The sequence below is a fragment of the Parasegetibacter sp. NRK P23 genome, assembly GCF_023721715.1.
GTDB lineage: Bacteria > Bacteroidota > Bacteroidia > Chitinophagales > Chitinophagaceae > Parasegetibacter.
The window spans coordinates 1-57,671 of record NZ_JAMDLG010000002.1; the positions used below are offsets into that span (position 1 = coordinate 1).

Consider the following 57,671-nt stretch of genomic DNA (forward strand, 5'->3'; position numbering starts at 1 on the left):
TTTGGGTTCCCTGACTTTTCACATTGATTAAGCTAAATTATTACAACAACACAAACATACGAGACGCAAGGGAGCAAGGACGCAAGGCGTTAGTTGGTTGGGGAGCAGTTGCTATTGAGGGGTGTTTATGTTTCTCGCAACGGCGCGGAGGCGCAACGTAGATCTTGGTTTGCATTCTTTTTATTTAATTGCGGCCAGCTGTCTTGCATTTTGGTAGTGCCCTTTGCGCCTTTGCGCCTTTGCGAGAGGAAAAAATCTCTTTCTTAACTTCTTCAACATAAAAAATCACCCATAAAATAAGCCTCCAGTCAATAAACAGCCGCATTGCGTCTTCGCGCCGTTGCTAGAAAATCCATTCCCTAACCAGCAGCACCTGAACCGCCCCTTGCGTCCTTGCTCCCTTGCGTCTGCGAGGTGCGAAGCACAAAGCAGTTGCGTGAAAAAAATCACATCTCTATCCCAATCTTCTTCATCAGCACCGAAGCATTCATGCTCCTGCATACCCCTTCTTTCAACGCATAATCGAAATACAACTCTTCTCCCTGAACCTGCACATCGAAATGGTAATTCCTCAGCTGCTCCGGTGAAATGTCTTTCATGAATGCCAGCTCCAGGTCATGCGTGGCGATCACGGCAACGGCATGTTCCCTGATGAGTTGGTGAATGAGCGCGGCAGAGCCGGTATGACGGTCGTGGGAGTTGGTGCCGCGTAGTATTTCATCCAGCAGGAGGAACACTTTTTCTTTCTTTCTTACTTCGGTAATGATGGCCTTTAGTTTCTTCAGTTCAGCATAAAAAGTGGAGGTGCTTTCTTCCAGGTTATCGGCGATGCGCATACTGCTCATGATGCGCATGGGCGATAACGTGAGTTGTTCCGCGCAAACGGGCGCTCCGGCCATGGCCAGTACTGTATTTACGCCTATGCTGCGCAGGAAGGTGCTTTTGCCTGCCATATTGGAGCCGGTAATGAGGGAGATATGCGGCGTTCCTTCAGTAGAAAAACTGCTGGCTACACGCTTTCCGGCGGGTATCAACGGGTGCGCGAGTTGGGAGGAAAGGAAGCTGCCGTGTTCGGGAACCAGTTCAGGAAATGCCCATTCGGGGTGGTTTACATGGAGGGTAGACAGCGATTGCAGCGCTTCCATTTCCGCGATTACTTTCAGCCAGGTGGAAACACCTGTGGGATACCGTTGCCGCCAGTTTTCCAGTGCGAACAACTGCTGAAGGTCCCAGAACAGGAAGATGTTGAGTGGGATAAACACCAGTGGATTCAACCGGATATCCATTTTATCTAAGATGCCCCGGAACTGCTTTACCGCGCCGGAAGCCGGGATGTTCCCGCTTTGCATGGATTGTTGCAGGTCACGAAGGTGGGGATGCTGGAACTGGGTTCCCTCAATATGTTTCAAGGTAACGGAAAGGGTTTCCATTTCTGCCGAAATACGGTTGAGCTGCAGGTAGAAAGGCATCGCCTGTTTGGATATCCATCCGGTGAACAGCAGACCGATGAGTACCGACAGGTAAAAGCCGGGTGCCGCAAGTGTGCCGTAAATATGTAATACCAATAACGTGCACATCATAGCCGGACCTGCGAAACGGATGTATTTCCAGGCCCCCAATGTAAATGCAGAAGGTGGTATGCGCAGGAAGGAATTGATCTTATCTTCTGTAGCAAATGTGATGGGGTCCAGCATACCCAAAGCCTGTAGCTCCTGCCGGAACGGTGTTTTTTCCGCAAGTTCACGGATCGCGCCCTGCCTGTTCATTATGGCTTCCGGTGTGGCGGGCGCAAGCAGCCAGGCGGCGAGTAAAGCATCACCCTGCTCCGAACTGGTGCGCTGAATGTATTGAAATAGGGATGCCCTGCCGAAAAGATCCAGGTCGTGGGCATAAGGGTGTTGCTCCGGTAAATGCGCCGCGCCATTTTTCCGGTGGTGGAATTGGTGCGCGGCGATTAAAAGTTCTTCTTCATTGATAAAAATCAGGTGGTCCAGAATTTTGATCTGTTGCTGGATATCCGCTGATACGGCCACGAGTTTCAGGAAGATGCCAAAGCATACCGTGAAAAACAACAACGAATAGCCGAGTCCCTGCGGGTAAGCAGTCCATGCCAGGTAGAAAGCGGCTGCCAGACTCACCAAACGGGCAAGGGAAATTCGGTTCTTTTTGTTTTTCAGCACCTTCCGCGCAGCTTCCAGTTCTTTTATTCTATCCGTATAATTTACCAAGAAACTAGTTTTAAGATGATCAGTTGGAGCTACAAGTTCAAACTCCTGCATTGAAATTCAAAATTTGTACTTTCATTCCTTCAACCTTTAACAGTTCTCCGGCGTTTTAAATGGTGTTTGAACATTAAATTTGCGTATGCGACCTATTCGGAAAATTCACCGCGCCCTTCCGGCGCATGTACATGACCTGATCACTTTTCGTGCGCTGCCCACGCGCTCAGTGGAATATATTGATCCATTCCTGTTCCTCAACCATCATGGCCCGCAGGTATATCCGTCCAACAACAATGGATTGCCTTTCGGCCCGCACCCGCACAGGGGGATGGAAACGGTCACTTTTATCATTGATGGTGATGTGGCCCACGCCGACAATGGCGGTCATAAAAGCGTGATCAATTCCGGTGGTATCCAGTGGATGACCGCGGGGAAGGGATTGATACACACGGAAGTATCCTCGCCTCAGTTTAAAAAAGAAGGCGGAAAGCTGGAAATATTACAGCTCTGGCTCAACTTGCCCCGGAAGCATAAAATGACCGATCCCTTCTACAAAGGTGTGCAGGCCGATGAGATGCCGGTGTTCACTTTACCGGAGGACGCCGGAACTTTGGAACTGATCGCAGGCGTATGGGAAGGGAATCACGGTGCCGTACAACCGCTTACCGATGTATTTCTTTCTCTGGTGAAGTTGAAGCAAGGTGCGAAGTGGACCACCATGGTGCCAGCCGGAAGGAACATATTCCTGTATGTGGTGCGCGGTAGCGTGGAAGTGAATGGTAAACAGGCGGAGATGCACGACCTGGTGGAGTTTGAATTGTCAGAAGAAAAAATAAATATATCAGCGGGCAACGAAGTGATCCTTATTTTCGGTCACGCCACGCCGTTGGGAGAGCCCGTTGTTTCCCATGGTCCTTTTGTGATGAATACGCAGGAGGAAATCATGCAGGCTTTTGAAGATTATGAAGCAGGCGCCTTCGGATCGGTCGAAATTTTATAATACAACAACAAACTGATATGCATCTTTTTTCACCTTATACCATTAAAAGCATTACGTTCCGCAACAGGATCGCGGTATCTCCCATGTGCCAGTATTCCGCGGTGGAAGGACTGGCCAGCAACTGGCACCTGGTGCACCTCGGAAGCCGCGCGGTAGGCGGAGCGGGGTTGGTGATCCAGGAAGCGACCGCCGTTTCAGCGGATGGACGTATTTCCAATGGTTGTCTGGGTATATGGAACGATGCGCAGGTGGAAAAACTGAAAGAGATCACCGCTTTCATAAAACAACAGGGAGCCGTCCCCGGCATTCAATTGGCCCATGCGGGCAGAAAATCCAGTGCAGCAGTGCCCTGGGAAGGTGGACGGCAGTTAGAATTGGAGCAGGGCAGCTGGGAAACCGTAGCGCCTTCGGCTATCGCCTTCAGGCCCGAAGAACGCGTTCCGCACGCGCTTTCAACCGAAGAAGTGCATAAGATGATCCAAAGTTTCAGGGAAGCGGCCTTACGCGCTGTAATTGGTGGTTACGAAGTACTTGAACTCCATGCCGCGCATGGTTACCTTATTAACCAGTTCCTTTCTCCGGCAAGCAATAAGCGGGAGGACCAATATGGCGGCAGCTTCGAAAACAGAATCCGTTTCCTGCTGGAAATCATCACGGCGGTACAAACAGTGTGGCCCGCGCAGCTGCCATTGTTCGTTCGCATATCCGCCACAGAGTGGACCCCGGATGGCTGGAACATGGAAGATTCAGTTGCCCTGTGCAAAATACTCCGGGAAAAAGGTGTTGATCTTATTGATGTATCATCTGGCGGCAACAGCCGCGAACAGAAGATCACGGTAGAGCCGGGGTACCAGGTTCCTTTTGCCCAACGCATCCGGAAAGAAACAGGGATAGCCACCGGTGCGGTAGGCTTGATCACTGGTGCGCAGCAGGCGGAGGAAATCATTACCTCGGGTGCGGCGGACATTGTCCTGATGGCAAGAGAACTTTTGCGTAATCCCTATTTCCCGCTGGAAGCGGCAAAAGAATTGGGCCACGATATTTCATGGCCCAATCAGTATGCACGTGCCAAATAAGGACTTACTGTTTGCTCACGTGCCAGATAGTATTCCCGGCATCATCGGCCACTAAGAGTCCGCCATTGGCGCTAAACGCAACGCCAACGGGTCTTCCGTACACCTCGCTTTTGGAGGCATCGCCAATGAACCCCGTAAGAAAATCTTCCGGATTGCCGGATGGTTTTCCATTGGAGAACGGTACAAACACCACTTTGTAGCCCGACAGTTGCGAGCGGTTCCAGGAACCATGTTGTCCTATGAATGCACCATTCTTATATTTTTCAGGGAAGTTTCCTGCTTTGTAGAAGGCAAGTCCGAGAGAAGCGGTATGTGAACCCAGGGCTACATCGGGTACCAGGGCCGTTTTATTCAGGGTTTTGGCTTCTTCTTCCAAACGCGGATCCACTTTGTCGCCGAAATACAACCACGGCCATCCGTAGAATCCTCCGGGCTGTACGCCGGCCAGATAATCCGGAACGAGTTCATCTCCTAATCCATCCCTTTCGTTTACCGCGGTCCAGAGCACATTGGTGCCGGGGGCCCAGTCCATGCCCACGGGATTTCTTAAACCGCTGGCGTATATTTTCTCTCCACTGCCATCAGGATTCATTTCCAGGATAGCGGCACGGCGTTCTTCCTCCTTCATGCCATGTTCGGCCACATTGCTGGCGCTTCCCACCGATACATATATTTTGGAGCCGTCGGCGTTGGCGATGAGGTTCCTCGTCCAGTGGTTGTTGTAGCCTCCGGCGGGGAGCGCGGCGATTGTAGTACCCTTGGCGCTGATCACCGAATCTCCTTCTTTATAAGGATACCTTACGATGCCATCCGTGTTCGCCACATAAAAATGACCATCCAGGATCAGCATGCCGAAGGGCTGGTTGAGACCGGCTAAAAAAACGGAGGAGGATTCTGCAACACCATCGCCATCCTTATCGCGCAGCAACCTGATCTGGTTGGCGCTGTTTCCTGTTTTCATGGATTTCGCTTTGCCGCTGATTTCGGCCGCCACCTTTTTCACACCTTTCACTTCTGTATTGGATTCCGCCACGAAAATATCTCCGTTCTTCGCTACATAGATCATGCGGGGATTCATCAGGTCGCCCGCGAACTTTTTTACGGTAAAGCCTTCCGGCGCGAAAGGTGTTTTTTCCGCTGGCCAGCCAATCACTTTACTGAAATTGTTGGCTGATTTTGTGGCGAATGGCTCGGGAAGTTCCACCACGTCCACCGCGGATTGAAGGTCGTTGGCCGGTTCTTCCGGTTTCGGCGCTGAATTGCAGGCCGCAAAACAAAGAGCTGAGCCAATAGCAAGGTGTAGAAAAGCTAACTTCATAGTAATCTTTTACAGGGAGTTTTACAACAAAAGTGCCAGCAGGTACAGTAAAACGGGGTGTGTGTTTATTCGTTTGGGAAAGAGTGCGGTATTTTTCCAACTTTTGGGTCCTAATTCAGGCGCATGGAAATATTGGGTTATATAGCGGCGGCTTTAATAGGTATTTCACTCGGACTCATAGGAGGCGGAGGGTCAATCCTTACGATCCCGGTACTCGTGTATATTTTTCATATTGATCCCACGCTGGCCACTTCTTATTCGCTCTTTATTGTTGGCGTTACCAGTCTGGCAGGAGCGTACAGCAATTACCGCAAAGGTTACGCAAGCATCAGCCTGGCGCTGCCGCTGGGAATTGTTTCCCCATTCACGGTATTTATTACACGCCGGTTCCTGCTGCCACTGGTGCCGCAGGAATTGTTCAATATCGGCGATTTCGTGGTTACCCGTTCCCTGCTTACCATGGTACTTTTCGCGATCCTGATGCTGGCCGCTTCTATCTCCATGCTCACCAGTAAAGGATTGAAAGAACGGGCGCCCGGTGAAAAAAGCGAAGGCGCTTTTGGCATATTGATTCTATATGGCATCGGCATTGGATTGGTGACCGGATTCCTGGGGGCGGGCGGGGGCTTTCTCATCATTCCGGCGCTGGTCATTTTCCTTCGTTTGTCGATGAAAGAAGCCGTGGGCACCTCGTTGTTCATCATAGCCGTGAATTCTCTGATCGGTTTCCTGGGCGATCTCGGACATTATACCTTGAATTGGCAATTCCTGCTGCTCATCACTGCCATCGCCATGGCGGGTATCATTACGGGAGGGATGCTTTCGAAGACGATTCCGGGGCACAAACTGAAAAAGGGATTCGGCTGGTTCGTGCTGGTGATGGGCTGTTATATTATCCTGAAGGAGTTGTTCCTGTAGCTACTAAGCGTTTCTATGGAAGAACTCATTCTGCTTTGCAATTAACATGCCTGCAAAATGTGGCAGGAACATGAGCGGATTTCTTTCATATTCACCCCCTTCGGTTATATTTGAAACATGATTCTGATTGTGGACGACAACCAGGAAAATATTTTCTCCCTGCAACGCCTGCTGCACCTGAACCGTTTCGATACCGATACCGCAAGTTCGGGCGAAGAAGCATTGAAGAAAATATTGAAGAATGATTACTCCCTTGTTATCCTGGACGTGCAAATGCCGGGCATGGATGGTTTTGAAGTAGCCGAATCCATCACCTCCATCAACAAAGCGCGTGATATTCCCATTATTTTTCTTTCCGCGGTAAATACAGAAAAGCGTTTCGTTACCAAAGGATATGCTTCCGGGGGAATGGATTACCTCACCAAACCATTCGACCCGGATATCCTGCTGATGAAAGTGAAAACTTTTTACAGGTTATACGAACAGTCTAAACAACTGAATGCCGCGCATGAAGCGCTCCGTATGGCTGCGGCCAACCTGGAACAAAGGGTTTCCGACCGTACACGGGAACTGGAACTGATGAACCGCGAACTGGAAGCGCGCAACCACGACCTGCAACAATTCGCTTCTGTAGCGTCTCACGACCTCCAGGAGCCCCTCCGGAAAATACATGTGTTCAGCAATATGGTGCGGGACAAGTTCCTCGGCGACAATGAAGAGGCACTGTCTTATATGAACAGGATACTTTCTTCCTCCCAACGGATGTCGAACCTTATCAACGACCTCCTCATGCACTCGGGATTGTCCGTTTCCGGACAATTTGAAAAAGTGGACATGAACGCGATGGTACGCGAAGTGCTCACCGATCTTGAACTCACCATTGAAGAAAAAAGAGCGAAGGTGAAACTGAATGATATTCCTTCCATAGAAGCTATTCCAGGCCAAATCAGGCAGGCATTACAGAACATTCTTTCCAATGCCTTGAAATTCTGTCATTCTGAACGGACTCCTGTTATCAGCATTAATGGAGAAAGAACCGCTTCAACGGAGCCCGGTGCCCCGGCGGATGAAAACGGGGATTTCTGCCGGATTACCATCGCGGATAACGGGATAGGTTTTGAAGACATCTATTCCGAAAAAATATTCACCATTTTCCAGCGGCTGAATCCTCGCGCCACTTATGATGGAACGGGCATCGGGCTTGCCATCGTAAAGAAGATCGTGGAGAAACACAATGGGTTTGTATGGGCGAATGGCCTTGAACACCATGGTGCCACCTTCACCCTTATCCTGCCATTATCCCAAAAACGCAACTAAACCAGTATATGCAATTCGCAAAAGCTACTTTTCAGCGCAACTTACTCATCGGTTTTGGCCTTTCACTGCTGCTGCTCATCGTGAGCTCTATTGCTTCTTACCTCAGCATCACCAACCTGCTCGAAAGCGCGCGCCTGGTGAACCATACCAATGAAGTGATCAAAAAACTTGAGGTGATCCCTTCTGTGCTGAAAGACGCGGAAACTGCACAACGCGGCTACCTGCTTACAGGAGAGGAAACTTTTCTGGAACCTTTTAAAGGCACTTACGATCAATTGCTGAACCAGTTGGATGAGGTACGCGTAACCACCAGCGACAACCCGTTGCAGCAACAAAGCGTGGAAGCGTTGGCCGGCCTGGTGAAAAGCAGGATGAAAATGCTGGAGCAACTGATCCGGAATAAAAAAAATGGGGTAACCGTTTCGGTGGATGACCTCAGAAAAGGGAAAGAATACATGGATGCCGCCCGCACCGAAGTGGAGATCATGGAACGGCGCGAGCAGGAATTGTTGCAGGAGCGCACCAAAGAAATGAACCGCCTCGCCGGTTACACGCCGGTGGTGATCGTGGTGGCCGCAATACTGGCCTTGCTCATCACCATTATGTTCTATGCAAGGGTGAAAGCCGATTTCGACCAAAGGATCATTCTACAGAAAGCCCTTCAGGACAAGGACCAGGAAATACAGGACCGGATTGAATCCATACGCGCCATCGCCGACAAGGTGAGCGCCGGAGATTATTCCGTCCGGGTAAGTGACGCTGCGGGAGACAACCTCGGTACACTCGCGGGCAACCTCAACAAAATGGCCGCTTCGCTGGAAACATCCTTCAAACGGATTTCCGATAACGAATGGGTGCAAACCGGTATCGCGAAGATGAACAATACCATGATTGCTGAAGAAATGCTGGAAGCGCTTTCCGACAGGATCGTGGAGTATGTGGCGCTGTATACCGGCAGCCAGGTGGGTGCATTGTACGTAAAGGAAAGGGAAAGCCTGCATTTTTACGCGGGTTACGCTTACCATGAAAACAGTTCGCGCGCCGTGTATCATGTAGGAGAAGGCATGGTGGGGCAGGCCGCGCGCACCGGCGAAAGAATATTACTCGAAGCCATACCCGAAGAACAGGTAGCGGTGAGTTTCGCTACCGGTGATGTAAAGCCGAAGAATATCGTATTGGTCCCGCTGAAGCAGGGTTATCATATCAAAGGCGTGTTGGAACTGGGTTCGGTTCATCCGTTCTCCGAAAGAACCTTATCCTTCCTCGAAGCAATCGCGGAAGATCTTGGCACTGCTATCGCTTCAGCGCAAAACAGGCAACGCTTGCAGGAACTGTTGGAAGAAACGCAGTCGCAGGCCGAGGAACTGCAGTCGCAACACAGTGAGTTGGAGAACCTGAACACTGAGCTCGAGGCCCAGGCCCAGAAACTGCAGGCATCTGAAGAAGAACTGAAAGTACAGCAGGAGGAACTGATGCAAACCAACCAGGAACTCGAGGAAAGGTCACGTTTGCTGGAAGAACGCAATATGCTGATCGCTGAACGGAACATGGAAATCCAGACCAAGGCCGAACAACTGGAACTGAGCACCAAGTACAAATCTGAGTTCCTGGCCAATATGAGTCATGAGTTGAGAACGCCGCTCAATTCGATTCTGCTGTTGTCCAGGCTGATGTCCGAGAACAACAACGGCAATCTTTCTCCCGAAGATGTGGAATACGCCAAAGTGATCCAGAGCGCGGGTAACGGACTGCTGTCCCTGATTGATGAGATATTGGATCTTTCCAAGATTGAATCGGGCAAAATGGAACTGGAATATGGAAGGGTAGCGGTTTCTGATATTGTACGCGATATGCGCGCGTTGTTCGAGCCCGTTGCCCAGGAAAAAGGACTGGAACTGAAACTTACCATACAGCAAGGGGTGCCTTCCGCATTGGAAACGGACAAAATGCGTTTGGAGCAGATCCTGCGTAACCTGCTTTCCAACGCGTTGAAGTTTACCGCTCAGGGCTATGTGCACATGGATGTGTTCCGGCCCACGGATGAAAGCAATTATATCGGCATCTCCGTGAAGGATACCGGTATTGGTATTCCCAAAGAGAAGCAGCACCTTATTTTTGAAGCCTTCCAGCAGGCCGATGGCTCCACCCGGAGGAAATACGGCGGCACCGGACTGGGGCTGTCCATCAGTCGTGAACTGGCACGCTTACTGGGCGGCGAAATTCAATTGCACAGCAATGTGGACCAGGGCAGCGAATTCGTGGTGTATGTACCACTGGAAAAAGCACAGACCGCGGCCCTGCCACCAGCGCCGAAAAAGGTTGCTGAAGTACAGCCGGAGCAGGAAGCGGAACAAAAAACAGTCACCGTTGATCCCTATATTTCTCCCTCCATTCCGGAAGCTATTCCCGACGACAGAAACCAGATCGTCCCGGGCGATAATGTGATCCTGATCGTGGAAGACGACACCAATTTCGCTTTTTCTCTATTGGAATACGCGCGGAAGAACAAATACAAGGGGGTGCTTTCCGTTCGGGGCGACGAAGCCGTTCCGCTGGCCATCACCTACAAACCAAGAGGTATCTTGCTTGATATCCAGTTGCCGGTTAAATCCGGTTGGGAAGTGATGGAAGAACTGAAGAACAATCCGCAAACCAGGCATATCCCGGTGCACATTATGTCTTCGCATACGGTAAGACGGGAGAGCCTGCTTACCGGCGCTGTGGACTTCATCAACAAACCCGTCGCGTTTGAAAAAATCAACGAGATATTCGGTAAAATAGAAGAAGTGCTTTCCCGCGATCCGAAGAAAGTGCTGATTGTGGAAGAGAATCCCAAACATGCCCGGGCCCTGGCGTATTTCCTGGAATCCTTCCAGGTGAACGCGGAGATCAGTTCCGATGTGAACGAAAGCATCGACGCGCTCACGCGCCGCAACATTGATTGTGTAATCCTGGATATGGGGGTTCCCGACAAGCATGCCTACAATACACTGGATGAGGTGAAGCGCACGCCCGGACTGGAACAGTTGCCCATCATCGTGTTCACGGGAAAAAGCCTGTCGCGTTCCGAAGAGCTGCGCATCCGTCAGTATGCGGATTCCATCGTGGTGAAAACGGCGCATTCTTACCAGCGTATCCTGGATGAAGTGTCACTGTTCCTGCACATGGTGGAAGAACACCGTCGTCCGGAAGAAAAAAAATACATGCGCTTAGGCGGATTGAACGAAGTGCTGAGCAATAAAAAAGTACTGGTGGCGGATGATGATGTGCGAAACATTTTCTCGCTCACAAAAACATTGGAGCAATACGGCATGAGCGTGATCTCCGCCGTGGATGGCAAAGAGGCCCTGCAGCAACTGGATGCACACCCCGATGTAAACATCATACTGATGGATATGATGATGCCTGAAATGGATGGCTATGAATCCATCGCCCGCATCAGGAAGAACCCGCGGTATAAGAACCTGCCTATCCTGGCCGTAACGGCGAAAGCCATGACCGGCGACCGCGAGAAGTGCATCAAGGCAGGCGCTTCTGACTATATCACCAAACCCGTGGATATTGACCAACTGCTGTCTTTATTACGGGTATGGTTATACGATTAATGGTAAACCGATCTATACATGAACCTTAACACTATCCTGATTGTTGATGATGATGCCCGGAACATCTTCGCGCTCAGTGCCGTACTGAAGGCGAAAAAGTTCCATTGCATCTCTGCCGCGGGTGGCGGGGAAGCGTTGGCGCTGCTGGAGAATGGTCCGCACATCAGCGTGGTATTGCTGGATATGATGATGCCCGACATCGATGGCTACGAACTATTGAGCATGATTCGCGGAAATGACGCGTTCGCGCACATTCCCGTGATCGCGGTTACCGCGCAAGCCATGGTGGGGGACCGGGAGAAATGTCTTGCCGCAGGCGCGGACGCCTATATCTCCAAACCCGTAGATGTGGATGCCCTGTTGGAATTGTTGCAACAACATTTAAAATAAGGAACGTGGAAGGGAAAACATTGGAAGATGCTGAGATTGATCTGTTGTTGGAGGACCTGCTGGAAATGTACGGGTACGATTTCTCCGATTATGCCCGTGCTTCCCTCAAGCGCCGCATGAACAGGCTTTTCCAGCTCGACCGGTTCCCCAGTTTCGCGGAGTTCCGTTTCAAATTAAGAAGTGATCCCGAATACCTGCGCCGCTTCGTGGCCGAAGTTTCGGTGAATGTAACGGAAATGTTCCGTGATCCGCTTTTTTACAGAACCTTACGGGAAGAGGTTCTGCCAGTACTGGCCACGCATCCGTTGATCCGGATCTGGCACGCTGGTTGCGCCACGGGCGAAGAAGTTTATTCCATGGCTATTATGTTGAAGGAAGCGAACCTGCTGCATAAATCATTATTGTATGCGACCGATATCAATCCCAATGCGCTTAGTAAATTAAAAACGGGCATCTTCTCCGCCACGCCCATGCGGCAGTATTCTGATAACTACCGCATGTCGGGTGGAAAGCTGGATTTCTCCTCGTATTATACCGCGCATTACGACCGGGTAAAGTTCCACGATTTGCTGGGACAGAAGATCATCGCTTCCACGCATAACCTGGTGTCCGATAGTTCTTTCAACGAATTCCAACTCATTCTTTGCAGAAACGTACTCATCTATTTCAACAAAGAATTGCAGGACCGTGCATTGGAACTCTTCGACCAAAGTCTTGAATCGCTGGGTTTCCTGGCGCTTGGAGCAAAGGAAACGGTGCGTTTTTCCAGCATCGCTAAAAAATACCGGCAACTCGAGAACAAAGAAAAAATCTGGAGGAAAATTGTTTAAGGTAACCATACCACGTTGCGACCTCGTAATGATCGGAGGTTCCGCGGGCAGTATCGATGTATTGCTTTCCATGTTGCCTGCCCTGAAGCCGGGCTTTAAAGGCGTGGTGGTATTGGTGTTACACCGCAAGAGATACGATGATGCGGTGCTGGCAAGCCTGTTCACGGAAAAAGCGAAGTTCCCGGTAAAAGAAGCGGAAGAAAAAGAACCATTAAAACCCGGCGCAGTTTACCTGGCGCCGGCAGACTACCATTTGCTGATTGAAAAAGATCATTCTTTCTCCCTCGACTATTCCGAAAAAATTCATTATTGTAGACCTAGCATTGACGTTAGTTTTGAATCCGCCGCGGATGTTTTCGGCAGCCGCATGGCGGCGATCCTGTTGTCAGGCGCAAATGCGGATGGCGTGGATGGATTAAAGGCGGTGAAAAGTAAAGGCGGGTACACCATTGTTCAATCACCTGATTTTGCGGTGGTGGACTATATGCCTAAACAGGCTCTGCAACATGCGCCGGTAGATAAGATCATGCACGAACATGAAACGACGCAGTTGCTGAACATGTTGCTGCATGGTTAATTGTTTTTGTCGAGCAACGCAATAAAGCTGTCCACTATTTTTTTGTATTCCCTGTAATGAAAGGGTTTGGTGGCTACATGAAGTGCACCTTCTCCCAGGCAACCATTCACGAAATGGTCGTCACTGTAAGTGGAGTAAATGACGACAGGAATATTCGCGAATCGTGCATCGGATTTAATTTCCTGCAAAGTTTGCCTTCCGTTCATCCGGGGCATGTTGTGATCTATTATAATCAGGTCGGGCAGGGATCCGGTTTCTGCTGATCGGTTGAGAAAGTCGAGCACTTCAATGCCGTTCTCTACCGATTCCAGCAATACCGCGTCTTCACGTTCTTCCAATATCTGGGAAAACAGTTCACGGTCATCGAGGTCGTCGTCTGCAAGCAATATTTTTTTTCTTACGTCCATACGTTTTACTTCAATTAATCAATCAGTTGCTGTTTGCAGGGTAAAACTATTGTAAAGGTAGTTCCTTCGTTTTCTATGCTGTGTACGGTGATCAGTCCGTTGTGTTTCTCAACGATTTTTTTAGCTACGGCAAGACCTATACCTGTTCCTTCAAATTTATCTTTGGAATGAAGGCGGTGAAAGAGGTTGAATATGTTGCCTGCGGAGTGCAAGTCAAATCCTATGCCATTATCTTTAAAAATTATCTTAATGAATTTTCCATCGGGGGATGAAGGCGCGTCAAACGATTTGTTTTCAATATGTTCCGAACTGATGCTGATGACGGGCGGTCGCTTAGGGTGAATGAATTTTAATGCGTTACTAATGAGGTTGTGGAACACCTGCCTTATTTGTCCGGGGATAATTTCCAGCTTCGGGAGGGGGCTTATTTCCACAGTGGCGCTCTTCTCCTTTATGGACAATTCGAAATCATCCAGGATGCCGGTAATTATATCATTTACGTCCGACAACTGAAAGGCGTCATTGCCAGCGGAGAGCCTGGAATAACTCAGGATATCCTGTATCAGGGCTTTCATTCTGTCGGAAGAAATGATGATTTTATCGAGGTAGTTGCTGAAACGCGCGTTCAGGTTGTTCCGGAATTCGTCTTGAAGCATATTGGCGAACATCTGGATTTTCCGGAGGGGTTCCTGCAGGTCGTGCGATGCTACGGAGGCGAACTGTTGCAGGTCGTTGTTGCTGATTTCCAGCGCCTGGTTCAGTACACGCAGGTCACGCGTTCTTTCCTTGACTTTTCTCTCCAGTTCTTCGTTCATCCCCGCGATTTTCTGTTCGGCTTTTTTGATTTCGGTGATGTCGAACATGGAGCCGAGCATCCGGAACGGTGTTCCCTGTTCATCGTGTAGAATATAGCCGCGGTCGAGTATATTGGCGTATTCGCCGTTTTCTTTCCGGAAACGGTATTCCTGTGTCCATTGCGGTTGATTGCTGTTGATAGCGCTCATGATACCGCTTTCAACAGCTGATCTGTCGGCGGGGTGTATGCGCTCCGTCCATGATTTTCTTGTTGTGTGCTCTTCTGATGGCGTGAAGCCGAATTTGGTATAGAAAGTTTCGTTCCACCAGTTTTCGTTGGTGACCAGGTTCCAGTCCCAGAGTGCGTCGTTCGTAGCCCTGGCTACCAGGCGGAAACGTTCTTCACTTTCGGAGAGCGCCCTGGTTCTTTCGGCCACTTTTGATTCAAGCTCGTTGTTGGCTTGTTTGAGTTTATCCTTGGTGGCGATCAGTTCCGTATAATGCTGTTTCAGTTTTTGTTCCGCTGATTTTTTCGTGCTGATATCAGCAATACTCACCACAAATCCATCCATCATTTTCACGGCGGTTATCTCATACCATTTCTGTTTGGACGCGGCAAAAACATCGCCATGCCAGAAAGTATCTTCCTGCACCACTTTCCTGAGTTGCTGGAACAGTCCGTTTTCCTGTAGCAGCGGGAAATGTTTGTTCAGGAGTTGCGGCGCTTTCGTGTCTGCATTGCTGTGCAGCATTTTGTGGGCGGAGTCATTGGCGGTGAGCAGCTGGAAGTCGGTAATCACATGTTGGTTGTCCCTTACGGATTTAAAGGCAAGAATGGCGCTTCTGCTGGAATTGAATACCCCTTTAACGATATTGTTCAGGTGCGTGATGGCGGTGATGTCTACGAAACTCAGGATAAGGCCACCGTTCTTTTTATCATGCCGGAGATAAGGCATGATGCGCATCAGCATTTGTTTGCCGTTCTGCAACGCGATTTCTTTCTCTACCAGGGAATTGTTCCGGAGCACGTCATCCAGATCGCTGTTCAGTTTATCGTAACGGATGTTGTGGGAAATATGGGTAAATGGCCTCCCGTTGTCAGCTTCTATCAGGTTGACCACTTGCAGTGCCGCAGGATTGAATTTTCTGATATTGAGCTGTTGGTCGAGGAATATCTGCGCGATGTCGGTACTCCTGAAATAGTTGTCCAGGTCATCGTTCAGTTCTATCAGTTCCTTAATCTTCAGTTGGTGTTCCGCGTTCAGCGTATGCAGTTCTTCGTTCAGCGATTGCAGTTCCTCATTAGAACTTTGCAACTCTTCATTGGCCGAAAGCAGTTCTTCATTGGAGCTTTGCAATTCCTCGTTGGCGGTTTCCAGGTTCTCCACCGTTTCCTGCAAGGTTTTCCGGGCCTCACTCAATTCGTTTTCCAGCGCCAGCGCGTAGTTGTCGGCAAAGCCCTCATTCAGCACGAGGGGAGGGGGAACGTGTCCTTCAGCATCCTGAATTTCCTGTTCAATAATGGTGATGAGTACCTGTGCCGCCACGGGTTTAATGACGATCTTCCACAAAAGCGGTTGCCCGTTTCTGTTGAAATGGAAGGGCGCGATCACGATTTTCTTCTTTTCCCGGATCGCTTTCCGGGTTTCCGTGCTGATCAGAAAAGATACTTCGGAAGGCACCATGCGCAGGAGGTTCAGGTTAAGGCTGTTCCTGGGCATGGAAAGGAACTGGCCATAATCGCCAAGGGTCTCTGCTATATTGAACTGGTCGTCTACAAAGAAGGAGACCGTTTTTATTTCTTCACTCAACAACCTGAAAACTTCTTCCTGCAGCACAGGTTGCCTTGCGGCAGCCGGTTGCTTATCCTCCCTGCGGGGAATATCTTTAGGCGCCTGTGCCGCTATAAACGACAGATGCTGGCTGTTGAAAGTAGTTTCACTGGTTTTGCGGTAAATTTTCCATTTCTCACTAATGTCCTCCAGGTGCTTTTTCATGGCGCCCACATTTTCGCTTGGACCAAGGAAAACACAGCCACCGCTTTTTACCGCGTACACCAGTGTAGACAACACTTTCTGTTGCAGCGCCGGGTTCATGTAGATGAGCATGTTTCTGCAACAAACCAGGTCATTCTTAATGAAGGGCGCGTCGCTGATGATGTTGTGTTTCGCGAACACCACCTGTTTACGGAGTTGCGGGGTTACCACGAACCCGTTCTCCCTGCGCTGGAACCAGGTGTCACGAAGGGTGGAATCCATCTCCTGGAACGCGGCTTCCGGATAGGCCCCTTTTGAGGCGATGGCAATATTGGCCTCTTCCAGGTCGGAAGCGAAGAGTTTAATGTCGAGGTGTTTTTGCTGTTCCCGTGCCACTTCGTTCAACAGAATCCCAATGGAATAGGCTTCCTCGCCGGTGCTGCAGGCGCTGATCCATACCTTAACGGTGTCGCCATCTTCTTTGTCGGTCAGGAGAGGGGCGATGAATTTATTTTTGAGTAGTTCAAAAGCTTCTTTGTCGCGGAAAAACCGCGTTACGCCTATCAGGAAATCTTTGCCCAGCGCCATACATTCCTCAGGATCGTTTTCCAGTTTCCGCAGGTAATCCGCGGCCGTTCCTATATTGTGTTTCGCCATCCGGCGCAGGATGCGCCGCACGATGGTGGGTGTTTTATAATAATGGAAATCATTGCCCGCCGCCTGGTGGATCAGGTCGAATATTTTCGGTAACACGGCTTCATCCAGGATTTCTTCTTCTGCAGAATGCAACCATTGTTGTTTGCTGTGCACGATGATTTCCGCGGGCATTTCCTGCACGGGCAGCACATGGTCCACATAGCCGGATTGTACGGCGCTGTTGGGCATGCCGTTGAACTTGGCGGAGTCGGGCTCCTGCACCAAAACCACGCCACCACCGCGTTTAACCGATTCAATGCCCCTGGTGCCATCGGAACCGGTGCCTGAAAGAATGACCGCGATGGCCCGTTGTTTTTTCTCCTTGGCGAGCGATTGAAAGAATACGTCCACCGCGTTGTTCGGGGATTTGTCGCCACGCTTTTCTTCGAGTTTTAATTTGTTCCCTTTAACCGTGATCAGCTTATTGTTGGGGATCACATAAACGCAATTGCCGTTCAGTTCCACATTGTCTTTCGCTTCAAACACCTGCATATGGGTATGACGCGCCACAAGTTCGACGAGCAGGCTCTTGTGATCGGAAGAAAGGTGCTGGATGATCACAAAGGAAATGCCGGTGCCGTTCGGCATATTGTCGAAGAATTCATGGATGGCCTCCAGGCCGCCGGCTGAAGCGCCGATCGCCACGATATACTGTTCCTGCTGTGTTCTGGAGGATGTCTTCATATCATGGGTTTTCAGCATTATACTGGAATATTAAGCTTCTCAGACTTTCGGCTATATTGAGTTCTACATCTTCCCAGGGCAGCGATACGCCCGTTACATTTTCCTGCCATAGTTTGAAGGAATACCGCGGATGGTAGGTTCTCATGTCTTTTTCAAAGAAAATCCTTTCCTCCGGGTTTCCGCCCCAGTTGATGGTTTGCACGGTTTCCGGCCGGAAGAGCAGAAGGTATTCATCCCGCTGCGTATTCAATGGAAGGGCCAGCAAGCCACTGGCTATATCCTGGAAAAGCTCAGCCCTGTCGTATTCCACTGAAAGTGCGGCAACGGGCAAGGTGGCGCGCAACTTCCGGGTATGCAGCCAAAGCAGGAGGTCGTCCGTTTCTTCCGGTGGCGGAACGGTGCCAACGCTGTAAGACCGGTTACCGAAATACAGTATCGCGCCGGATGCGGAAAAAAGATCGAGGACGGTTTTGGCGCCAAAGAGTAAACTGCCCGGTACGTCGCCCGTTTTGAAGAGGGCTTCCACCATGGTATTGTACACCTGGTGTACTTTTTCCTCCTTGGTCAAACGTTCACGGTTATACAAAGAAGTGATCTTATTCGAGATGATGCCAGATAACAGTTCGAAAACGGCGCACATGGTATAGTTCATGGTGCGTGCGGTGCGGTGGTGGCAGGCGATGAGCCCCCAGAGTTTACCATTGAAAAGAATACGTGTACTCATGGAAGCATTCACGCGCATGTTGCCCAGGTATTCCAGGTGCACCTTACTTACCCCTCTGATATTACAATCTGATAAGTCTATGAATGTCGCCGTAGCGGGGTTGATAACGGGGTACAACCTTACCGGAGCGTATTCACGGTTGGGAATATACCGGTACGGGTTGGATAGATACAGGTCCCTGGCCTGTTTGGGAATATCGGAAGCGGGGAAGGTGAAGCCGATATACGATTCCATTCCTTCTTCCATGGCCTCCGCCAGTACGTGCCCGTTCCAGTCTTCATCAAACCGGTAAATCATCACTTTATCGAAACCCGAAACCTTTTTCAGTTCTGCCGCCGCCACGGTACATGCCGCCTCTGTGGAAACGGCAGCTTCTATGTTGGACATGGCGTTTTTGATTTTCCTGAACACCCGTACAAAGTGCGCATCTTCACCTCCACCGGAGGGAAGGTTCTCTATCTCCAGGATGAAGCAGTTGTTTTTCCGGTGCGCTATCAGCGTATAGCGTTCACCGTTCAGTTCCCACAATAAAGGGAGCTTTTCCGTAACGCCTTCGGAAAGGTGTGTTTTCAGCTCCGTTATTTCTTTGTCGCTGATGAACTCCGAAAGTTTTTTCTCCACCATGTTGATGGCCGAGACACCGAAAAGCGGGAAGGTGTTTTCACTCACCTGGATGATGGAAAGGCTGTTGATGTCCACCACCAGCAATACCCCGTAAGGTTGTATTACGTTGATGAGGTGGATGGGAACACTTCCACAGAATTCCGAGTCATATTTGCTAAACTGTTCCTGGTTCATTTTCCCTTATCCATTTTTCAAATAACACAAATGTCTGGCCCGCGGTTGTCAACGCCTTTTCCTTTTCCCGCGGAGAAAAGTTTTTTTCATTCAGCACCGAGCAAAATCGCTTCCACCGGTCCAGGGTATCCGCTCCGTATCCTTCAAAAAAGGCGAGTGGTAACCCGGGGTTTCCGGGTATTTTTTTAGCAATCATTTGCGCGATATGCACACCACCCAGCGTTGAACCTTCCAATACATAAAGCGCACCCAGGGCTTCTGCTTCATCAGTTATAACAGGAAGTTCAATACACAAAGGGGTGTTGTGGAATCTGTTCCCCAAAATGTCCAGATCCTTTAATATCCATGCGGCTTTCCTGGAAGATTCTTCCCTGCCCAGTACAGCTTCTATCTTGTTTTCAAGGGGATGGTAATAACCATACATCAATCGTAGAATACTGATGTAGTCTGCATTACAGCTGATATTCCTCAGGTGGCGAAGTAGATTTTTCTCTATTGAGGCATGTGGTATTTTAGTAAAAGATTTAAGGGCTGAAGTGAGATCCGTTTCTAAGTTTAACGACATAAAGTAAAGATATATAAACTTGTAAATGGAACTTCCAGCGCAGTGCTAATTCCGCTAAAATTTTCCGCTTTTGTAAAATATCGGAGTATGCAACTGCCATGAAAAGAAAAAATATGAAAACAACGGCTAACGTTTTATTTTCACTTGTAGATTAAAATCAACAGGATGCATAAAATGGATTTTGATGCGGTGGTGGTGGGATCAGGTCCCAACGGACTGGCGGCGGCGATCACCTTACAGCGTGAAGGGAAAAATGTGTTGCTGGTGGAAGCCAAAAAGGAGATAGGGGGCGGGATGAGAACAGCTGAATTTACCCTGCCCGGCTTCCGCCACGATGTGTGCTCCGCCATTCATCCTATGGCCGGACTTTCGCCTTTTTTCAAAACCATTCCATTTGACAAGCTTGGCCTGCAATTGGTGCAGCCGGAAATCGCAGCGGCGCATCCTTTTGATCACGAACCCGCGGCTTTTCTCAAACACTCCATTGAAGAAACCGCTGCTGCACTCGGGGAAGACGCCGCCTTTTACCGAAAAACTTTCGCTCCCCTCGCTGAAAATTTCCCTTTGCTGATCAATGATATTCTAGGTCCGCTTAAAATGCCTGCGCATCCACTTAAATATGCTGGCTTCGGACTGAACGCGCTGCTGTCGGCCAAACAGTTCGCCGGCCGTTTCCAAACCGAACGTGCGAAAGGACTTTGGGCGGGCATGGCCGCACATTCCATACAACCGCTTTCCAATCTTACGACAGCTGCGATCGGACTGGTATTGATGACGGCAGGACACACTTCCGGCTGGCCGGTACCGGTAGGCGGTTCTCAATCGATAGCAGATGCATTGCTAAAGTATTTTCTTGAACTCGGCGGAAAAGTGGAAACAGGATTGTATGTAACAAGTCTTTCGCAACTGCCATCCGCGCACGCCATATTGTTCGATGTTACCCCCAAACAACTGCTGCAAATTGCCGGACATACTTTTTCGCCCCTCTACAAATGGCAGTTGGAGCGCTACCGCTATGGGATGGGGGTGTTTAAAGTAGACTGGGCGCTGGATGGCCCCATACCTTTTAAAGACGAAAATTGCCGGAAAGCGGGCACCATTCATATCGGCAATACCTTCCGTGAAATTGAAGCCGGGGAAAAACTGGCCTCGGAAGGCGGGCATCCTGAAAAACCTTACGTGCTCCTGGCCCAGCAAAGTGTATTCGACCTCACCCGCGCACCAGAAGGAAAGCAGGTGGCCTGGGCCTATTGCCATGTGCCCAACGGTTCTACAAAAGATATGACCGCGATTATTGAAGCGCAGGTGGAACGTTTCGCCCCGGGGTTTAAAGACAGAATCCTTGCCCGTCACACCATGAACGCCATGCAAATGGAAGCCTACAATCCAAACTACGTGGGCGGAGACATTAATGGGGGAATTATCGATATCGGTCAGTTGTTCACCCGGCCGGCCCTGCGGCGCTCGCCTTATAAAACGAGTAAAAAAGGATTGTACATCTGCTCTTCTTCCACACCTCCGGGCGGCGGGGTACACGGTATGTGTGGGTATCATGCGGCTAAGGTGGCCTTGAAGGATGTTTTCAACTAAATGCTATCCATGCTAAAAAGTCTATTGTTTTTATAGACTTTTATTTGGTTTACTTTTTTTAGTTCACTAATATTGTAGACTTTTAAGTGTTACAACAGATGCTATGAAGTTGAACCTCCTTGCTTTTGCTATTCCCTTCTTCCTGCTGTTCATGGTACTTGAATATGCCGTGGCGCGGCGCCGGAACAAAAAAGTATTCAATCTCCATAATTCCATCGCGAATGTGAGTATAGGCATTGCTGAGCGTCTCCTGGACGTGTTGGTAACCGGAGCTTTCTATTTTGTATACCGTTATATCCAGGAGCATTTCGGATTCTTTTCCATACGTGGCGGGGTGGTGATGTGGGTGATCTTATTTATATGCACGGATTTTATCTGGTACTGGTACCACCGACTGGCGCATGAGGTGAGCCTTTTCTGGGCGGCGCATGTGGTGCACCACCAGAGCGAGGACTTTAATTATACGGTTTCTGCAAGGATCACCGTATTCCAGGCCTTTATCCGCACTGGTTTCTGGGCCGTTCTCCCCTTAATGGGTTTTCCTGCGGAAATGATTACCAGCATATTGCTAATGCATGGGTTGTATCCATTTTTTATTCACACCCAACTGATCGGGAAACTTGGCGTGCTGGAATATATATTTGTGACACCTTCGCACCACCGGGTTCACCACGCCAGCAACGAGGAATATCTTGACAAAAATTATGGAGATGTGCTGATCATATGGGATAAACTTTTTGGCACTTTCCAGGAAGAAAAAGACGTAGAGATCAGATACGGTCTTACCAGGCCGCTCAACAGTTATAGTTTTTTGTGGCAACATTTCCATTTCTGGGCGGAAATTGTTGTGGCCATGCGCACTGTGAAAGGCTGGAAGAAGAAAATGGCCCTATTGCTCGGTAAGCCTGACCTTATACCTGACTATGCACGTACGCGTTCCGAAAATTTCTTCAGAATCAGTAAACACGACAGCCCGGATATAAAAGGAAAACTAAACCAGTATGTGGTTTGGCAAATGGTGCTGATGTTTCCCCTCAGCTTCCTGACCATATTGTATGAACACCAGCTTTCTGGTATGTTGCAGTTTATGTTTGTATTGCTGATCCTGGTTACCCTCATTAATTGCGGGGCCATTATGGAACAGCGGATCTGGGTGTTTCACCTGGAGTTTGCCAGGTGGCTGCTTTGTGTGATTGTTGTATTATATACTTTCCCCAATATGTGGCTGGGCGGTATTTTGATGGCCATTGCGTTGGTGCTGTGCTGCTTCTACGAAACTTCCTGGAAATACTATCTCAGGCTGCTGTATAACCACCGGGTAACGTAGCAGACAAAACATTTTCAACAATGTGTATATTTTACATATTATTCCTATCTTTCGGGAGAAATAACGATTGCCATGCACCACAAACCCCGGCTTGCATTCTCCCAGGTATTCAACATGAGTTTCGGTTTCCTTGGTATCCAGTTTGGATTTGCCCTTCAGAACGCGAACGTGTCACGCATCTTCGAAAAACTCGGCGCCGAGGAAAGTAAACTCGCGATTCTATGGCTCGCCGCCCCGGTAACGGGTTTGCTGGTACAGCCCATCATAGGCTATTATAGTGACCGAACCTGGCATCCGAAGCTGGGACGCAGAAGGCCTTTCTTCCTCGTAGGGGCCATCCTTGCCAGCATTGGTCTGATACTGATGCCCAATTCCTCCGAACTCTGGATGGCCGCGGGATTGTTGTGGCTGCTGGATGCTTCCATCAATATTTCCATGGAGCCTTTCCGCGCATTTGTAGGTGATCTGTTGCCGGATGAGCAACGCACTTCCGGCTTCGCGATGCAGAGTTTTTTTATAGGTACTGGCGCGGTCATCGCTTCCATGCTGCCGTATATTTTCACGAATTATTTCGGTGTAAAAAACACTGCACCAGAAGGTGAGATTTCCGATTCCGTAAAGTGGTCGTTTTACCTGGGGGCCCTGGCATTCCTGGGCGCCGTGATGTACACCGTATTCACCACGAAGGAATACCCGCCGGAGAACCTGGAACAATTGAAAGAGGAGAACAGGAAGGCTTCGGTTTTCAGTGGCCTGAAGGAGTCGTTTCAAGGGATTTTCCAGATGCCTAAGACCATGCTGCAACTTGCGGTGGTGCAGTTCTTTTCCTGGTTCGCGTTGTTCGCGATGTGGATTTATACGACGAGAGCAATGACGAGCCATGTATATGGAACAACGGATACCACTTCTGCTTTGTACAATGAAGGCGCGGATTGGGTAGGCGTTTGTTTTGCCGTATACAATGGCGTGGCGGCGGTTTTTGCGCTGGCGCTGCCCTGGCTGGTGAAACGTACAAGCAGGAAGCTCACCCATCTGTTTTGCCTCATGGCTGGGGGCATCGGCTTAATTTCCATCTATTTTATTTCAGATCCCAATATGTTGCTGGTGTCCATGATCGGTGTAGGTATCGCATGGGCGAGTATTTTATCCATTCCCTACGCCATGCTGGCCGGCTCGCTTCCGCCGGAAAGAATGGGGTACTTTATGGGGGTGTTTAATTTCTTTATTGTGATCCCTCAGATTGTGGCCGCGGGTATACTCGGTTTCCTGCTGGAAACATTCTTCGACAGTTCGTCCATCTTCGCATTAGTGATCGGCGGCGTATCCATGATACTTTCCGGCCTGTTCTGCCTTGCTGTCGCGGATGGCAAAAAAGTTAAACTTCCACTTGAACAATAACAGATGAAAAAGATACTGATCGCCCTGCTGCTGCTCCATGCCAGTTTTTGTTTCGCGCAAATGCCCGACGTATATCCCACCAACTGGTGGGTAGGTATGAAGCGGGGTTCGCTTCAGTTACTTGTTCATGCCGATACGGTGCTTTCACCCAAAAATGTACAGGTGAAATACCCCGGGGTTCAGGTGAAAAAAATCACCTTGCTGGAGAATCCGCATTACCTGGTAATTGACCTGGTACTTGATAAGAACGTGAAGCCCGGTACCTTTCCCATTAAAATGATGGCAGGCGGAAAACATGTGACTGTTCCTTATACGCTGATGCCCCGCGATCCGGGCAATGGTAAAACGCGTATCAGAGGCGTGGACGCATCGGATTTTATTTACCTCGTTTTGCCCGACCGTTTCAGCAACGGGGATCCTTCCAATGATGTTGTTCCGGGTATGTACGATACGGTTTGTAACCGCGCCATTCCTTCTGCCCGACATGGCGGCGACCTCAAAGGCATTCAGCAAAAACTGGATTACCTGGACGATCTTGGTGTTACCGCACTTTGGCTCAACCCGGTGATTGAGAACGATATGCCCGCTAAAGAAGAAGGGGGACGCCCACTCAGTGGGTTTCATGGCTACTGGTTCACGGATCATTATACTGTGGACCGCAGGATAGGCGGGAACAAGGCATACCTTGAACTGGCTGACGCTGTTCATAAAAAAGGCATGAAACTGATCCAGGATGCCGTGTATAACCATGTGGGTTATACGCACTGGTTCATTCTTGACCTGCCCATGAAAGACTGGATCCACCAATGGTCGCCTTACAGAAATACGTCGTACAAGGACCAGACGCTGATGGATCCTTATGCGTCAAAAGAAGATGCCCGCACCATGAGTGATGGCTGGTTCACCCACAATCTTCCCGACCTCAACCAGAAAAATCCTTACCTGGCTGAATTCCTTATCCAGCACGCGATATGGAGCACCGAAATGTTCGGGCTGGATGGCTGGCGCATTGATACCTATGCTTACAACGACCTGGAATTTATGAACCGTTGCAATGCCGAATTGCTGAACGAATACCCGCAACTGGGGCTTTTCGGCGAAACATGGGTGCATGGCGTGCCCAACCAGGCTTTTTTTACGAAGAATAAAATGAAAGGCATTTCTTTTTCTTCTAACCTGCCGGGCGCAACGGATTTTCAGGTATATTTCGCCATGATGAGCGCACTTAATCAACCCGATGCATGGACCGAAGGGCTCACTAAATTGTACACCACGCTCGCACAGGATTTTCTCTATGAAGATCCTTATAAGCACTGTCTGCACCTCGATAACCACGATCTCGATCGTTTCGTTTCCGTAATTGGTGAGGATTCCGCCAAATATAAAATGGGCATTACCTGGTTGCTTACCCTGCGCGGTATACCGCAATTGTATTATGGCACGGAAATTCTGATGAAGAACTTTAAAAATCCTTCAGACGACGCCGTTCGGGAAGATTTTCCAGGTGGCTGGAAGAACGATAAGGTGGATAAATTCAGGAAAGAAGGCAGAACGCAGGCAGAGAACAGCGCTTTTGAATTGGTAAGAAAGCTCGCCGGTTACCGGAAACGAACACCCGCGCTGCAGCATGGAAAACTAATGCAGTATGTGCCGGAAAATGGCGTGTACGTGTATTTTAGGTACGATGAAAACAAAACTGTGATGATTGCTGCGAATACAGGAAAGAACAAGGTTGACCTTTCCACAGCGCGTTTTTCAGAAAGGATAGGGGCACACAAAACAGGCCTGGAGGTGCTTTCAGGTGCTACTGTTGCATTGGATAAGCTTTCTCTCGCGCCATTCGAAACCCTGGTGATCGAACTCCGCTAGGTTATTTTCTCCCTTACTTACCGTTAAAACACCTATTGTCTGGCATGGTACTGGAGGTGTAAATTTGTGTTCTGCCGGCAGGTGTTCACAAACCACCGATGTTTGTGCGCAGGATAATTCATCCACCGCGATAGAAGGGGTGATTCATGAAAACAAATGTGTATGATGGGAAAAGTGATGCAGGGAGCAGGCTTGGCGAAGCTGTTCACTGGTTAAAAGAGATTGTTCCTCAGATTTTAATAATATCACCCGGGAACTTTTTCGGGTGATATTTTCCTCGACCCATGCAGGTTGAAGAATCGATGAAATACAATTGTGGTGCATAGAATGGTGCAACTCCTTATTTCGTATCTTCATCGAAACGCACGGAATGACAAACCAATCACCTGGAAACGATCAGCATGGAGCAAGGAAAAGCCGTGGTAAAAAGGCCGGGTTAAAAAATTATGAAGCGTCAAATTTTATTGATACTTCAAAACCAGTCTGGAACTATTCTCTTTTTACCCAGGAAGATATCGCCAATTACCAGGCTGGAACCCACTATAGTGTGTACGAATTGATGGGGTCGAAAGAGATTGAAGTGCTTGGCCGCAAAGGTATTTACTTTGCCGTATGGGCGCCCAACGCCACCTTAGTTTCCGTGAAAGGTAATTTCAACGACTGGAACCATACCACGCATCCGTTAACGCCGAGGTGGGAGAAATCAGGTATTTGGGAGGGCTTCGTGCCCGACCTGGGTCTGGGTGAAGTATACAAATACTTTATCAAAGGATATAACGGCACTGAACTGGATAAAGGTGATCCATTTGCTCATTTCTGGGAGAAAAGACCGAGCACCGCTTCCATAACCTGGGACCTCCACTATGAATGGAACGATGGTGAATGGATGGAGAAAAGAAAAAAGCACAACAGCCTGAACGCGCCCTGGAGCGTATATGAAATGCACCTCGCAAGTTGGATGCGTCCTGATCCGAACGACGAAGAATCGTACAATACATACGAGCAGATCGCGGAAAGACTGGTGCCGTACCTGCAGGAAACAGGGTTCACCCATGTAGAGTTTATGCCGGTGATGGAACATCCATTCGATGGTTCCTGGGGTTACCAGGGTACGGGTTATTTTGCGCCAACATCAAGGTTTGGAGATCCGCAGGGGTTTATGAAACTCGTTGACCTGCTGCACCAGGCGGATATTGGCGTGATACTCGATTGGGTGCCTTCACATTTTCCTTATGACGCGCATGGCCTGTTCATGTTCGATGGTGCGCACACCTACGAGTATGCGGATATGCGTAAAGGTTACCATCCGGATTGGAACTCTTATATCTTCAATTATAAGAGGGGAGAGGTCAAATCTTTTCTGATCAGCAGCGCGCGTTTCTGGCTGGAATACTTTCACATCGATGGTATACGGGTAGATGCCGTTTCATCTATGCTGAAACTGAACTACAGCCGGGGAGCAGGGCAGTGGGAACCCAACGAATTCGGCGGTGACGGTAACCTGGAGGCCATCGCTTTTATCAAGGACCTGAACGAAACGGTGTACCGTGATTTCCCTGATGTGCAAACCATCGCGGAGGAAGCCACCGATTGGCCGGGGATATCCAAACCAACTTTCCAGGGTGGACTTGGTTTCGGCATGAAATGGATGATGGGATGGATGCACGATACACTGGATTATTATAAGATGCATCCTTATTACAGGAACCATTACCAGAATAAGTTCTCGTTCAGTATGATGTATTTCTACGACGAAAACTTTATGCTCCCGCTGAGCCATGATGAAGTGGTGCATGGAAAATCGCCGATGTTGTATAAAATGCCGGGGGATGAATGGCAGAAGTTCGCGAACCTGAGGGTGTTGTACACCTATATGTTTATGCACCCCGGAGCAAAATTGCTGTTCATGGGCAACGAGTTCGGACAAACCTCCGAATGGAATTACCATAGGGAACTCGATTGGTTCCTGTTGGAATACAATGCGCACAGTGGATTGAAGGATTGTGTGAGTCAACTGAATAAATTGTACCGGAACGAGCCGGCCTTGTATGAGAAGCAGTTTCATCCTGATGGGTTCGAATGGGTGGACCTTAACCATAGAAACGAATGCATCGTTGTGTTTAAAAGAAAAGGAACACACGGTAAGGATGATGTGCTCGTGATCCTGAACATGTTACCCGAACCGCGGTTTGATTGGGAAGTGCACGTTAAAGACAAGCAGGATTGGAAAGAAATATTCAACAGCGATGAGAAAAGATTCGGTGGAACGGGCGATGTGTACAATGTGCAGATCATATCGGAAGTAGTGGACAAAAAAGAAAAATGGTACAAAATAAAAGTGCAGATTCCACCATTAGCCGCTATCGTACTTAAATAAGCGCCTGAAAGATGGGGGATGAAAGAGAGGAAGGGGCAAAAAAATACCCCGCCAGGGGCGGGGTGTAAGATTTGGTGGTCGGGCAAGTCCGGGTTGGACTGTTTCCATTGGGTGGATCTTTCAAACGGGCATTGGATCAACGGGTTTTCATAAGAATTGGACAGCGGTTTTCAGGATATTGGACTTTCTTGGTTTTTCGGATACCGGATACTTGCGTCAACAGTGTAAAGATTACACTTTGTGCGCATCCGGAAAATAAAATAGCGCACTGATTTTGTGCGCTATCTGATAAATTTAACTTGATTTAAGGGGTATTCCGGAACGTATAGAGGAAACACTTATCTGCTGTTGATGCGGATCAATGATTCGATGAATTACATCCGTTCAGGAACCCTGATGCCCATTAATCCCATACCGGAACGGATCACCGTTGCGGTGATCAGGGCCAGTTGAAGCCGCAGTTCCTTTTTCTCCGGATTCTCTGCGTTACCAATAGAATGTTCGGCATAAAACGAGTTGAATGTTTTCGCCAGGTGGAAAACATAATTTGCGATCAGCGAAGGATTCATTTCCTGACCCGCCTGCTCTATGATGGAAGAATACTGTTCCAGTTGAACGATCAGTTCCTTCTCCAAAGGAAACAATGGCCCTGAATAGAGTGATCCGGTGGGTTGTTCCTTCCGCAAAATGGATTTGATCCTGGCGTGTGTGTATTGCACGAATGGACCGGTAAAGCCGTGGAAGTCGATGGATTCCTCGGGGTTGAATACCATCCGTTTTTTAGGATCCACACGGAGGAGGAAAAACTTGAGAGCGCCCAATCCGATCAGGTTATAAAGGTCTTCCAGTTCTTCCGGGGTAAAATCTTTCACCTTGCCCAGTTCTGTGGTATGGCGGGCCGCGACGGCTTCCATTTCTGCTACCAGGTCATCGGCGTCTACCACGGTGCCTTCGCGGCTCTTCATCCTACCGGAGGGGAGTTCCACCATGCCATAGGAGAGGTGGTTGATACCGGCTGAATTCGGGAGGTTGAGCTTCTGGCAGATGAGCTTCAGCACTTTCATGTGGTAGTTCTGTTCGTCGCCTATCACGTAAATGCTTTCGTCCATCCGGTAGTCCTCGTACTTCAGGTTAGCAAGTCCCAGGTCCTGGGTGATGTATACGGACGTGCCGTCTTTGCGGAGGACGAGCTTTTCGTCTAATCCTTCGGCGGTAAGGTCTATCCATACGCTGCCATCTGGTTTACGGAAGAAGACGCCGTTGGCGAGCCCCTCTTCCACGTATTGTTTGCCGAGCAGGTAGGTACCGCTCTCGTAGTAGGTTTTGTCGAAATCGGAGCCGATTTTGTTGTAGGTGACCGCGAAGCCGTCGTACACCCATTGGTTCATGTTCTTCCAAAGGTCGAGTGTGGCGGGGTCGCCCTCTTCCCATTTCAGGAGCATGGCCCGCACTTCACGCATGATGGGGGTATTGTTTCTCGCGATTTCTTTGAGTTCCGCTTTAATTTCCTCCTGCTTTTCCGGGGGAAGTGTTGCTGCTCTGAGTTTCGTAAGGAATACACCGGTTTTTTCCCGGTCGGCTTCCTGCACGGCAGTAAGATCACCAGCCATTATTTGCTGGAGCACGGGAGTGGTTTCCTCCTTCAGGGCATTTTCAAATTGCACGTAGTAATCGCCCACCAGGTGATCGCCTTTGATGCCTGTTGAAGCGGGAGTGGCGCCATTGGCAAACCGCTGCCAGGCGAGCATCGACTTACAGATATGTATGCCACGGTCGTTCACGATGGAGGTTTTAAACACTTCGTGTCCGTTCGCTTTTAATATTTCAGCTACCGACCAGCCGAGGAAGTTGTTCCGGAGATGCCCCAGGTGCAGGGGTTTGTTGGTATTGGGTGAAGAATATTCCACGACCACCTTTCTGCCGGAAGCGGCCGCTTTGCCGTAATCGGCGATGCTGTAACTGTCATGTAAAAACTTCGTCCACCAGGTTTCGGGCAACGAAAGGTTCAGGAAGCCTTTTACAATATTGAAACCCGCTACCAGAGAGGGTTCCTGCTCCATGAGTCTTTCTCCCAAAGCTTTGCCCAGGGCATCGGGTGATTGTTTCAGTTGTTTCACCCAGGCAAAAAGTACCACGGTGTAGTCTCCTTCAAATCCCTGGTTCGTTTGGTTTACCTGGATGTCTTTTTCCGGGCAATCGATACCGTATAATTCCTTTAACGCGCTTTTCGTAGCCGATCTGATCGCTTTAATGATGCTCATTCCGCTGTTTTTATCCGGGCAAAAGTACGATTTCAGGGAGAAGTGGGAAATATCTCCTGTTTTTAACAAGCGGTTCATATTTCCAATAATTATCTTTGCCGGGAGTAACCAATAATTCAGGCCCGGATGCGCAACCAAGTTCAGAACCTTGTTCTTCCACTTATCGACTTTTTTCATCCCCCTTTCCGGCGGATCATGAACCTGCAGACTTTCCGCTACGCGGTTTGCGGGGGCGTAAATATGGTGCTGGGACTTGCCATTTACTACGTCGTATTTAAATATGTACTTTGGGAGCAGGAACTTGACCTCGGATTCTACGCGTTTAAGGCGCACGTCGCAGCCTTGTTCTTCTCCTTCGTATTTAATGTGCTGTTTGGCTTCATCCTGATGCGTTACCTGGTTTTCAGTGAATCGAATATTCACCCCAGGATACAGTTGTTCCGCTATTTTATGGTCTGCCTTTTCAACCTGGTACTCAATTACCTGATGTTGAAACTGCTGGTGGAGATATGTGGTATCTATCCTACCATTGCACAGCTTTGTACGGTGGTAGTGGTAGTGGTGACCAGCTACATCGCACAGAAAAAATTCTCTTTCGCCACTAAAACTTCACCATAATATCGGCATCGCCTTCGCAGGAAGTCCGGATGCGGAGGTATTCATTCAGCGGATAGATGCCGCCGATATAAAAATCTTTCAACCCGCCTTTCAGCGAAATGTTCTCGTTGATCTTCCTGTTCATGCCTTTCCCGGCGATCTCCGTCAGTTGCGCGAGGTAAGGCGAGGCATCGAAGCTGGCGTATTTTTTAAGTTCGGTTAGAATCTTATTACTGAAGAGCCACTTGGCCGATTTGAGTACAAAATCTTTGGTGCGGAGGTCATAATTGAGGTCTTTCACTTCCAGCAATTTTTTGTCGCGGGAGTAGGTGGGTTTACCGGTAAGGTAGAGTACGCCTTTGTCGGAACCGCTGAAGCTGAGTTGCAGCACCAGGTTTTTATTGGAGCCGTACACTTTCACGGCATCCATGATCATGTATTTTTTCACCGGGCCATTGTCGAGGTCGATGCGTTGTCCTTTTACTCGTTCGGTTACCAGCTTGCTCAGGGAGTCGTAGTTCAGTTGTGCGTCGAGGTGGATGCGGAACCCGCTTTTGGGCGTGAAATCGCTGAGGTTGGGAAGGCCGGTCTGGCGAACGGGTTTTTCTTCAAAACTGATCTCAGGGCGGGCGCTTACACCGAACGAAAGGTGGAGCGAATCGTTCCGGGCCACGAGGCTGCTCACGCGGATCCGTTCCGGTTGAATGCGCAGGTGACCCAGGCCATACAGGGGCCAGTCGCGTTGTAACTGGTCCCACACTTGTTGAAAGTAGGGGCGGAGTTTAATTTTTGAAAGCGTATCCTGGAGAAAAATCCTGGAACTGTCGAGTTGAAGTTTCAGGGCATCCATCACCGTTTTGGTGACATCATATTTTACGAAGCACATCTCGCATTTATCGATGGGCCTGGGTTCCATTCTTTCAATATAATTCTGCAACGTATAATCAGGGAGTATGGAGAAATTGGCTTTGAAGCCTACCTCCACTTTTCTTTCCGGTTCATTGAAGCCACAGCTGCAGGGTGGCGTCCAGGCAGTTACGGGCGTGGTGCCGATGCAGGCGCGCTGGCTGCCCCGCACTTTGTAAAAACCGGTGAAGCCCAGTTCAACCGAATTGCCGTAAGCTTTTATTTTGAGTGGTCCTCTTCTGAAGTGGTACTGGTATTTGGTATCACAGCCATCCTGGATAAATTGTGTGGGCCATCCCGGACTGGTATATACTTTCTCCACCTGCTTTTCCGCCATCGCGAACAATGGTTTCAACGCGATGTGCACGGGGATGTCTATTTCAGAAAGTGGAATGGAATCCTGTGCCACAGCCTCCAGGGGCGGTTGCTCCGGAATGATTTTTCTCGAACATCCGGTGATGAGCAGTATCGAAATAATAATCAGCGGCAGAAGGAAATTTTTCATGCCACGAATATAATGGTTCACGGGTTTAGTTCTATGGCTTGCATCTTAATAAAAGAACAATATTTAGTAGGGGAATTTACTTAATCAGGATCGGTAAAAAATGTATGGTAAACGAGCGTTTTTTAAGGGGTGATTTACTGGTTTCCGTGAATAGTTTTGAGTAGTTTAGCGCACCGTATTTATATTAAATTCAACCCGATGAAAATACACAAAACCCTTATGGCCTGCGGTGTCGCGGCAGGACTAGTACATGGAGAGCTGAAAGCGCAATTCGCGCATGGCCCGTACATTGGACTGGAAGTAAAAACCGCCGTGCCCATGAATAAAACTTTCACGCGCGACTTTAACCAGGGATACGGGTTTTTATTGAAAGGCGCGGCCCAGATCGGAGACAGGGCTTTCTACACGATGAGCATGGACTATATGTTGCATGCCGCGAAACCTGAAAAATTAGCTACGGGTCTTTTCAAAACCAAAGAAGTACTCACGCTGCAAACCGGCTTCAGGTATAATTTTGTGAAAGAAGAAGAAGCCACCGCCGGCTTTTTTGTAGAGCCGCAGATTGGATGGCTCCTGGTAGGAAAGGACTATAACACTTTTGCTTATACACCGGTTGTGGGCTATAGTTTTGGCGGAAAGTTCGATGTATCAGCCTGGTACAGGGGCACAACCTCTGGATTGACGGCTGCACGCTTAAAGATGTTTGGTGTTGCGGTAGCGTACAACATCTTCCTGAACGGGGGAGGATCGGAGGATTAAGTGTTCTTCGCTTTTGTTCCTTTATATTGTTTTTAGTGTTTAAAAGAAAATGGTGCCCCAACTGAGGCACCATTCCTTTTAGAAAGCGGCTTTGTAGGTTTTTTCTCCAAACACCGTCAGGTAAATGATCTTAAGGTCGAGCAGCGGGGTCCAGTTCTCCACGTACCAAAGATCGCAGGCGGTTCTGTTGTCGCGCTGTTCTTTGGTTTCCGTGGGGCCGCGCCAGCCGTTCACCTGTGCCCAGCCGGTAATACCGGGTTTCAGGTAGTGGCGCACCATGTAATGGTCCACTTCGTTTTGCATCACTTCATTCAGGAACACCCGGTGCGGCCGGGGGCCCACCACGCTCATGTCGCCCACCAACACATTCAGGAACTGCGGCAGTTCATCGAGGTTGTATTTCCTGATGTACTTACCGATCCTGGTGATGCGCGGATCGTCTTTGGTGGTCGACTGTGTACCCGAAGCATCGTTCTGGTACATGCTTCTGAACTTGTACACGCGGAAGGGTTTTCCCCCTTTGCCAAGCCTTGTGGGGAAATAGAAAACCGGTCCTTTCGATTCCAGTTTAATAAGAATGCCCAACACAATAAAGAGTGGCGCCAGCATCAACAGTACGAAGGACGAGAAGGCCACGTCGCAGCAGCGTTTGAGCAACGCGTAACGAAACTTGTCAAGCGATACTTCCCTGATGTTGATCACGGGCATTTCCCCGAAATTGTTCGTTTTGTAGCTTCTTCCCAACAACCGAAAGTAGTCGGGAATCATCCTGATGCGCATGCCGTGGAAGTCCGCGCGGTCGGCGATAAACTGTATCTTCTCATCCAGGTGCGTGGGGATGGCGATGATCACTTCATTCGCCCGGTGTACTTTCTGTATGGCATCAAATTCGGCGATGGTACCCAGTACGCGGGCGTCTTCCGATTGTGGCGCTTCATCGTCCAGGAATCCCACCACTTTGTAACCCAGGTCGGGGTTTTCTTCAAAATAACCATCCAACTGCCGACCTACTCTTCCGGCCCCTACAATGATGGTTCTTCTCACATTCTTCCCATTGATGCGCAGCCTGATCACCGCTTTGTACAGGATGTAGTTCAGCGTAAGATCAATCACCGGGAACGAAAGCATAATGGTGAGGAACTGCGGTTTGGTGTAACCGGAAGGAATGTTGAAGACCAGGAAGAACAACGCGATGGCGCCCATAAACTCCGCATGACTTTTTACATCATTACGGAACCGTTTTTTCAGGCTCGTATGCAGGTTAACGTAATACACCTTGTTCCTGGAAGTAACGAAGAACCAGGTGAGCACGATGGTGGTGAGGTAAAGCAGATGGTTCTCAAGAAATGTAAAGCCTTTAAAGAAAACATGAAAGCCTGTAAATACGCCCGTCAGGATCATAAAATCGGTGGAGGCGTATATAAAACTGAGTTTTCGGTCTGATCGGATCATGTATATTGGATTTGTCGCTTTTCAGAGAATATGGTTTAGTTCAATGCGCTTCCGCTTTGGCGGGTCGTGGTTGTTGTTGATCTTGTTCATATTTTTCTTTTGTTGTTTACCAGCAAATACCCTGATAGTTCAGTTGAGCCACATCGCTTTTCACGCGCACCAGGTCGATGACGATTTTGTCTTTCAGCAGTTCGCGGTGTGCGGCGAGGTCGAAGTTCCTGTGGTTGATGAGTACTACATCAGACTGGCAGATGGCCCTCGCGGGCTCATCGCAAACCAATTCCGACAAGTGCGGCAGGTGGTGGTTGATGAATGCTTTGTTGGCGCCTACAAGTTTGGAGAGGTGCACGTTCTTATCGTAAATCGAAAGGGTATATCCTTTGCCGATCAGTTTTTCGGCCAGGTCAACCGAAGGGCTGTAACGAAGGTCGTCGGTACCTTCTTTGAAACTGAGCCCGATAAAGCAGATTTTTTTCTTTCCCGTTTTGGCGATCATGTCAAACGCAACCTGTTTCTGGTGCTCATTGGAATGGTGAATACTTTGCAGCAGGGGAGAAGTGAGGTAATGATCGTGCGCCAGGGTGGCGAGTCCTTTCAGGTCTTTTGGTAAGCAGGAGCCGCCGTAAGCGAAGCCCGGTTTAAAATAAGCCGGGGAAATGTTCAGGTGCGTATCCTTGCAGAACAGTTCCATCAAGGGGTGCGAATCTATATTCAATGCTTTACAGATATTCCCTACTTCGTTCGCGAAAGTGATTTTCAGGGCATGAAAAGAGTTGTTCACGTATTTAATCAGTTCGGCCACTTTAATTTCCGTGATGATGATCTCTCCTTTTATGTCCTTGTACAGCGAGGATATTTTCTCAATGGAAGGCTGGTGGTCGCTGCCGATCACCGTAATGGCGGGATTATAATAGTCACTCACGGCGGAGCCTTCGCGCAGAAACTCCGGGTTAGACACCACGGCGAATGCTTCATTCTTTTTCTTCCCGGAATGTTCCGCTATAATGGCGGCTACTCTTTCGTTGGTACCGGGCATGACGGTACTCCGGATAACTACGGTATGAAATTCGTTTTTTTGAGCAATGGCTTCGCCGATCTGTTCCGCGGTACGAAAAAGGTAATCCAGGTTAAGCTGACCAGTTTCGGAAGAAGGCGTACCCACGCAGATGATGCTGGTTTCGGTTGTGGTAACGGCTTTCAGGTAATCGGTGGTGGCGCTGATTTTCCCCGCGGCATGTTCGGTTCTGATGATTTCGTCGATGTCTTTCTCCACGATGGTGGGAACGCCGTTGTTGATGAGTTCTACTTTTTGTTCCTGCACATCAACGCCTACAACTGTATGTCCGTTCTTCGCGAGGCAGCCTATACTTACGCATCCTACATATCCTAGTCCAAAGATTGAAATTCGCATTGCTGTTATTTTTTATAGGTATTGATTTGTGTTGTCATGAAGTCTACCATATCCGTCCATTTCGCTTTCAGTTTTTCCCGGATGGAGATTTGTTCTTCCGCGCTATATGGATGTCGGATGAATTTGTTGATGGTGTCAATGCCGGTATCCATAGGCAGGTGCACCAACAAGCCTTCCTGCTCCAGCAACAGGTTGGCCTTCATTTCACGGATACCGCAGTACACGCTTTTCACGCCGAGCATGGCGCCTTCCCGAGCCATACTGTCGCCGGAAGAAATGACGGCGGCGGCGTGGTAAATCAGGGAATGGATATCGCCAACGGGTTCTTTGAGCAGTATCCAGTCTTTGGGGTATTTGTCCACAAGTGATTTGTCTTCCAGCGACAATACCACCTTTGTGCCCGGTTGTATTTTGTGCGCAAAGGATTGCACGATGGCGTCCTGCTGGTTGAAATAGTTGAAAGACTTATTACTCACTTCACGGATGAAGATGTATTTTTTGCTTTCCAGCCCATAGGTTTCCAGTATTTCGGTAGAAGGCGTGAACCTGTCGGGACTGAGGTAACTCCATTCTTTGAGGCAATTGAAAACGCCCACTTTTTTGGATGCGGTTACTACCGGAGGAAAGAATATTTTTTTGGAGAGCAGCGCGTTGAGCTGGTTGATTCTTTTTCTTTCCGGATCATCGTAAAACTGGATCACCGGCGTGGTGGCGAAGAACCCGGCGAAGGCCAGCGGCACGCTGCTTGCTGAAATACAGATATTGTATTTGTTTTTCCCTATGAGTTGGAAAAACCGGAACGTACGTTTCACGTTGCCTTCCCAGAAGATGGACCATTTGCTGCCATGGCTGGCGCCGACCTGGATGTTGTTGAATCCGGGGTATTCTTTCTGAATGATGGCCGGCAGTTTGCCCCTGCCGAGGTAACTGATGGTAACGTCCCAGCCGGCGGTGGACAATTCTTTAGACAGTCCTTTAAAGAGGTTCAGTTGCGCCGGATGTTTGATGTCGATAAGGATCTTTCGGGGTTGGTGCTTCATGGATCGCTGATTTTAATGGAAATATCTTTTGTAGTTGCGTTGGTAGGTAAGCTGCTCTATTTTCCGGGTATTGATCTTTTGCGCGGGGTTTCCGCCATAGATGCCCCATGGCTCCGTATCTTTTGTAAGCACGGCCCCCAATGCAAGAACTGAACCGCGTTTCACTGTTTTGCCGGGAAGGATGTAGGCGCCCGTAAAAATGCTGGCTTCGTTCTCTATGACCACGGGAGCGCCGAGCGTAGCGTAACCCGGATCGTTGAGGTTATGCCCGAGGGTGAAGATGCGCACATAACCGGCGATGTCTACATTGTCACCGATATGAATGCCTCTTCTGCCGTCGAGCAGGCTGTCGTGCCCGATGGAGCAGTTGTTGCCGATTTTTATTTTCCAGGGCGCGTACACGCGTACGTTCATCTGGATATTGGTATGCTTACCGATCTTCATGCGGTACAGGTGCCGGTAAATCATTTTCCGGATAAAATAGCTGGGTATCTTATTGAAGAAATGATTGGCCAGTCCCAGGTAGAAGAAGTGGAAATAGTCCACTACGGTTCTAGCGGGGGTGCCGTATTTTAGTTTGTCTTTCATGCGTGGTTCCTGTTTTTGATTCTTTTGGCGGGTACGCCGGCATAAACGCCATAGGGTTCCGTGTCTTTGGTAAGCACGGCGCCCGCGGCCACGATGCATCCTTTCCGGATGGTGACGCCGGGCATTACGATCACCCGCAGGCCCAGCCATACATCATCTTCAATGATGGTGGGTTGAACGGGTTTCACGCCCTGCTCACTCATGGGGAGTGCCGCGGAACTGTTTTCGTGCATCTTGCCGAGTACGATACATTCTCTAGCGATCATCACATGGTTTCCGATCCGTACATTGTCGAGCCTGGTGTTTTCGTTCACCTGGCAATTACTTCCAATGGTTACATTGTTACCGGATCCGATGTACACGCCCCGCTGAATTTTCGTGTTTCCCCCAATTGGAACCACGCTTCGAAGGTTGGCGCGCCTGATCTTATTGTACCATTTCCCTCCGGGGAACCAGGAGTTGGGCAGTTTTGAACTGAAACAGTAGTACAGCAATAGCCTGATCTTTTTCATACCGCCATTTTATTGGTGTGGTGAACTTGTTCCGGCGACAACAGTACCATGCGTTCCGCGGAAGCCAGGAGGTATTCTGAAATAGCGAGCGCCATCCAGGATTGCCAACGGATGTATTTGATCCGGGAGCGGAACACTTTGTTTTCAAAAAAGTGGAAGTAGCCTTTTTCTGAATCGTAAAACCGCTGTATGGTCCATTGCAATACTTCCTTCGCTTTTTCCAGTTCTCCTGTTTTGGAGAAAAGAATGATGGCGTTGGCGGTATCCCTGGTTTCGGTAAAGAAGATATTGCTTCTGATATCGGTGGGTTTGTGTTGGGTATGGAAGTGCAGGGCACGGGGACCATCGAAGCAGTGTGTTTTATAGGTGTCCATTCCTTTGCTGAACATGGTTTCCGATGCTTCGTTTCCGGCTACTTTGTTCATCAGGAAGATGGATTCCAGCACGAATGCCGTGTGGAAGTTATCGCTGTAACCGGCTTTTACGGAGTAGCCCCAGGTGCCGTCTTCCCTTTGTACTTTTCCCAGGTAGGCCAGTATTTTGGCGATGGTTGTTTTGTATCTTTCTTCAGGCTGAATGGCATAGAGCTCCGCATAGAACCGGCCCACTTTAGCCGTGGCATTATACACTTCGTCTTTTTGATGAGGCAGGTACGAATACCAGCATTCCGTTTCGGACTCGAACTTCATCCATTGCGTATGGAGAATGTTTTCGAAAGAAAGGATCATGTGAAGCAGTTCGGGATCCTGACGTTTCCTGTAGCTGGCAAGGAATGCGTACATGGTGAACAGGCTGATGATGAGCGAGGTTTTTCCCGGACCGGAACTGTAACGGGAGAGCGTCATCTCAAAAGCGAATCCTACGGAGAAATCCGTGAATTCGTTGCTCTTGTTTGCTTTGAACCAGGCGATCAGTTTGTTGATTTCCTGCTCGTAGCGCACATGGTCGTAGTTGGCCATGGCATGAAGGAAGAGCGCGTTGGATTTGGAGTTTTCCGATGGCCCTATGCCCAGTAAACTCCTGAAGTTAATCGGCGATACTTTGTTCAGGAACGAAATTTTCGGCGCGAGTTTACCGGGTACGCGCAGTTTGGCGCCGGCGTAGTCGTTTGGGTCTATGCCCCTGTAGTCGTTTTCCCGCGCCTGTTGAAGTAGTTTTTCAAGGATCATTTCAATGGATTTAGTTTTCATGCGAAAGAAGGTTTAGGTTGATCGGCGGCTGGTTCCCAGATTTCGTTTTCGAGTCTTTCAATTACTTTCTGCACGGTGAAATGGGTGCGTGCGAACTTGTAGTTGTATTCGCCCATTTCTCCCACATTGCCCATTTCTATGGCGGCGGTCATCTTTTCCTCCAGTTCATCCATGGTGGCGCGTTTCATTTTGAAACCCATTTTCTCATCCTGGAAGAAATCGCCGAGCGCGCCGGCATGGGTCGTGATTACAGCCAGACCAGCGGCCATCGCTTCCAGTATGCTGATGGGCATTCCTTCGCCGTGCGAAGTGGGAAGCACAAAAATGTTCGACTGCTGGAAGAGTGTCGTTTTGGTTTCGCCTTCCACCAAACCATGGAAACGGATGTTGGGGTTGTTGAAAGCGCTGATGGTTCGTTTCACGGATTCTTCCAGTGAGCCGAAGCCGGCCACATCTAAATGAATATGCGGGTATTGCCGGCTCAGGCGTTGAAATACGTTCAGCAGCAATAAAATACCTTTCTCTTTTTCGAGCCGCGCCAGGTAGAGAAACCTCGAACCCTGGATGTGTTCCGCTTCCGGAAGCGGGAAATGGGAGATGAATTTTCTGTCTACAACCGTGGTTTCCACAATAATCTTCTTTTGGCAACCGCGTTCTTCCAGTTGCTTCTTGAAGTCCTTACTCAATACGAACAGTTTATCGGCCTTGAAAAATACATTAAGTTGTTGTTGGGGGATTTTTTCAAAATATTCCTGGTTCCATCCGTGTATGAACACAAACACTTTTTTGAAAGACAGTTTGGAAAGAAGGATAAAAATCCTGTCGCGTTTAAAAGCTTTTTTATCCATCGAGGTGTTCACCAGGATCGCTTTACAGGATGGATTAAAGAAGGCTTCCAACGCGAAGCTGAGGTAACGCTCAATGGTAAACGCTATTCTTTTCAGTTTCCCTTTGCCTGCGTTTCCTCTGAAAAAATAGTTTTCTTCCACGCTCCAGTTACCTTTCAACGCTTTTACATAAGAGCTTACGCCGCCGCTGGTGTGGGGATAAGGAGAGAGGATCAGGAGTTTTTTCGGACTTTTCATACGGAATTTACTTTAGGGGTTAACAATTGGTCTGTCTATCTTGGTTGTGGTACTTTTTTAAAGGCTTAATCTGTATTTGTCCAGAAAAGTATTTGTGGTATGCGGAAAGGGTAATGCTTGTTCCTGGTAAAGTGTTTCCTGGTAGTGCATTCTGAAATAACCTATGAAGGAGCCCATTACACTGAATATGTACATGCGGTAGGTCATGGCCCATACATTCCCGGATAATCCCACCAGCAGGAATACAATAAACAGGGCATGGAACGCCGCGAAATAATCTTTCGGCACAAGTTTTTTGATTTTTGAACGGTAGAATACGGCCATCTTCCGGATGCGGAACACAAAAACGAGGTATAGGATCAGTCCCAGCAGACCGGAGCTGAAGAAGATGTACGTGTAATCAACATGTATGGGTCTGGGTTTGTAAAACCCATAATTGTCGATGGTGTTGAAGGCCTCTTTACCCAGCAGGTGCGGTACGGGCGCGTAGCGGTTCTGTTCAAAGTCGTTCAGCACATAGCCAAGTTCCATGTACCGTCCTTCCTGGGTTACGGTATATTCTTCCGAATACACATTGCTCCTGATTTCTAATCTCTTCGTCAGCGCTTCTTCGTAGAGGGGGAAGGTTACGGCGAGCAGGATTGCGGCCAGCGCCAGTACTTTGAACAGTTTCCCGATATGCCCGGCGAAAAGGAAAAACAGGGAGATAAGCAACGCGATAATGATAAGGGTGGTTCTGCGCAGCGAGAGCAGCAGGAGGGAAAAATTGATGAAAGCGATGATGATCCAGAAGATTTTCCGGGTCACGATTTTTTGCCTGAGGTAAAATGGGATCAGTCCCACCAGAAATGCGGGCGGATACAGTTTCGCGTCGCCCAGGCCTGTTTTGAACACGTCATCGTCTTCGCTTTCATAAGATATATCGCCTATGCCGAACATGTTGGACAGGAATACGAAAAACGCGTAGACCACCAGGCAATACAGGGTATACCGGTGAAATTTTACGAACCGGTCGTGGCTGTTGATAAGGGTGGCGGCGATGGGGAAGAACATCAATGAAACCGCTACTTTCAGGTATTCGATGACGGACGCGGAAATATTGGAGGAGAACAGGATAAGCACCGCCCAGTAACTGAGCAGGAAATACAACAGGTTGTTCCGGGGCGCCTGTAATTTCTTTTGCGTAAGCAGGCAATGCAGGATGATGAACAGGTTCCATCCGATCCTTAGTACGGAGGTGAGCGACTGCGACCCCCCGAAATAATAGAGGTAGTCGAACACGAAGTTGACCGGTATGGTGAACAGGAATAACCTGAATATCATTTGCTCCTGCTTCATGCGCTTCTTTTTTTGATGAAGTGTTTGCTGATCACGAGGGTCTGCGCCAGGTTACCGATGAAGTCGTTTTGTTTCTTATAGGGCGTGGCTTCATACAGCGCGAGGTATCTGGGAATGCCGTTCTTTATATCAAAATGCCGGGCGAACATGTCGCTTGAAAATTGGGAGAATTTTTCTTTGCCCGCTCCGTTCGACAGTTGCAGCAGGTGTTTTTCATTTTGAGCGGCGTAGGTATCGTTGAATGTGGTGCGCCCTGAAAAGTTGTGATGGAATAGTTGTGGAAAGCTGTTTTCTTCCACCAACACCGGGAGGCGAAGGTTCTTATTTGGCGCAAGCAATACTTTTCCGAGCGCCGCCGCTTCCATCAGGCCCCGTCCGGATCCGATCACGAATTCCGCCACGTCAATCACCTTGCTGGCATCTTTACAAAATCGCTCTTCTGTTTCCAGTACTACCAGGTTTCCGGCACCAATGGCTTGTTGCACGCGATCGTACACCTCCCTGTCTTCGATGCCGCCAAGGATAAGCAGACGCATCTTGATGCCATGGACTTCAAGGTAGCGGATGAGTTCAATGCTCTGCATCAGACTGTGTTCATGAAGTTTCGTGAACCGCGATATGCGCAAGAAGTTAAAGCCGCCGTTGTGTTTTTCTTTTAAGGCCTGAATCAGCGCTTCGTCCTGAACAGGTGGTTTTACCCTGTTGGGAATAAGGTGTAAGGTTGTTTTACTGAACCGCGACTGCCGGCTGAAGTTCACCTGATCCTCCACGGAGAACAGGGTAATGTCTTTGCAGGCGGGGTATTTCCATTTTGGCGCCGGAGGCCCGCCGCATTTGGTGAGCAGCATGGGGATCTTCCCGGCATTGCTCAGCGGACGCAGGAAAAAATAAGCATTCGAGTCGAAACAATGGATGAGGTCAAAATTTTCGTTTTGTAAAAGTTGTTTTGTCGCCCGCCTGGTTTGTACCACGCCATTGAGTCCTTTCTCCGGTGAACTGATTACATGGAATTTATTGCAGGGAAAATTATATGTTCCCTCTTTTACGGGTTTCAGGCTGAACAGGGCTACATGAATGACGGCCTGGTTGTGTTGCGCCATCTCCTGCAGGATGGCCTTCAGGCTGCGGAGGTGGCCGCCCATATCCCCGCCGAAATTGCTGATCCCGTAAAGTATTTTTTTGTTGCGCATGGTTACAGTATTCTTTGTTCCACTTCCAGGTGCAGGTTGAATTTTTCTTTCACCTTTTGCTGTACATAAGTGATCAGGTCGATGATGTCTTTACCGGTCGCGTTGCCTTTGTTTACGATAAAGCCGCTGTGTTTACCGGATATCTGCGCATCTCCGATGGAGAAACCCTTCAGCCCGAGTTCATCCACCAGCGGGCCCACGAAATGGCCGGGTGGCCTTTTGAACACGCTGCCCGCGTTCGGAAGATCCCTGGGCTGCTTTTGCCAGCGTGTGGTTTTGATGCGCTCCATTTTTTCTTTGATTTGTTCCCGCGTGCCTTTCTGCAATTGTAATTTTGCGCTCACTACAATCAGTCCCGGGTTCTTCTGAAAAAAGCTGTTCCGGTACTCGAAACCGATGTCTTCTTTTCTGATCTCATGAAAGCTGTCGGAAAGGGGATCATAATATTTAACGGAGATAAGCAGGTCCTTCATTTCTTCGCCACCTGCTCCCGCGTTCATGACGACCGCACCACCGGCTGAACTGGGGATGTCGTAAAAAGTTTCCAGTCCGGTTAATTCGTGTTGAAGTGCCAGGTCACACAATTCCACCATGGTAGCGCCCGCCTCTACTTCAATCGTAGTGCCATCCAACTTTGTTTTATTGAGGTTGTCGGCGAATATCACAAAGCTTTCAGGATAATATGTTTTGGATAAGATTACGTTGTGGCCGCTGCCCAGCAATATTTTCCGCTCCTTATTTTCCTGGAACACCGCTCTTATTTCCGCTTCGTTGGAGGGGAAGTAGGCCGTTTCGCAGGTGGCGTTGAGCCGGTACGAATTGTAGGGTTGAAGGTTAAATTGTTTGCACACTCTCATGTCGGAAGTTTATTGAGTTTTTTAGTGAATAGTCTGGTCAGCAACCTGTAATCTTCCTTTTTGTAGGTGATGATTTGTTTCACCTCCATATCCACCGCCTGGGCATAGAGGAAGAGAAAAATAATGGCGGCCACCGAGTAACTGATGGTGGAGGCCAGGGCCGAACCCGCTGCGCCATGGGTGGGTATCCAGAGCAGGTTAAGCACGATGTTCAGCACCAGCGCCGGGATCATGGCTTTGATGGCGATCCACGGTTTTCCCTTGCCGGCGAGGTCCATATTCAATACTTTAAAAACCGTGAGCAGGAGCACGCCCGGAAGCAGGATCTGCTGCACCTTCGCGCTGCGTTGAAAGGCTTCTCCGAAAAGCAGCGTGATGATCTGTTCTGAATACATAAACAGTATTAAGGACAATACACCCACCACCAGGATGGAAATGCGCAGCAGGGGCGCTACTTTTTCCGAGTACGCGCGACCATTGGCCGCCGTGGCGCTGCCCGAAAATACAAGTGTACTCAGCAACATGGGAATTTCCCATAAGTACTCCATCAATTGGGCACCCCGCGAATAAATGCCGAGTTCATGCGCGGTGGAGAGCCTGTCCATGAGGAATATATCGATCCGGTAATTCAGGTTGATGACCAATAAGGAAACCGCGTAAACGATGCCCAGGGAAAGCAGGGATTTTACTACTTTCCATTCGATGGTAAAACTGAAACTCTTGATGAACCTGTTCTTAAACAACAGGATCGCCGACATCACCAAGGGACCACCGATCGCGGCCATCATGCCACCGGTAATGCCCATGTTCAGGAACACCACCAGCAGGCCGGTAAGCAATAGTATTACAAAGGAAGGAAGCCAGTTGATGCGGTTGAAGGTGCGGATATTATTTTGTCCCAGGAAGATGCCGGAATTATAGGTATTGAACAAGTTAAACGGGATAGGCGCCATGGCGAGCAATACCAGCCAGGTGTTGTGTCCGGCGCTGCTCATGTTTTTCATCAGCAGGAAACAACTCAGCATACTGAACAGTGTGGAGATCACCCAGATGTGCACCAGCGCTGTTTTAATCGCGGTCTCATCATATTGTTTCTGCCCCACGAGGTAAGTGGTGGACTGCCTTACGCCCAGCGATCCGATAGACATGAAAAGCATGGGGAATACATTCAGCGCGGTAATGATCCCGGTTTGTTCAGGACCGAGCCACCTGGAAAGGATGACCGCCTTGCCCAACCCGAAAAGGATCACGCCCGCTTTGCTGAAAGCCACGCTTACCAGGTCTTTAAAAAACTTGCTCATGCACAGCTTCTTTGATGTCGATGGAAATGTTCAGCCCGGCCAGTTTTTTTTCAAGGTCGTTGTAGCCCCGCAGCGCCATTTCCACATTGCTGATCTCTGAGCGGCCCTCTGCCATCAGCGCAGCTAGCACCAGCGCCATGCTGCCCCGAAGGTCGGTAGATTGTGCCTTCGCGCTTTGAATGACCTTATTGCCATCTGTGGTGATGGATCCTTTCGACCATACCAGACCTTCCGTGTAAAATTTGAACAACTCCGCGCAGTATTGCATGCGTTCAGGGTAGCGGTAGTCGAATATCCGGCTGATGCCGTCGGCATGAAGGCCCAGCAATACATAGAAGGGTTGCATATCGGAAATGATGCCGGGGTGTGTGCCGCAGGCCAGTTCGAAAGGTTGTATTTTCCCGTTGATAAGCGCGTCGGGTGAAACGATGATGTTCCTGGCGTTGCTGTAAAAGTCGATGCCTGCTTCTTTAAGGTGGATCAGCGGTATTTCCATACTTGAAAACGGCACGTCTTCAACACGGATGGTACCACCTGAAATGATGCCGTACACCATCCAGGTGAGCGCTTCAATACGGTCGGGCATCACCCTGAAAATAGAGCCGCGTAAAAACTTACTGCCCGACACTTTGATATAGCTGTTACCCACCACATCTATCCTCGCACCCAACGTTCTGAGGAACTCAATCAGTGATTCTACTTCAGGGGAGATGTACGCGTTTTTAATGATGGTTTCGCCTTCAATGGTGGAAGCGGAAATGAGCGCATTTTCTGTTCCCCCGATCGTGGAAATGGGGAAGTTGATTTCTCCGGGTTTAAATCCATGCTTCGCTACTACTTCAATGTAATCGGGCTTTTCGGTAACGGTGGCCCCAAGTTTTTCCCATACCATCATGTGCAGGTCGTATCCCCTGCTGCCGATTTTGCAACCACCTGGATAGGGGATTCTCGCCACGCCGGATCGCTTGATAAGGCCCGGTACCAACAGGTAAGTGGTACGGATGGGGTAATCGTAATGATCGAGTACATGGTCCATGAAGCCGGAAGGATCGATATCAACGGACTGGTTTTCGCGGTCCGCCGTTACAATGCCCCCGGATTTACGGATAAAGTCCATTTTATAATTCGCGTCTACCAATTCCGTGGGGAAGTTGTCCAGCGTTACTTTACTGTCGGCGATGAGCGCCGCGGCGAGTAAGCGCGTGCCGGCGTTTTTGGCGCCGCTCACCCTCACTGTTCCATTGGGTACTTGTTTACCTTCTATAATTGCCGTGAGATTTTTTTTCATAGTATGGAGTTTATGCGCGTTTATTTCTTTTTTTGGATTTAGGGGATTGTTCATTTTCAGTATAGCCATAGCCGTAACTGTATCCGTAACCATATCCGTAAGGCTTCTTTTTAAATTGGATATCGTTTACCACTACGTTTATTTTCGGCAGGGAATTTTTCCGGAAGAATTTCTCGATCAGGGCCACCTGTTGTTTGAATGTCAGCCGGTGGCGCACGATATAGAAGGTTGCGTCGGCGAAAGCGCCCAGAATCTCCGCGTCAGTAACCATTCCGGCGGGCGGTGTGTCGATGATGATGTAGTCGTATTCCTCTTTCAGTTCGCGGAACAGCTCGACTGTTTTCGGCAACATCAGCAACTCGGTGGGGTTCGGCGGAAGCGAGCCGGAAGAAAGCACATCGAAACTGTCTGAGGTGCCGGAAGGTTGGATCCACGGCCGCCAGTCGTTACCGGCAGAAATGATGTAATTGCTGAATCCCTTCTTTTCCAGCTGAAGGTTTTCCGATATTTTCGGTTTACGCAAATCGAGTTCGAGCAGGATCACTTTTTTCCCGGCCAACGCAAGCGTGGCGCAAAGGTTGATGGAAAGAAAAGATTTTCCTTCGCCGCTCATACTGGAGGTAACAAGGATGGTTTTCTGGTGATCGCCGGGCAACAGGAACTGTATATTGGTGCGCAGCGACCTGAATTGCTCTGAGATAATACGCCTTGATTTCATGGAGATCACCACATGCGAGCCTTCATCGTTGTGCCCGATCTCGCCAATAACAGGGGCGTTGGTGAGGGCCGCGACAGTTTCGGGGGAATCGATCCTGTTGTTAAAGATATCTTTGCCAAAACTGATAAAGAAAGGAATGACCAAACCAGCCAGCAGACCTGAAAGCAGGATGAGGCCTTTCTTCGGACTGATAGGCAGGTTGTTGGCCTTGGCCTGGTCGATGATCCGGGCGTTGGCAATGGTGGCCGACTTTGAAATCGCCGTCTCTTCCATCTTCTTCAGTAAAAAAAGATAGAGCTCCTGTTTGATGGATTGCTGCCGTGTGAAATCGAGGTAGGTTCTCTCTTTTGCCGGCACTTTGCTGACCTGACTCTCAAAACTGTCCGTGCGCTTTTTGAGTTCCGCCACGCTGATCTCGATTCCTTTTTTCACGGATGCGATGCTGCTTAAGAGTTCTAGCCGAAGGTTACGCAATTGTTCATCCATCGTCTCAATCACCGGGTGTTTCAGCGTAAGCCCCATCAGCGCTTTGTCGCGCTGCAACTGCATTTCGTTGTAACGTTGTACCAGCGATATGAATCCCGCGTCCTGCATCACCAGGGAAGAGGGGACCACGCGGCTGTTGTTCATATTGTTCTGCAGGAATTGCTCAAGGGCGCTTACTACCGACAACTGTACTTCAAGTCCGGTCTGTTGTTTCGCGTATTCGCTGGTGTTTTGCAGCAGCAGGGTAGACTGCGTGGCCAGGTCCGTAAGTTTGTTGTCCGTTTTGAACGTCTGGATATCCTTTTCTATGCCTGATAATTCTCCGGTTACAAGCCTTAACCGGTCGGCAATGAATTTCATCGTACTGTCGGCGATCCTGTTTTTGTCGTTCACATTCGCCTGCATATAGGAAACGATAAGGTCGTTCAGGATGGCTTCTCCTTTTTCAGGTATGCTGTTGTTCAGGCTGAGGTAAATGACGCTTACCTGTTTGTTCGGTATCTCCACTTTTAAGGAGGACATATATTGCTGCACGACGAGATCGAAGGGACGAACCTGTATGTTCAACGTATTTAGAGCGTTCCACTTCGCAAAGCCTGGTCCGGGGTGAAGTATAGCGCTGCCTTCAGGAAGCAACAAGGTGTCGCCCAGTTTTCCGGCGTATTTTTTTCCGGCGTTTTCCAGTTTGAATTGGGTTATTCTTTTCGGATCAAATTGAAAAGTATATTGAACCGGGGCTTTTATGCTTTCATGAACCGAGTCCAGGAATTGCAACCGGACAGGGCTGGCGGTGTACAATTCAGTGGTTTTTAGTTTCCCGGAAACCGAATAGTTTACGGTCAACGAAAGTTTCTTCACTACTTCTTCCATCAGTGCCCTGCTCTTGAATATCTCTGCTTCATTGTCTACGGTACTCTTCCCCACCAGGCCAAAATCTTCCAACAGACCGGCCTCGCCGAAACTGGTACTTTTTTTATCGTCCTGCACCAGCACGGATGCATGTACTTTGTACGACGGATAAGCCAGTTTCAGGTATACGAATGCAAGTCCCAGACAGACGGCAACAGATACGATGAGCCAGGGCCATAAGCTGAAAAATTTTCCTGCTATTTTCCGGAAGAAAAGTACGCCTTGTTCTGTTTCGTTTTCTTCGTTCGCCAAAGGTTTATAAGGTGTTGTGGTATGCATAGGATTTTTATAACCGGGTAAGTAAAATGATCAGTACCGATATGCCCGAAGCGGCCAGGGTGATGTTTCTGGAACGGTGCGCGTCAGTAGACGCGATCTTCGCCTTGTTCGGCTCCACATACAATACATCTCCCTGTCGTAAATAGAAATACGGGGATTGCGTAATGGATGATGCGTTAAGGTCAAGCCGGGCGTAAATCTTTTTATCCGCTGAATCCCTTACCAGGAGGATGTTGTCTCTCTTGCCATAGATCGTCAGGTCTCCGGCCATGCCAATGGCATCGAGCACGGAAATTTTTTCATTGGGAACAGTATAGCTGGATGGACGCGCCACTTCACCCAGTACAGTAATCGTGAAATTAATATACCGTACACTGACCACCGGATCCCGATACAGTGCGGCGATGCGGTTTCTGATCATTTCCTTCGCTTCGGTGGTGGTGCTGCCCTGAACTTTTATTTTCCCCGCCAGCGGAAGTTCGATGTTACCTTCTTTATCGACCATGAAGCCGTTAATGGATTGCGGTGCGGAAGCGCTGATGCTGCCGGATTGAACGGCGAAGCTTGCGGAGTTGGCCGCGGTAAGGATACTGTTGGCTTGCGGATCCAATGTAAGTATGGATATCTGTAGGATATCATTGGGTTTAATTACCGGGTCCGTATAAGTGGAAACTGTGGTGGTGAAGGTGTTGTTGTACAATGAATCCGGAACATCTTCAAGGTACGCTATCTTCTTTGCGGTTCCGCAGGAGGTGACCGTTGCTAATAGCACGGCAGGTATGAATACTTTCATAAAATGGTTTCCCATATACGTTTGGATATTGAATGTAATTGGTAAAAGCGTGGATATACGTCGTCCGTGGTTGCTAATTTAGCGTGCAATTTTCTATCCTGCAATCGTTCAGCAGAAAAATGAAATCTAAAAAATTTATTACGGATGAGCAGTTAGCAGTTGTGTGGAATGCTTGTGTGGTAAGTGTTTGAGAGGTTTTCTGGTAAAGCCTACTAATGGTGTTAGGTATTTACACCTAAAGTTGGGGTGAATGCAGTAGCATGCATATATAATATAAGATACGGAAAATTTTAAGCCTTATCCGGCTAAAAAAAATTATAAAAAATTTTTACTGACCATTCATTTTTCGTGTGTGCTTGCAAGTGAATTATTAGTTTACTAAGTTTGTTTGTGTCATTCAATCCTTTGAAAGCATACAACCCCGAAACTAAAATCCAGTATATGATAACATCCTTACTTACGCGCGGTTCAGTGAACCATCTTTCACCCGCATTCAAAAAGTCGCGCTTATAGTTTTTACAGAAAGCTTGTTTCCTGCTTCAACCCGGTTGGCTGCGCTGATCGGATAAATCTATGCTTATGTACTCTTTCATACTGCTGAAGAAAAGCTTCATGCAACAGCAAACGTCCGTGTTCAGGACTTTCGCGTTGTTTTGTTGTTTGCTGCTTTCCGCCAACATGGTGCTGGCCGGAAAGCCTCCCGGGGTGCCCGATGTGGACCATCCCGATACCAGGCTCGTGGTGGTGGCGAACCTGGCCGTGGCCGATGGTTCTTCTACCAATACAGTGAAGGCGCACATCGTGGATGAGTTTGGCAATCCTGTAGTGAATCAGGAAGTGTCTTTTGAAGTGAACGGCACTTTCTTTACTGCGTTCACCAATGCCAGCGGCGATGCGTTGTTGTCTTTCTCTGTGAATACCGCGGGGAACGTTTCGATAAAAGCGAGGGTAGGAGGTAAACTGTTGAAGTTCTCCAATCCCATTACCGTAACCTTCGTTCCGGGACCGGTGAGCGTGGTGGTGGAGGATACTTATCTTGAAGTAGTACACGACAATGCCATTGCCAACGGAACGGCCACCAACCGGGTGAAGGCGCATGTAACGGATGCGAATGGTAACCTGATCATCAACCAGCCTGTCACCTTCCAGATACTGAGCGGAACCGGAACCCTGATGGGGTCACATACGGTAAATACGGGTCCCGGCGGAGAAGCGTACATTGATATTGTGAGCACAGTCGCCGGGCAGGTAAGTATCATCGCCAACCTGGGCGGACTCGCCATTGTGAATGGAAGTCCTGCCGTTGTTACGTTTGTGGCCGACGTGCCCGATCTGTCGGCTGGCGGGGGAACTGCGCTGAGCGTTGTTACGAACAATGCGGTGGCGAATGGAACGGCTACCAATAGTGTGAAGGCGACCGTGGTGGATGCGAACGGAAACCCCGTGGCCAATCAATCCGTGGAGTTTTTTATTTACAATGGTGTTGGCGTGATTGTAGGTTCATCAACGGTTGTCACCGGTCCCAACGGGGAAGCGGAAATTCAATTGACCAGCACCGTCGCCGGACAAGTAAGTATTACGGCTGAATTGAATGGAGCGCCAATTGTGAATGGAAGTCCCGCCGTTGTTACGTTTGTGGCCGATGTGCCCGATGTTTCGGCGGGTGGTGGCAGCAACCTGAGCGTGGTGACCACGAATGCTATTGCCAATGGAACGGCTGTAAACAGTGTAAAAGCAACTTTACGTGATGCCAATGGAAACCTCGTGGCGAACCAGGCCGTGGAGTTTTTTATCATAGACGGAAACGGAAATATAGTGGGTACTTCCACCGTTACCACCGATGCGAACGGGGAAGCAATAATTGAAATCACGAGTACGGTTGCTGGCAATGTAAGCATTGGCGCGAATGTAAACGGCACGGCCATTGTGAACGGAAGCCCCGCCATTGTTACGTTTGTGGCCGATGTGCCCGATGTATCAGCAGGTGGAGGTACACTATTGATAGTAGAGGATAACAACGCTGTAGCGAATGGTACTGCTACAAATAGTGTGAAAGCCATCGTGAAAGATGCGAATGGAAATCCCGTGGCCAACCAGGCGGTGGAATTTTTTATCGTTGATGGAAACGGAAACATCGTAGGAAGTAGTACTGTTAATACCGGTCCCAATGGAGAAGCTTTAATAACCCTTACCAGCACTGTTGCCGGCAATGTAAGCATCGGCGCGAATATAAACGGATCGCCCATTGTAAACGGAAGCCCTGCGGTGGTGACGTTCGTGCCCGATGTACCGGATGTTTCAGCGGGTGGCGGAACTTTATTACTGGTGGTAGACAACAATGCGGTGGCCAACGGAACCGCTACAAATAGTGTGAAAGCCATCGTGAAAGATGCGAACGGAAACCCTGTAGCGAACCAGGCCGTGGAATTTTTTATCATAGATGGCAACGGAAATATAGTGGGAAGCAATACCGTGATGACCGGTCCCAATGGAGAAGCGTTGATCACCCTTACCAGCACGGTTGCCGGTAACGTAAGTATTGGCGCGAATATCAATGGATCACCTGTCGTGAATGGAAGTCCTGCGGTAGTCACATTTGTACCCGATGTCCCCGATGTGTCCGCCGGTGGCGGAACTGAACTGGTGGTGGTCACGAACAATGCGGCCGCCAATGGAACCGCTGCGAACAGTGTGAAGGTGGTGGTGAAGGATGCAAATGGCAATCCTGTTCCCAACCAAACGGTGGAATTTTTTATCACAGATGGAACAGGTGCTATTGTTGGCTCGGCGACAGTTACTACAGATGCGAATGGAGAAGCTACGGTGCAAATTACCAGTACCGTGGTGGGTAACGTGAGCCTCCGCGCCGAAGTGAACGGCACACCCGTTGTGAATGGAATCCCGGCCGTGGTAACTTTTGTACCCGATGTGCCGGATGTATCCGCTGGTGGCGGTACGGTTTTGAGTGTGGTTACTACAAACGCGATCGCTAACGGAACGGCCACCAATAGTGTGAAAGCCGTGGTGAAGGATGCGAATGGTAATCCTGTTCCCAATCAAACGGTGGAGTTCTTTATCACAGATGGAACCGGTACAATTGTCGGAAGTTCGACAGTAACCACCGATGCCAATGGAGAAGCGGTGGTTCAACTTACCAGCACTGTCGCGGGCAATGTGAGCATCCGGGCCGAAGTGAACGGATCACCCATTGTGAATGGAAGTCCCGCGGTGGTAACGTTTGTACCGGATGTGCCTGATATGTCTGCCGGTGGCGGAACTGAACTGGTGGTGGTAACGAACAACGCAGCAGCCAATGGTACGGCCACCAATAGTATAAAAGCCGTGGTGAAAGATATGAACGGCAATTCCGTTCCCAATCAAACGGTGGAGTTCTTTATCACGGATGGAACAGGTACCATTGTAGGCTCCTCCGTTGTTACCACGAATGCCAATGGAGAAGCGCTGATCGAAATTACGAGTACGGTGGCGGGAATGGTTCGCCTGAAAGCGAATGTGAACGGAACGGAGATTATAAAAGGAAGTCCCGCTGAGGTTGAATTCATCTGGCAGCCCGATACGGATAATCCGGCCACCGTTTTATTGGTGGTGGATGATAATGCATTGGCCGATGGTACGGAAAAGAACAGCATCAAGGCGCATGTGGTGGCGCCCGATGGTAACGTGCTGCCCAATAAAAACGTACGTTTCAGGATCGCTTCCGGAAACGGGGAAATCGTAACGCCGCAACCGGTGATGACGGATGCGAATGGGGACGCGCAGATATATATCATCAGCCAAACGCCCGGCCAGGTGCAGTTCTCCGCTGATGTCGAGGATAAATCCATCAAGAACGGAAGTCCCGCCACAGTGAAATTCGTGACCCCGGATATTTGGGTGCCCCGTGTGTTCACACCCAACAACGATGGCAGGAACGATATCATCCGGCCCATCATTACGGCACCCATCAAATTCACTTACTTCAGCATTTACAACAGGTGGGGCAACCTGCTCTTTTCCACCGCCGATCCGAACAAGGGATGGGACGGTCGCTTCAAAGGGGTGATTCAACCCAATGAAACCTATATCTGGATCATAACCGGAACCGATAAAGATAACCATCCAGTGAAAAGAAGGGGCATGTTCTCCCTCGTTCGCTGATCCAATACATAAACCGATGAAAAACTTTTACATCATACGCAACTTTCTGCTGGCACTGCTTTGCATGGCAGGAACCCGTTCCTCGGCCCAGGAGATCAATTTCTCCCGTGCGCAGGACATGACCACCTGGTACAATCCTGCGCTGAAAACGGAGCAGAAAAGAAGTGTGAAGCTGAACTACCGCAACATCAATTACGACGGACTGATCGCTTACAACAGCACCAGCGCCATGTTTGATATGGGGATCGGCGGGGGAGAAGAGGGGAGTGGCGGCTTCCTGGGATTGAGTATTGGCGCGGCTTCCGATAAAAGCAACCAGGATGTGCTGAACAATACGCTGGGACTGCTCGGTATTTCTTACGCGGTACCGCTGGGCGGGAACGGTATTTATATAGCTGCGGGTGCACAAGGCAGTTACTTTCAGAGCCGGTTGAAAACAGGTTCAATGATCGCGTTCGGTGACCAGTACGACCAGTATGGTCCCATCGAGGGATCCGTGAGTAACGATGCGCTGGCGGCTGGCTGGTCCTACAATTATTTTTCCATGAACGCGGGTTTGTCGGTCTTCGGCAACAGCACTTCCGGGAACTGGTACATCGGCACATCGGTCATGAACGCGAACCGGCCTTTCGCCAACGAAATCAAGACCGAAGATTTCAGGCAGCACAGAAGACTGGGTATCCAAGCTGGTTATAAATTCATTACACCGGAAAAAGATGAATGCGCGTTCAATTCTTCCCTCAACTGGCAGGGAAAAGCGTACAAACACTTTTTTAACGGGGTGTACTTCAAACAACTGAAAGGTATTGATGGGGGGATTGGTATTGGAATGGGCTACCGTTACGATGACGCGCTCGTGCCATCCGTAGAACTCCGGTACGATAAGGCCATCATCGCCCTGGGGTATGATGTGAACATTTCCAGTATCAACGCGGCGGCGGTGCGCAGGAATGGCATGGAACTGGCGCTGCGCTTCGATTTCTAAATTTTCCGATATGAAAAGAACAATATTCCTCCTGGCCGTTTTTGTTGGATTGATGGCAGGAAACAATGGTGCGTCCTGGCAATATGGCACCCATTCCCAACGGGATACCCTACCCGAAGGCGGGATGAAGCCCGATAGCATCGTGCAGGTGGTGGATACGATCATCAGCGGGGTGAACGCGATGGTCGATTCCCTGCTCAAAGGGAATGATTCCACATTGGATTCCGCTGAAAACAAAACGGAAGAAGAAAAGGCCGCGACCACAAAACCCGCCTGGGACAAGCGCTGGTTCATTTCGCCCATGCTGAAGGTGCAGGCGGTGGATTTTGGTATGCACGAAAAGAACAGGAGCCAGGTGCTGAGTGGCGCGCATGAATTGTCGTTCCGCGATAAATCCGTTCTTTCCGCATCCGCTTCGGCCTATAAAAACCTCTCCGGAAGATTGTCTTTCAGTATCGATATCGGTATCGGACACGGCCATGTAACCAACGATACCACGATGGTGGAAAATACCGAAGCAAGGATGTACAACACGGGCGCCGCGGCTTTTTACCTCCACCTGCTTAAACCGCAGTTCAAACTACAGCCCTATATTACAGCAGGTATCAACAGCCTGGTGGGCGGAGAATCATACATGAGTGCGCCGCTGGGAATGGGCTTTAAATATTCCGGGCCAAAGATCATGGTGCATGCGCAGGCGGCTTACGGGATGGGGATGACGGATAATATCGCCAATACAATGATGTACACGGCTGGCGTATATATTCCGCTCAAGAACAAAAAAGCCGAAGAAAAAGAAAAGAAGAAAAAAGAAGCCAAAGAGAAAGAGAAGGACGATAAGAAAAATGATTCCAGCGCGAACGGGAAAAATGGCGGCGTAACCACCATTAATATTACCAACAACTATTATTACGGTGCGCCACCGGATTCCTCCCGGAAAAAATATCAGCAGGAAGAAGATGGCCCTGAAGCCATAGAACGCAAAAAGAAAAAAGCGGAAGAATGGGGTGACAATGGCGGTTGGGAAGACAGAGACGATATCGTTTCCCCCAAACCCTATGATCCCGATGATCCCATGACCTTTAAAAATGCACGCAAATTCGTGGTGTATTTTGAATACGACGATTATGCGCTCACCGCCAGCGCCTTCCGGGAAATTGACCGTGTAGTAGGGCTGTTGCGCAATAATCCCGGCATGAAAGTGCACCTGAAAGGACATACCGACCTGCGTGGAAGTGGTGTGTACAATACGCCCCTGTCAAAAAAACGCGCCCAGATGGTATTTGACTACATGAACAGCCGGGGCGTCCCTAAAGAACGGATGGTACTCAGTTACTACGGAAAAGATAAACCCATTACTGAAAAAGACGACCCTTCCACGGCATGGCTCAACCGGAGGACCGAACTGGTGATATATGACCCGGAAAATTAATGCCCGGTCAGTTCCTGCCATTTTTGCATAATATAGGCTGGTGGCACAATCATTGTCAACAATAATCGACATTAACTCATAATTCGAAAAAAGATAATATGGGAAAGATTATTGGAATAGACCTTGGTACAACAAACAGCTGCGTGGCCGTTATGGAAGGAAACGAGCCGGTGGTGATCGCTAACGATGAAGGTCGCAGAACAACTCCTTCCATTGTTGCATTCCTGAAGAACGGGGAAAGAAAAGTGGGTGATCCTGCCAAACGCCAGGCTATTACCAATCCACACAACACGATCATGTCGGTGAAACGTTTTATGGGACGCCGCCACGACGAAGTTTCCGAAGAAATCAGCCACTGGAGCTATAAAGTAGCGAAAGGTGACAATAATACCGTACGTATTGACATAGACGGTCGCCTGTACACCCCGCAGGAAATCTCCGCGATGGTGTTGCAGAAAATGAAAAAGACCGCCGAAGATTACCTCGGCCAGGAAGTAACGGAAGCCGTGATCACTGTTCCGGCCTACTTCAACGACGCGCAGCGCCAGGCTACCAAAGAAGCCGGTGAAATCGCGGGCCTGAACGTGCGCCGTATCGTGAATGAGCCAACCGCCGCGGCCCTGGCTTACGGTATGGATAAAAAAGGAACTGACCAGCGCATAGCGGTATTCGACCTCGGTGGTGGTACCTTCGATATCTCCGTACTGGAACTCGGTGACGGTGTGTTCGAAGTGAAATCTACCAACGGTGATACCCACCTTGGCGGTGACGATTTTGATAAAGTGATCATGGACTGGCTCGCGGAAGAGTTTAAGAACGATGAAAACGTGGACCTCCGCAAAGATCCCATGGCATTGCAACGCCTGAAAGAAGCCGCTGAAAAAGCAAAAGTGGAACTGTCCTCTTCTTCTGAAACAGAAATCAACCTCCCTTATATCACCGCGGTGGATGGCGTGCCCAAACACCTGGTGAAAAAACTGAGCCGCGCTAAATTTGAGCAACTTGCCGATAAACTGTTCGAGCGTTGCCTGAAACCATGCGAGGCCGCGCTGAAAGATGCCGGACTGTCTACTTCCCAGATCGATGAAGTGATCCTGGTGGGTGGTTCCTCCCGTATTCCCAAAGTGCAGGAGATTGTAGAGAAGTTTTTCGGCAGAAAGCCCAACCGTGGC

At 49.2% G+C, this 57,671-nt stretch carries 41 protein-coding genes (1 of these 41 running past the window's edge); 19 read left to right on the forward strand and 22 right to left on the reverse strand.

Annotation, left to right across the window (positions count from 1 at the left end; all coding sequences use genetic code 11):
- Nucleotides 1-446 precede the first annotated feature (446 nt).
- On the reverse strand, nucleotides 447-2,228 hold the full coding sequence (locus M4J38_RS16355) for a hypothetical protein (protein ID WP_251760874.1): 1,782 nt from the start codon (nucleotides 2,226-2,228) through the stop codon (nucleotides 447-449).
- 136 nt (nucleotides 2,229-2,364) lie between these two features.
- On the opposite strand from M4J38_RS16355, the gene M4J38_RS16360 reads away from it, so the two are divergent.
- Nucleotides 2,365-3,222 carry a pirin family protein gene (locus M4J38_RS16360; protein WP_251760875.1) on the forward strand — a complete coding sequence of 286 codons (858 nt, stop codon included), beginning with the start codon at nucleotides 2,365-2,367 and terminating at the stop codon, nucleotides 3,220-3,222.
- A 17-nt stretch (nucleotides 3,223-3,239) separates the two neighbouring features.
- Nucleotides 3,240-4,298 carry an NADPH dehydrogenase NamA gene (gene namA / locus M4J38_RS16365; protein ID WP_251760876.1) on the forward strand — a complete coding sequence of 353 codons (1,059 nt, stop codon included), beginning with the start codon at nucleotides 3,240-3,242 and terminating at the stop codon, nucleotides 4,296-4,298.
- A gap of 4 nt (nucleotides 4,299-4,302) precedes the next feature.
- Here the strand turns inward: namA and M4J38_RS16370 are convergent, their stop codons facing one another.
- Nucleotides 4,303-5,616: a sorbosone dehydrogenase family protein gene (locus M4J38_RS16370; RefSeq protein ID WP_251760877.1), complete on the reverse strand. Its 1,314-nt coding sequence runs from the start codon at nucleotides 5,614-5,616 to the stop codon at nucleotides 4,303-4,305.
- Nucleotides 5,617-5,739: 123 nt separating this feature from the next.
- On the opposite strand from M4J38_RS16370, the gene M4J38_RS16375 reads away from it, so the two are divergent.
- The 6 genes from M4J38_RS16375 to M4J38_RS16400 all read left to right on the forward strand — a co-directional run bounded on the left by M4J38_RS16375 (nucleotide 5,740) and on the right by M4J38_RS16400 (nucleotide 13,253).
- Nucleotides 5,740-6,534 (forward strand): sulfite exporter TauE/SafE family protein, encoded by a 795-nt coding sequence (locus tag M4J38_RS16375; RefSeq protein ID WP_251760878.1) that lies wholly within the window; start codon nucleotides 5,740-5,742, stop codon nucleotides 6,532-6,534.
- 117 nt (nucleotides 6,535-6,651) lie between these two features.
- A complete protein-coding gene (locus M4J38_RS16380) occupies nucleotides 6,652-7,851 on the forward strand; it encodes a response regulator (RefSeq protein ID WP_251760879.1) in 1,200 nt (399 codons plus the stop codon).
- Between the two features lie 8 nt (nucleotides 7,852-7,859).
- On the forward strand, nucleotides 7,860-11,456 hold the full coding sequence (locus M4J38_RS16385; RefSeq protein WP_251760880.1) for a response regulator: 3,597 nt from the start codon (nucleotides 7,860-7,862) through the stop codon (nucleotides 11,454-11,456).
- An 18-nt stretch (nucleotides 11,457-11,474) separates the two neighbouring features.
- The gene (locus M4J38_RS16390) at nucleotides 11,475-11,846 is read left to right on the forward strand and encodes a response regulator (protein ID WP_251760881.1); all 372 of its coding nucleotides are present in this window, start codon (nucleotides 11,475-11,477) and stop codon (nucleotides 11,844-11,846) included.
- Nucleotides 11,847-11,851: 5 nt separating this feature from the next.
- On the forward strand, nucleotides 11,852-12,676 hold the full coding sequence (locus M4J38_RS16395; RefSeq protein WP_251760882.1) for a protein-glutamate O-methyltransferase CheR: 825 nt from the start codon (nucleotides 11,852-11,854) through the stop codon (nucleotides 12,674-12,676).
- Complete coding sequence (locus tag M4J38_RS16400) at nucleotides 12,669-13,253, forward strand: chemotaxis protein CheB (RefSeq protein ID WP_251760883.1); 585 nt, start codon at nucleotides 12,669-12,671, stop codon at nucleotides 13,251-13,253. The genes M4J38_RS16395 and M4J38_RS16400 overlap by 8 nt, the downstream gene beginning before the upstream one ends.
- Here the strand turns inward: M4J38_RS16400 and M4J38_RS16405 are convergent.
- From M4J38_RS16405 to M4J38_RS16420, 4 genes are read right to left on the reverse strand one after another with little or no spacing between them, the layout of a single operon-like run.
- A complete protein-coding gene (locus M4J38_RS16405) occupies nucleotides 13,250-13,660 on the reverse strand; it encodes a response regulator (RefSeq protein WP_251760884.1) in 411 nt (136 codons plus the stop codon). The genes M4J38_RS16400 and M4J38_RS16405 overlap by 4 nt on opposite strands.
- Nucleotides 13,661-13,674: 14 nt before the next feature.
- Nucleotides 13,675-17,811 (reverse strand): chemotaxis protein CheB, encoded by a 4,137-nt coding sequence (locus M4J38_RS16410; protein ID WP_251760885.1) that lies wholly within the window; start codon nucleotides 17,809-17,811, stop codon nucleotides 13,675-13,677.
- A 1-nt stretch (nucleotide 17,812) separates the two neighbouring features.
- Nucleotides 17,813-19,333, reverse strand: a complete 1,521-nt coding sequence (locus M4J38_RS16415; RefSeq protein WP_251760886.1) for a GAF domain-containing protein — start codon at nucleotides 19,331-19,333, stop codon at nucleotides 17,813-17,815.
- Nucleotides 19,314-19,898 (reverse strand): biliverdin-producing heme oxygenase, encoded by a 585-nt coding sequence (locus M4J38_RS16420; protein ID WP_251760887.1) that lies wholly within the window; start codon nucleotides 19,896-19,898, stop codon nucleotides 19,314-19,316. The genes M4J38_RS16415 and M4J38_RS16420 overlap by 20 nt, the downstream gene beginning before the upstream one ends.
- Nucleotides 19,899-20,063: 165 nt before the next feature.
- On the opposite strand from M4J38_RS16420, the gene M4J38_RS16425 reads away from it, so the two are divergent.
- The 5 genes from M4J38_RS16425 (at nucleotide 20,064) to glgB (ending at nucleotide 28,459) form a co-directional block, all read left to right on the forward strand.
- Nucleotides 20,064-21,488, forward strand: a complete 1,425-nt coding sequence (locus M4J38_RS16425; RefSeq protein WP_251760888.1) for an NAD(P)/FAD-dependent oxidoreductase — start codon at nucleotides 20,064-20,066, stop codon at nucleotides 21,486-21,488.
- Nucleotides 21,489-21,591: 103 nt separating this feature from the next.
- Nucleotides 21,592-22,815, forward strand: a complete 1,224-nt coding sequence (locus M4J38_RS16430) for a sterol desaturase family protein (RefSeq protein ID WP_251760889.1) — start codon at nucleotides 21,592-21,594, stop codon at nucleotides 22,813-22,815.
- A gap of 72 nt (nucleotides 22,816-22,887) precedes the next feature.
- Nucleotides 22,888-24,213, forward strand: coding sequence for an MFS transporter (locus tag M4J38_RS16435; protein ID WP_251760890.1), 1,326 nt, complete (start codon nucleotides 22,888-22,890; stop codon nucleotides 24,211-24,213).
- A gap of 3 nt (nucleotides 24,214-24,216) precedes the next feature.
- Entirely contained in the window at nucleotides 24,217-26,082 is a 1,866-nt protein-coding gene (locus tag M4J38_RS16440; RefSeq protein ID WP_251760891.1) for a glycoside hydrolase family 13 protein, read from the forward strand.
- Between the two features lie 370 nt (nucleotides 26,083-26,452).
- Entirely contained in the window at nucleotides 26,453-28,459 is a 2,007-nt protein-coding gene (gene glgB, locus M4J38_RS16445) for a 1,4-alpha-glucan branching protein GlgB (RefSeq protein WP_251760892.1), read from the forward strand.
- 374 nt (nucleotides 28,460-28,833) lie between these two features.
- Here the strand turns inward: glgB and argS are convergent, their stop codons facing one another.
- Nucleotides 28,834-30,798, reverse strand: a complete 1,965-nt coding sequence (gene argS, locus M4J38_RS16450; protein WP_251760893.1) for an arginine--tRNA ligase — start codon at nucleotides 30,796-30,798, stop codon at nucleotides 28,834-28,836.
- 48 nt (nucleotides 30,799-30,846) lie between these two features.
- Between argS and M4J38_RS16455 the strand changes: the two genes are divergently transcribed.
- Nucleotides 30,847-31,338 carry a GtrA family protein gene (locus M4J38_RS16455; protein ID WP_251760894.1) on the forward strand — a complete coding sequence of 164 codons (492 nt, stop codon included), beginning with the start codon at nucleotides 30,847-30,849 and terminating at the stop codon, nucleotides 31,336-31,338.
- Here M4J38_RS16455 and M4J38_RS16460 read toward each other — a convergent pair.
- Nucleotides 31,322-32,728 carry a DUF4403 family protein gene (locus M4J38_RS16460; protein WP_251760895.1) on the reverse strand — a complete coding sequence of 469 codons (1,407 nt, stop codon included), beginning with the start codon at nucleotides 32,726-32,728 and terminating at the stop codon, nucleotides 31,322-31,324. The two genes, M4J38_RS16455 and M4J38_RS16460, sit on opposite strands and share 17 nt — an antisense overlap.
- Before the next feature lie 198 nt (nucleotides 32,729-32,926).
- Here M4J38_RS16460 and M4J38_RS16465 point away from each other — a divergent pair, with 198 nt between their 5' ends.
- Complete coding sequence (locus tag M4J38_RS16465) at nucleotides 32,927-33,487, forward strand: hypothetical protein (RefSeq protein ID WP_251760896.1); 561 nt, start codon at nucleotides 32,927-32,929, stop codon at nucleotides 33,485-33,487.
- Nucleotides 33,488-33,565: 78 nt separating this feature from the next.
- On the opposite strand, the gene M4J38_RS16470 is transcribed toward M4J38_RS16465, so the two are convergent.
- From M4J38_RS16470 to M4J38_RS16535, 14 genes are all read right to left on the reverse strand, one after another.
- Nucleotides 33,566-34,939, reverse strand: a complete 1,374-nt coding sequence (locus tag M4J38_RS16470) for an undecaprenyl-phosphate glucose phosphotransferase (RefSeq protein WP_251760897.1) — start codon at nucleotides 34,937-34,939, stop codon at nucleotides 33,566-33,568.
- Nucleotides 34,940-35,045: 106 nt separating this feature from the next.
- On the reverse strand, nucleotides 35,046-36,350 hold the full coding sequence (locus tag M4J38_RS16475) for a nucleotide sugar dehydrogenase (RefSeq protein WP_251760898.1): 1,305 nt from the start codon (nucleotides 36,348-36,350) through the stop codon (nucleotides 35,046-35,048).
- Between the two features lie 5 nt (nucleotides 36,351-36,355).
- A complete protein-coding gene (locus M4J38_RS16480; RefSeq protein WP_251760899.1) occupies nucleotides 36,356-37,390 on the reverse strand; it encodes a DUF354 domain-containing protein in 1,035 nt (344 codons plus the stop codon).
- Between the two features lie 12 nt (nucleotides 37,391-37,402).
- Complete coding sequence (locus tag M4J38_RS16485) at nucleotides 37,403-37,978, reverse strand: acyltransferase (protein ID WP_251760900.1); 576 nt, start codon at nucleotides 37,976-37,978, stop codon at nucleotides 37,403-37,405.
- Entirely contained in the window at nucleotides 37,975-38,490 is a 516-nt protein-coding gene (locus M4J38_RS16490) for a DapH/DapD/GlmU-related protein (protein ID WP_251760901.1), read from the reverse strand. The genes M4J38_RS16485 and M4J38_RS16490 overlap by 4 nt, the downstream gene beginning before the upstream one ends.
- Entirely contained in the window at nucleotides 38,487-39,680 is a 1,194-nt protein-coding gene (locus M4J38_RS16495) for a hypothetical protein (protein ID WP_251760902.1), read from the reverse strand. Before M4J38_RS16495 ends, M4J38_RS16490 begins: the two co-directional genes overlap by 4 nt.
- On the reverse strand, nucleotides 39,677-40,765 hold the full coding sequence (locus tag M4J38_RS16500) for a glycosyltransferase family 4 protein (protein WP_251760903.1): 1,089 nt from the start codon (nucleotides 40,763-40,765) through the stop codon (nucleotides 39,677-39,679). The genes M4J38_RS16495 and M4J38_RS16500 overlap by 4 nt, the downstream gene beginning before the upstream one ends.
- Before the next feature lie 57 nt (nucleotides 40,766-40,822).
- Nucleotides 40,823-42,103, reverse strand: a complete 1,281-nt coding sequence (locus M4J38_RS16505; protein WP_251760904.1) for a hypothetical protein — start codon at nucleotides 42,101-42,103, stop codon at nucleotides 40,823-40,825.
- A complete protein-coding gene (locus M4J38_RS16510) occupies nucleotides 42,100-43,293 on the reverse strand; it encodes a glycosyltransferase (RefSeq protein ID WP_251760905.1) in 1,194 nt (397 codons plus the stop codon). Before M4J38_RS16510 ends, M4J38_RS16505 begins: the two co-directional genes overlap by 4 nt.
- 2 nt (nucleotides 43,294-43,295) lie before the next feature.
- Nucleotides 43,296-44,150 (reverse strand): UDP-N-acetylmuramate dehydrogenase, encoded by an 855-nt coding sequence (murB, locus tag M4J38_RS16515; protein WP_251760906.1) that lies wholly within the window; start codon nucleotides 44,148-44,150, stop codon nucleotides 43,296-43,298.
- A complete protein-coding gene (locus M4J38_RS16520) occupies nucleotides 44,147-45,451 on the reverse strand; it encodes an oligosaccharide flippase family protein (RefSeq protein ID WP_251760907.1) in 1,305 nt (434 codons plus the stop codon). The genes murB and M4J38_RS16520 overlap by 4 nt, the downstream gene beginning before the upstream one ends.
- Nucleotides 45,435-46,739 carry a UDP-N-acetylglucosamine 1-carboxyvinyltransferase gene (locus tag M4J38_RS16525; RefSeq protein ID WP_251760908.1) on the reverse strand — a complete coding sequence of 435 codons (1,305 nt, stop codon included), beginning with the start codon at nucleotides 46,737-46,739 and terminating at the stop codon, nucleotides 45,435-45,437. Before M4J38_RS16525 ends, M4J38_RS16520 begins: the two co-directional genes overlap by 17 nt.
- A gap of 10 nt (nucleotides 46,740-46,749) precedes the next feature.
- Complete coding sequence (locus M4J38_RS16530; protein WP_251760909.1) at nucleotides 46,750-49,131, reverse strand: tyrosine-protein kinase; 2,382 nt, start codon at nucleotides 49,129-49,131, stop codon at nucleotides 46,750-46,752.
- Between the two features lie 7 nt (nucleotides 49,132-49,138).
- Nucleotides 49,139-49,924 carry a polysaccharide biosynthesis/export family protein gene (locus tag M4J38_RS16535; RefSeq protein ID WP_251760910.1) on the reverse strand — a complete coding sequence of 262 codons (786 nt, stop codon included), beginning with the start codon at nucleotides 49,922-49,924 and terminating at the stop codon, nucleotides 49,139-49,141.
- A 579-nt stretch (nucleotides 49,925-50,503) separates the two neighbouring features.
- Between M4J38_RS16535 and M4J38_RS16540 the strand changes: the two genes are divergently transcribed.
- From M4J38_RS16540 to dnaK, 4 genes are all read left to right on the forward strand, one after another.
- Nucleotides 50,504-54,082, forward strand: a complete 3,579-nt coding sequence (locus M4J38_RS16540) for an Ig-like domain-containing protein (protein WP_251760911.1) — start codon at nucleotides 50,504-50,506, stop codon at nucleotides 54,080-54,082.
- Between the two features lie 16 nt (nucleotides 54,083-54,098).
- The gene (locus M4J38_RS16545) at nucleotides 54,099-55,067 is read left to right on the forward strand and encodes a type IX secretion system membrane protein PorP/SprF (protein WP_251760912.1); all 969 of its coding nucleotides are present in this window, start codon (nucleotides 54,099-54,101) and stop codon (nucleotides 55,065-55,067) included.
- Nucleotides 55,068-55,077: 10 nt separating this feature from the next.
- Nucleotides 55,078-56,499 carry an OmpA family protein gene (locus M4J38_RS16550; protein ID WP_251760913.1) on the forward strand — a complete coding sequence of 474 codons (1,422 nt, stop codon included), beginning with the start codon at nucleotides 55,078-55,080 and terminating at the stop codon, nucleotides 56,497-56,499.
- 98 nt (nucleotides 56,500-56,597) lie between these two features.
- On the forward strand, nucleotides 56,598-57,671 hold the 5' portion of the coding sequence (dnaK, locus tag M4J38_RS16555; RefSeq protein ID WP_251760914.1) for a molecular chaperone DnaK. It continues 837 nt past the right edge of the window; the window shows 1,074 of its 1,911 coding nt (coding positions 1-1,074); it begins with the start codon at nucleotides 56,598-56,600; its stop codon lies off the right edge, out of view.

Bases quoted from the DNA above. Each gene is read 5' to 3' on its own strand.
- M4J38_RS16520 (WP_251760907.1), bottom strand. From the start codon at position 45,451: ATGAGCAAGTTTTTTAAAGACCTGGTAAGCGTGGCTTTCAGCAAAGCG.
- M4J38_RS16425 (WP_251760888.1), top strand. From the start codon at position 20,064: ATGCATAAAATGGATTTTGATGCGGTGGTGGTGGGATCAGGTCCCAAC.
- M4J38_RS16420 (WP_251760887.1), bottom strand. From the start codon at position 19,898: ATGTCGTTAAACTTAGAAACGGATCTCACTTCAGCCCTTAAATCTTTT.
- M4J38_RS16415 (WP_251760886.1), bottom strand. From the start codon at position 19,333: ATGAACCAGGAACAGTTTAGCAAATATGACTCGGAATTCTGTGGAAGT.
- namA (WP_251760876.1), top strand. From the start codon at position 3,240: ATGCATCTTTTTTCACCTTATACCATTAAAAGCATTACGTTCCGCAAC.
- M4J38_RS16550 (WP_251760913.1), top strand. From the start codon at position 55,078: ATGAAAAGAACAATATTCCTCCTGGCCGTTTTTGTTGGATTGATGGCA.
- M4J38_RS16440 (WP_251760891.1), top strand. From the start codon at position 24,217: ATGAAAAAGATACTGATCGCCCTGCTGCTGCTCCATGCCAGTTTTTGT.
- M4J38_RS16460 (WP_251760895.1), bottom strand. From the start codon at position 32,728: ATGAAAAATTTCCTTCTGCCGCTGATTATTATTTCGATACTGCTCATC.
- M4J38_RS16470 (WP_251760897.1), bottom strand. From the start codon at position 34,939: ATGATCCGATCAGACCGAAAACTCAGTTTTATATACGCCTCCACCGAT.
- M4J38_RS16505 (WP_251760904.1), bottom strand. From the start codon at position 42,103: ATGAAGCAGGAGCAAATGATATTCAGGTTATTCCTGTTCACCATACCG.
- glgB (WP_251760892.1), top strand. From the start codon at position 26,453: ATGACAAACCAATCACCTGGAAACGATCAGCATGGAGCAAGGAAAAGC.
- M4J38_RS16540 (WP_251760911.1), top strand. From the start codon at position 50,504: ATGTACTCTTTCATACTGCTGAAGAAAAGCTTCATGCAACAGCAAACG.
- M4J38_RS16530 (WP_251760909.1), bottom strand. From the start codon at position 49,131: ATGCATACCACAACACCTTATAAACCTTTGGCGAACGAAGAAAACGAA.
- M4J38_RS16495 (WP_251760902.1), bottom strand. From the start codon at position 39,680: ATGAAAACTAAATCCATTGAAATGATCCTTGAAAAACTACTTCAACAG.
- M4J38_RS16375 (WP_251760878.1), top strand. From the start codon at position 5,740: ATGGAAATATTGGGTTATATAGCGGCGGCTTTAATAGGTATTTCACTC.
- M4J38_RS16545 (WP_251760912.1), top strand. From the start codon at position 54,099: ATGAAAAACTTTTACATCATACGCAACTTTCTGCTGGCACTGCTTTGC.
- M4J38_RS16525 (WP_251760908.1), bottom strand. From the start codon at position 46,739: ATGAAAAAAAATCTCACGGCAATTATAGAAGGTAAACAAGTACCCAAT.
- M4J38_RS16455 (WP_251760894.1), top strand. From the start codon at position 30,847: ATGCGCAACCAAGTTCAGAACCTTGTTCTTCCACTTATCGACTTTTTT.
- M4J38_RS16510 (WP_251760905.1), bottom strand. From the start codon at position 43,293: ATGCGCAACAAAAAAATACTTTACGGGATCAGCAATTTCGGCGGGGAT.
- murB (WP_251760906.1), bottom strand. From the start codon at position 44,150: ATGAGAGTGTGCAAACAATTTAACCTTCAACCCTACAATTCGTACCGG.
- M4J38_RS16390 (WP_251760881.1), top strand. From the start codon at position 11,475: ATGAACCTTAACACTATCCTGATTGTTGATGATGATGCCCGGAACATC.
- argS (WP_251760893.1), bottom strand. From the start codon at position 30,798: ATGAACCGCTTGTTAAAAACAGGAGATATTTCCCACTTCTCCCTGAAA.
- M4J38_RS16500 (WP_251760903.1), bottom strand. From the start codon at position 40,765: ATGAAAAGTCCGAAAAAACTCCTGATCCTCTCTCCTTATCCCCACACC.
- M4J38_RS16380 (WP_251760879.1), top strand. From the start codon at position 6,652: ATGATTCTGATTGTGGACGACAACCAGGAAAATATTTTCTCCCTGCAA.
- M4J38_RS16385 (WP_251760880.1), top strand. From the start codon at position 7,860: ATGCAATTCGCAAAAGCTACTTTTCAGCGCAACTTACTCATCGGTTTT.
- M4J38_RS16485 (WP_251760900.1), bottom strand. From the start codon at position 37,978: ATGAAAGACAAACTAAAATACGGCACCCCCGCTAGAACCGTAGTGGAC.
- M4J38_RS16435 (WP_251760890.1), top strand. From the start codon at position 22,888: ATGCACCACAAACCCCGGCTTGCATTCTCCCAGGTATTCAACATGAGT.
- M4J38_RS16370 (WP_251760877.1), bottom strand. From the start codon at position 5,616: ATGAAGTTAGCTTTTCTACACCTTGCTATTGGCTCAGCTCTTTGTTTT.
- M4J38_RS16430 (WP_251760889.1), top strand. From the start codon at position 21,592: ATGAAGTTGAACCTCCTTGCTTTTGCTATTCCCTTCTTCCTGCTGTTC.
- M4J38_RS16465 (WP_251760896.1), top strand. From the start codon at position 32,927: ATGAAAATACACAAAACCCTTATGGCCTGCGGTGTCGCGGCAGGACTA.
- M4J38_RS16410 (WP_251760885.1), bottom strand. From the start codon at position 17,811: ATGAAGACATCCTCCAGAACACAGCAGGAACAGTATATCGTGGCGATC.
- M4J38_RS16405 (WP_251760884.1), bottom strand. From the start codon at position 13,660: ATGGACGTAAGAAAAAAAATATTGCTTGCAGACGACGACCTCGATGAC.
- M4J38_RS16360 (WP_251760875.1), top strand. From the start codon at position 2,365: ATGCGACCTATTCGGAAAATTCACCGCGCCCTTCCGGCGCATGTACAT.
- M4J38_RS16480 (WP_251760899.1), bottom strand. From the start codon at position 37,390: ATGAAGCACCAACCCCGAAAGATCCTTATCGACATCAAACATCCGGCG.
- M4J38_RS16490 (WP_251760901.1), bottom strand. From the start codon at position 38,490: ATGAAAAAGATCAGGCTATTGCTGTACTACTGTTTCAGTTCAAAACTG.
- M4J38_RS16475 (WP_251760898.1), bottom strand. From the start codon at position 36,350: ATGCGAATTTCAATCTTTGGACTAGGATATGTAGGATGCGTAAGTATA.
- M4J38_RS16535 (WP_251760910.1), bottom strand. From the start codon at position 49,924: ATGAAAGTATTCATACCTGCCGTGCTATTAGCAACGGTCACCTCCTGC.